Source organism: Thioclava sp. JM3 (assembly GCF_002213185.1).
Taxonomy (GTDB): Bacteria; Pseudomonadota; Alphaproteobacteria; order Rhodobacterales; family Rhodobacteraceae; genus Thioclava; species Thioclava nitratireducens.
Genome location: NZ_NBOB01000013.1, coordinates 1 through 55,848 on the forward strand (window position 1 = coordinate 1; position 55,848 = coordinate 55,848).

A 55,848-nucleotide genomic window follows, 5' to 3' on the forward strand; every position below is an offset into this window, starting at 1 on the left:
GATCTTGACGATTTGAGCCAGGAGTTCGGCACCGATGCCCAGAAGCTGCTACCGTGCCTGACGGAAATGGCCACGCGATTCGCGCCATTCGCAAGGCTGACGGGAAAGCGCATCAGCATTGCACCGGAAGGTCGACCGTTAACACGGATGATTGCTTCGGTTTTCGATCAGCATGTGCCGGAGGGTGTGCGCTATTCGCGCGCGTCGTAAAATGCCTGAGAGTCCTGGACGCCCTTGCGGGCAGGCTAAGACGCCCTCGCATCCCGAAGGCGGGTTAACCTTCTCCGCCGATCGGCCGAGCCGGATTTCAAGCGATCTCCCGATGTGGCCGTCGGGGTCTGCGACGTAGCCTCAAATGCCACCTTGGTAGCCGCCGGGATGAGGGGTTCTCGAAGTTCCCTCAAGTTCCGACAAGACCGCGCGCGTCGTCAAACCAGTTGCTTATCGCATCAATTGAGAACGGAAGACGGCACCCGTATCCGCCCGTAAACGCGTCATAGGCGGGCCCGTTCAGACCGTTGATGCCGACGAGGACGGGAATGCCCCGCGAGATCGCCTCCGCGATAACCGGCCGAAACCCGCGTCCTTGGGCTTCCATTTTGCCGAACTTGTTCACCACGAGCAGATCGGCCCCGTCGGCGAGACTGCGCGACACCGCCGCGACGGAGGTCTCGAGCGCGCGGGGATCAAGACGGCATCCGCGAGATCCCGCGCCGAGGGCCTGAGAAATCGACAGAACGGGTCCATTGGGCAGGACCTGGATGTCCATGTCGCAAGCGTGGCTTTGGGGTCGATCGATATTGACCTGCACAACGCCACACACGCGAAGTCCTCGCGAAATCGTCTGTCGCGCAAATCGCGCCATCATGAAGTCCGCGTCGCCCCGACCGGGGCTTTCGATAGCGGCAATGGGAAACATCTTTTGTCCTTTCCGTTCAATCCGCTGCAGCACTAAGGTGCGGAACATCCTCACCGAAAACACTGGCGCGGGTGATCGTGCAGTCAAGATCGGCAAGCACGCCGTCCTTGAGGCCATAGATTAGTCCGTGAACCTTGACTGGCTCGCCGGCGGCCCAAGCGCGCTGAAGTATTGGTGTCTCAGCAATACGCCGCACCCCCTCGATCACATTGAGCTCCGCCAGCCTGTCGCGTCGGGCTTCGATCTCGGCCAGTTGGCCAAGATCGATCGCGTAAGCGCGCGCCAGGCGACGAATGGGCTCGAGCCAGTGATCTGTCAGACCGCCCAGCATATCCTCGGTCGCCGCCTTGACCCCGCCGCAGCCGTAATGGCCGCAGACGATTATCTCGCGGATACCGAGACTTTCGACGGCGAATTCGAGTGCGCTCAGCAGGTTCATGTCCGAGGAATGCACGACGTTGGCGACATTACGGTGGACGAAGACCTCGCCGGGATCGAGCCCGGCCACGACATTCGCAGGCACACGGCTGTCGGCGCAGCCGACCCAGAAAAACTCCGGGTTCTGGCGCGTCGCGAGACGCGAGAAGTAACTCGGCTCTTCGGCCTTGCGGCGTTCCGACCAGGTGCGGTTGCGCTTGAAGAGGTCACTCAGCATCGCGTTCGCCTTATGCCGCCAGCTCGACGCCGGAGACCTCCGCCCGGGCGGCCAACTCGCCAACGAAGCCGCGCACGGCGCGGGTCCATGCCGCCTTCTCCATCGCTTCGGCAATGCGCGGACGCACGGTCTCGTAGGGCAGCGGTGCACCTTCGGCCGCTGCATCGAGCCGGATTACGTGCCAGCCGAAGCGGCTCAGCACCGGCTCGGCGGTGATCTCCTCTTCGCGAAGTGCACGCAGGGCCTGCTCGAATTCAGGGACTGTATCGCCGGGCCCGAGCTGGCCGAGGAACCCGCCCTCGCCCCGAGATGAACAATCGCTGTTCTCCTTGGCCAAGCGCGCGAAGCTTTTCGGGTTTGCCACCGCCTCTTTCGCCAGAGCGCGCGCGCGGGCGGCTGTCGCCTCGCGCTGAGCCGCGTCGCGCGGGTCGCAAGCGATCAGGATATGGGCGGCTTCCCAGAGCGGCGGCGCGCGGAAACGGGTCGGGTCCCGCTCCCACTCGGCGCGGATCGCCTCCTCGGAGGGAACGGGAACCTCCACGGCATCTTCGAGAAGAGCACGAATGAGCGCCTCGTCCTCGGTCTCGGTTTGTCCCGGGGCGACTTCCTGCGGATCGGCGACAAGCGCACGCCGCGCCGCTTCCTGCAAGAGCAACGCCCGGATCGCGAGCGCATTTGCGGCCCGACGCCAGGCGATGCCGGGCTTCTTGCTCGGGCCGCGATGGTGTTGGGCTTCCGCAGCGATTGCCGCGGAAGGGATCGTCTGGCCGTTCACGACGACGTCGGGAAAGAGCGGTTTGGTCATGTTATTCACTCCGCAGCCGAGGGTTGCTTCGCCGCGACGATGCGCGGTTTCTTGACGACGGTGGCGTCGCGTTCTGGCAGAGCGGATGCGCGACGGGACCGCACGATCTGGTAACCGGGGCGCAGCAGCAGGTAACGCAGCGGCGCGAAGATACCCGAGGCGATGTGAACGAGCCGCGTGAACGGGACCAGCAGGAAGATGGTCAGTCCGAGAACGATGTGCAGCTTGAACACGAGCGCCGCGCCCGCGACATAGTCGGCAGCGCCCGGCTGGAAGGTCCAGATCATCTGCGCCCAGGTCATGAACTTGACCATCTCGTGACCGTCGGCATGTTGCCAGCTGACCGGCACTGTTCCGAGCCCGAGCAGCAACTGCACCAAAAGCAGTGCAAGTATGCCGATATCGGCAAAGCTCGACGTCAGACGGATGCGCGGATCGGTCCAGCGACGATACATGAGCATCCCGCCGCCGATAAGCGCCATCACCCCGGCGATGCCGCCAGCGACCATGGCGAGGATCTGCTTGGCACCATGGCTGACATGCAGCATGTCGAAGACCCAGATCGGGGTCAGAAGCCCTACGAGGTGCCCCGCGAAGATCACCAGAACGCCGACGTGGAACAGGATCGATGCGATAACGAAGTGCCGCCGCCGCAGCATCTGGCTCGACGAGGTTTTCCACGTGAAGGGGTCACGTTCGTAACGGGCGATGGAGCCCAGGAACATCACGGACAGTGCGATATAGGGATAAATCCCGAAGAAAAACGTATTCATCTGTGCCTCCGTCATTCCGCCGCGGTCTTGGCGCGGTGCTGTGTGGGCGAGTCCATTTGCGCGAGCATGTCCCGCACTTGCGGGCAGCCGGCATTCGGGTCTGGACCGAAGGTCACCTCGGTTTCTTCCCAGATCTTGTCGATCTCCTCGAGATCGGTGGGGGACGGATCGGGCCGCGCGAGGATCTCGGCCACCGCGTCTTTGTCGGCCGTTGCACCGGACATCTGCACGAGGGCCTCGAACACCGCGGCATAGGCGCTTTCGCGTTTGGCCAGCCGTTCGCCGATCGCGGCGAGGATATGCGCTGCGTCGGCCAGCATATCGCTCGCCTCCTGCGCCGGTCGGGTCGACAGAAACTCCAGAAGAACCGGCAGGTGGTCGGGCAATTCGGTCGTCGCCGGTTCGAAACCGGCGGCGCGGTAGGTCTCGAGCAGATCGACCATGGCGCCTCCCCGGTCGCGACTCTCTCCGTGGACATGCTCGAAGAGGTTGAGCGAGAGGCTGCGCGAGCGGTCGAAGAGCATCACATAGGTCTCTTCGAGCGCGTAGATATCGCGTTCGCCGATTTCCTCGACGAGCGGCCGCAACGCGCGCCGCGCCGCAGCGGTCAACCGGGTTTCGGAGGCGAGAACGCCCCCGATTTCCGGCGCCGCGCGCTGCAGCTCGATCGTCGGATAGCTCAACAGGACCGAGAAGGCCTTGAGCGTGCGGTCATTGGGTTGATGCGCCATCACTGCACCTCCTGCGGCATCTTGAGCGGACGTTTCGACCCACCGAAGAGCGAACCCTTCGAGATGCCGGTCGAGCAGCCGTTGCAATCAGTGAACCCGGTGCCCGCGCGCAGGTCGTAGGCATCCTCGACCTGTTCGCGATGCGTGGTCGGGATCACGAAGCGATCCTCGTAGTCGGCAAGGGCCATGATCTTGTACATATCCTCGATCACCCGCCCCGAGAGGCCGACACGCGCCGCGATGCCTTCGTCGCGAACGCCGTCGACGGTCTTGGCACGCATGTAGGCCCGCATCGCCAGCATTCGCTCGAGCGCGGTCGCGATGGGCGCCTCGTCCCCAGCAGTCAGCATGTTGGCGAGATAGCGCAGCGGAATACGCAGGCTCTTCACGTCCGGCATCGCGCCATCCATGCCGATCGAGCCAGCCTCGGCGGCGTTCTGGATCGGCGAGAGCGGCGGAATATACCAGACCATCGGTAGCGTCCGGTATTCGGGATGCAGCGGGAAGGCGACCTTCCACTCCATCGCCATCTTCCAGATCGGGCTTTGCTGCGCCGACTTGATCCAGTCCTCGGGAATGCCATCGGCACGCGCGGCCTCGATCACCGCCGGATCGTTGGGGTCGAGGAAAACGTCCAGTTGCGCGTCATAGAGCTGCTGCTCGGACGGCGCGTTCGCCGCCTTCTCGATCTTGTCGGCATCATAGAGCATGACGCCCAGATACCGGATGCGGCCCACGCAGGTCTCCGAGCACACGGTAGGGTTGCCGCTTTCGATCCGCGGATAGCACAGGGTGCATTTCTCGGATTTCCCAGTCGACCAGTTGTAATAGACCTTCTTGTAGGGACAGCCCGAAACACACATCCGCCAGCCGCGGCACTTTTCCTGATCGATCAGGACGATGCCGTCTTCCTCGCGCTTGTAGATCGCGCCCGAGGGGCAGGACGCCGCGCAGGCCGGGTTGAGGCAATGCTCACACAGGCGCGGCAGGTACATCATGAAGGTGTTTTCGTATTCCCCGTAGATTTCCTTCTGGACGCCCTCGAAGTTGTAGTCCTTCGAGCGTTTCGAGAATTCACCGCCGAGGATTTCCTCCCAGTTCGGGCCCTTTTCGATCTTCTCGATCCGCTCTCCGGTGATCTTCGAGCGCGGGCGTGCGGTCGGAAACGCCTTCATCTCGGGCGCGTTGGCGAGGTGCTCGTAGTCGAAATCGAACGGCTCGTAATAGTCGTCGATCTCGGGCAGGTCGGGATTGGCGAAGATATTCGCCACGATCCGCCACTTCGACCCCTGCCGCGGCATCAGCTTGCCCGATGAGGTGCGTTTCCAGCCGCCGTTCCAGCGCTTCTGGTTCTCCCAGTCGGTCGGGTAGCCCGTGCCGGGCTTCGTTTCCACATTGTTGAACCAGGCGTATTCAACGCCATCGCGGCTGGTCCAGACGTTCTTGCAGGTCACGGAGCAGGTGTGACACCCGATGCATTTGTCGAGGTTCAGCACCATGCCGATTTGTGCGCGGACTCTCATTCTGCTGCCTCCTGGGTAGCGGGCTCATCGAGCCAGTCGATCTTCTTCATCTTGCGGACCACGACGAATTCGTCGCGGTTCGCACCCACGGTGCCGTAGTAGTTGAACCCGTAGGAAAGCTGGGCGTAGCCACCGATCATGTGCGTGGGCTTGAGCGTCGCGCGGGTCACCGAGTTATGGATGCCTCCGCGCAGGCCGGTCTTCTGCGAGCCGGGCGTGTTCACGATCTTCTCCTGGGCGTGATACATGAAGATCGTGCCCTCCTTCATCCGCTGCGAGACGACCGCGCGGGCGGTCAGGGCGCCGTTCACGTTGTAGGCCTCGATCCAGTCGTTATCCTCGATCCCGGCTTTCTTGGCGTCGGTCTCCGAGATCCAGACCACTGGCCCGCCGCGGTTCAGCGTGAGCATCAGCAGGTTGTCCGAATAAGTGGAGTGGATGCCCCACTTTTGGTGCGGCGTGATGAAGTTGAGCACGACATGCTTCTCGTCGCCCGCGACCACCTCCTGCGTCACCGTCTTGAGGTCGACCGGCGGGCGATAGGACACGAAGCCCTCTCCGAAGGCACGCATCCACAGGTGATCCTGATAGAGCTGCTGGCGGCCCGTCAGGGTGCGCCACGGGATCAGTTCGTGGACGTTGGTGTAGCCCGCATTGTAACAGACCTCCTCGCTCTCGATGCCCGACCAGGTCGGCGACGAGATGATCTTGCGCGGCTGCGCGGCGATGTCGCGGAAGCGGATCTTGGTGTGCGCCTGTCCCTCGGCGAGATGCTTGTGCGCGCGGCCCGTGGGCTTCTCGAGCGCTTCCCACGCCTTCACCGCCACCTCGCCGTTGGTTTCGGGGGCGAGCATCAGGATCACCTCGGCCGCATCGATATCCGTCACGATCTTCGCGCAACCCTTGGCGGGACCGTCTTCCCAGACACCGTTGAGCTTGCGCAGCGCCTCCACCTCGTGCTCAGTCTTCCAGCCGATGCCCTTGCCGCCGTTGCCGAGCTTGTCGAGCAGCGGCCCCACCGCAACGAACCGATCATAGAGCGTGGTGTAGTCGCGCTCGACTGTGACGTAGTTCGGCGCAGTCTTCCCCGGGATCAGGTCGCACTCGCCCTTCTTCCAGTCTCGCACCTCCGGCTGGGCAAGTTCGCCCGCCGTGTCGTGCAGGATCGGAGCCTGAACGATGTCGGTCTCGACACCCAGAACCTCCGGCGCCACCTCCTGGAATTTCTTCGCGATCGCCTTGAAGATCTCCCAGTCGGACTTGCTCTCGTAGGCCGGGTCCACGGCCGCCTGCAGCGGGTGGATGAATGGGTGCATATCGGAGGTGTTGAGGTCGTTCTTCTCGTACCAGCTCGCCGTCGGCAGCACGACATCCGAGTAGACGGCCGTCGTCGACATCCGGAAGTCGATGCAGACCAGCAGGTCCAGCTTGCCTTCGGGTGCTTCGTCACGCCAGACGGCCTCGGTGGGCTTCGAGCCGCCCTCTTCGCCGAGATCCTTGCCGATCACGCCATTATCGGTGCCCAGCAAGTGCTTGATGAAGTATTCATGCCCCTTGCCGCTGCTCCCGAGAAGGTTCGACCGCCACACGAACAGGTTGCGCATCCAGTTCTCGGGCGCGTCCGGGTCCTCGCAAGACATCTGCAAGTCGCCCGACTTGAGCTTCTCGGCTACGTAGTCCTTCGGATCCATCCCGGCGGCTTTCGCGGCTTTCGTGACCTCGAGCGGGTTGGTCTTGAGCTGCGGTGCCGAAGGCAGCCAGCCCATCCGTTCCGCGCGAATGTTGTAGTCGATCAGCGACACGTCCCAGTCGCCCTTGGGCGCCGTCGGCGAGAGAATTTCGCGCACACCCAGTGTCTCGTAGCGCCACTGGTCGGTATGGGCGTAGAAGGCCGACGTGCCGTTCATCTGCCGCGGCGGGCGCGACCAATCGAGGCCGAAGGCCAGCGGCAGCCAGCCGGTCTGCGGACGCAGCTTCTCCTGCCCCACGTAGTGGCTCCAGCCACCACCTTCCTGACCGACACAGCCGCACATCACCAGCAGGTTGATGATGCCGCGGTAGTTCATGTCCATGTGGTACCAGTGGTTCAGACCGGCCCCGAGGATCACCATGGACTTGCCATGCGTCTTCTCGGCATTGGTCGCGAACTCGCGGGCCACGGCGATGATCTTGTCGGCCGACACGCCGGTGATCTTCTCCGCCCAGGCGGGGGTGTAAGGCAGGTCATCGGCGAAATCGTGGCTCACCCAGTCGCCGCCCAGCCCCCGGTCGAGACCGTAATTGGCACAGAGCAGGTCGAACACGGTGGCGACCATGGCCTCGCGGCCATTGGCGAGCGTGACCTTCTTCACCGGCACGTTGCGAGTGAGCACCTCGGGATGCTGGCACTTGACGAAATTCTCGGTGGCCGCGCCGCCGAAATAAGGGAAATCGACCCCGACCACCTCATCGTGGTCCTCTTCCATCACCTGGCTCAGGCGCAGACGCGTTTCGCACGCACCGGCGCGGTCCTCGAGGTTCCATTTGCCCTCTTCGCCCCAGCGGAAACCGATCGATCCGTTGGGCACGACCAGATTGCCGGAGGTTTCGTCATGGGCGACAGTTTTCCAGTCGGGATTATTCGCCTCGCCCAACGCGCCGTCGAGATCGGACGCACGCAGCAGCTTGCCGGGGACGTGGCGGCCGTCCTGCTCGTCGAGCACCACCAGCATCGGCATGTCCGAATAGCGCCGCGCGTAATCCTCGAAATACTCGGCCTGCCGGTCGAGGTGATATTCGCGCAGGATCACGTGCCCCATCGCCATGGCGAGCGCACTGTCCGTGCCCTGCTTCGGGTTGAGCCAGATGTCACCAAACTTGGAGGCTTCCGAGTAGTCGGGGCAGATCACGGCGGATTTGGTGCCGCGATAGCGGGCCTCGGTGTAGAAATGCGCGTCCGGCGTGCGGGTCTGCGGCACGTTAGAGCCCCAGATCAGCAGGAAGCCCGCGTTGTACCAGTCGGCCGACTCCGGCACGTCGGTCTGCTCGCCCCAGGTCTGCGGCGAGGCAGGCGGAAGGTCGCAGTACCAGTCGTAGAAGGACAGGCAGGTGCCCCCCAGCAGCGAGAGGTAGCGCGCGCCGGCGGCGTAACTGACCATCGACATAGCGGGGATCGGCGAGAAGCCGAAGACGCGGTCGGGGCCATAGGTCTTCGCGGTATAGGCATTGGCGGTCGCCGCGATCTCGGTGGCCTCGTCCCAGCTTGCGCGGACGAAACCGCCCTTGCCGCGCGCCTTGGTGTATTCGGCGCGCAGCACGGGGTCGCTCTGGATCGAACTCCAGGCTTCGATCGGCGACTTCGTCTTGCGCATCTCGCGCCACATTTTCAGCAGCTTGCCGCGCACCATCGGGTGCTTCATCCGCGCGGCGGAATAGAGATACCAGCTATAGGAGGCGCCGCGGGCACAGCCGCGCGGTTCGTGGTTGGGCAATCCGGGACGCGTGCGCGGGTAATCGGTCTGCTGGGTCTCCCATGTCACGATCCCCGACTTCACGTAGATCTTCCAGCTGCAAGACCCGGTGCAGTTCACACCGTGGGTCGAGCGGACGATCTTGTCGTGACGCCAGCGGGACCGATAGGTCTCTTCCCATTTACGGTCTTCGCGGGTCACCTGCCCGTGGCCGTCGGAGAACTGCTCCAACTCCTTGGATTGCAGGAAATTAAGTCTGTCGAGCAAGTGGCTCATGTCGCGTCTCCTTGCGGAAATGGGTTTGAAGCGCGCGCCGCGGGACGACACGGCGCGCGCCGGTCGTGTCAGCAGGGAACGGAGGCGCCCTTGCGGCTGTAGAAGAACCAGGTCACCACCACGCAGATTGCGTAGAAGATCATGAAGCCCCACAGAGCTGCGTTGGGAGCGCCGGTCAGGCTGATCGACGTGCCGTAGAATTTCGGGATGAAGAAGGCGCCGTAGGCCGCGATCGCCGAGGTGAAGGCGATGATCGCCGAGCTCTCCAGCTCCGATTGCTTGAGCGTGGCGGCCGCGTCGAGATGCGGGTTCAGACGCGGCACTTCCTGACGCATGATCGAGGGGATCATCTGGAAGGTCGAGGCATTGCCCACGCCGGTCAGGAAGAACAGCGCCATGAAGCAGGCGAAGAAGCCCCAGAAGCTACCGGCGTCACCGGCCGAGGGCAGGAACTGCAGCACGCCCCAGACGGCGACGATCATGCCGACGAAGGTCCAGAAGGTCACCCGACCGCCACCGAACTTGTCGGAAATCCAACCCGTGCCGGCCCGGCTCAGCGCACCCACGAGCGGCCCGAGGAAGGCGAATTGCAGCACGTCCACTTCGGGAAACTGCGTCTTCATGAGCAGCGGGAAGCCCGCGGAATAGCCGATGAAACTTCCGAACGTGCCAGTATAGAGGACGCACATCACCCAGTTGTGGAAGCGCGAGAAGATCACCGATTGCTGTTTGAACGAAGCGCTGGCCGATGCGATGTCATTCATTCCGAACCATGCCGCGATCGCCGAAAGAACGATGAAGGGCACCCATACGAAGCCGGCGTTCTGCAGGAAGAGCTCACCCCCTGCCGACAATTGCTGCGGCGCGCCGCCGAGGGAGCCGAAGACGCCCGTGGTGATCACGATCGGCACGACGAACTGCATCACCGAGACACCCGCATTGCCGAGGCCCGCATTGAGAGCCAGCGCGTTCCCCTTGGTCTTCTTGGGGTAGAAATATGCGATATTGGCCATCGAGGAGGCGAAGTTTCCGCCACCGAAACCGCAGAGCAGCGCGAGCAGCAGGAAGACGACATAGGGAGTCTCGGGATTCTGCACCGCGAACCCGATACCGAGCGCGGGCAGCAGCAGCGTCGCGGTCGAGAACGCCGTCCATTTGCGTCCGCCGAAGATCGGGATCATGAAACTGTAGAAAATGCGCAGGGTCGCGCCCGACAGCCCGGGCAGTGCCGCCAGCCAGAACAGCTGTCCGGTCGAGTAGTCGAAGCCGATCGCGGGAAGCTTGGCGACGACGACGGACCACACCATCCAGACCGAGAAGGCGAGGAGAAGGGCAGGAATCGAGATCCACAGGTTGCGGGTGGCGATTGCGTGCCCGCGGGTTTTCCAGAACTCCGGATCCTCGGGACGCCAGTCGGTCAGCACGTGTCCGCTCTGACCGGAAGTTGCTATTGTCGTGGCCATTGGAGTGGCTCCTTGAGAAATGTGCGAGGGGAGAGACGGGCTACCCGATGGACAGCCCGTCACGAGCATCAGGGCATCGACTTCGCGAACGGCTCGTCGGGCACGTCGGAGAGATACTTCTCTCCTTTGAGGCCGGGGTGCCGGGCGTGTTCCATGCGGCGAATGGCGACGTGCATCCAGATCACCGAGACGAGGACCAGCACGAAGAGAAGCATGAAGGGCGCCGTCCAGACACCTGTCCGATCGAGGAGGAAGCCGAAGCTGATGGGCAGGAAGAAACCGCCCAGTCCCCCGATCATGCCGACGAGACCGCCGACGGCTCCCACATGATGCGGATAGTAAACCGGGATGTGCTTGTAGACCGCCGCTTTCCCGAGGCTCATCACGAAGCCGAGGATCACGGTCATGACCATGAACATCGTCGCGTTGAGACCGAAGGTGAACGAGATCGGGCTGTGGATGCCCACGACCGTGTAGCTGGTCTCGGGGTAGCTCATCACGAACAGCAGCACGAGCGAGACGAGGAAGGTCAGATACATCACGAAGCGTGCGCCCCATTTATCCGACATCCAACCGCCGAGGGCGCGGAACACGGACCCGGGCAGGGAGTAGAAGCCAGCGAAGACGCCGGCCGTCGTGAGCGGCAGCCCGTAAGCGCCGACGTAATAGCGCGGCAGGAACGAGGCGAGCGCGACAAAGCCGCCGAATACGAAGAAATAGTAGATTGCGAAGCGCCAGACCTGGATATTCTTGAGGGGCGCGAGTTGGTCGCCTGCCGACACCGGCTTGGCCCCGGTCTTCTTGCGTTCCTGCTGCACTGGGTCGGTCTTCGAGGTCAGGTAGAAAACCACCGCCGTCGCGGCGAGAACCAGAGCGTAGACTTTCGCGGTACCCTCCCAACCGAGCGCGACGACGAGGAACGGCGCGGCGAAGTTCGTCACCGCGGCCCCGACGTTTCCCGCACCGAAGATGCCCAAGGCAGTGCCCTGACGCTCTTTCTCGAACCAGCGAGACGTGTAGGCGACGCCCACGATGAAGGACCCGCCAGCGAGGCCGAGCCCGAGCGCCGCGATAAGGAATACCTCGTAGCTGTGAACCGTGGCCAGCAGCCAGACGGCGACAGCGGTGATGAGCATCTGCAGCGGAAACATGATCCGGCCGCCGAACTGCTCGGTCCAGACGCCAAGGAAGATACGGCTGATTGACCCGGTCAGAACCGGCGTCGCGACCAGCAGCCCGAATTGGGTATCGGACAACCCGAGCTCTTGTTTGATCTTCACGCCGATGATCGAGAAGATCGTCCAGACCGCGAAGCAGACGGTGAAGGCGAATGTGCTGAGCCCCAGTGCCCGATATTGGTCCGAGCGCGTGACTCCTTCGAGTGTATGCATTGTCTCTCTCCGAAGTTTGGCCGACGTGAACCGCCGGTCCGGTTGCGGACAGATCAACAGGGAGGGAGACTGGAACTGGTTGATCGAAATCAAACCGTTAAGCATGAAGGGTCAAAATAAATCAGCGGGCGGCAAGCATCATGCCTGCAAAAAACGCATATCAATACGATCGCGGACAGGTGACAATCGACGGCCTGATATTTATCAAGCTAAATATGTCAGGCACGATGAGAGGTGAAACATGGCCATCCGTTTGAGCGACGACGAAGCCAGCGAGATTCGCAACCTCCAACTCTTCTCCGGAATGGATGACGAGAACTTTTCCGCATTGATCCGCGGGGCCTATGTGCAGAATTTCCCTCCGCAGATCGAGCTGTTCACCGAGGGCGAAACGAGCGATTTCCTTCACGTCGTCACCGGCGGATCGGTGGAACTGTTCGCGACATGGAACGGGCGCGAGACGACAATGGCGACCTTGCAGCCTGTCTCGACCTTCATCGTCGCGGCGACCGTCAAAGCGGCGCCCTACCTGATGTCCGCGCGCACGCTCGAGAAATCGCGTGTCATTTTGGTGCCGTCGGAGGACGTGCGCGCGATCTTCGACGCCGACCCGACATTCGCGCGCAATGTAGTCACGGAACTGGCGCACGGATATCGCGGGATCGTGCGGACCACCAAGAACCTCAAACTCCGCACGTCTCTCGAGCGTTTGGCCAACTACCTTCTTCATCGCCACGCAAACGAAGACAAGGCGGATGAATTCGAGCTCGGGATCGAGAAACGGCGCTTGGCATCCTACCTCGGGATGACACCGGAGAACCTGAGCCGCGCAATCCGTCAATTGAGGCCTTACGGCGTCGAAATCGAAGGGAGCGGTGTGACGATCACCGATGCGCAAAGTCTTCGCGCTTTCGCCAAGCCCTCGCGGCTGATCGACGATCCTTGCTCTTGAAGGCTCAGGGAAAACCTTAGTGGCCGTCGCCTCTATCCAATGCAATCTTGCTTCAAATTTTCTACTTTTCCGCCTCCGCGGGCCCTTTCGATCGTCTCAGCGCGACGGGCGAACACATTGTCCGACCGGCGCAAGCGGAGCGCGCCCTGAAACGAACGAGGAACACGGAAACAGCCGGTCCTTTGGGCACGATACGACCTACGAGCCCCTACATCTGCACTTTTCGAGCCGCGGCGCCGCTGGAGATGCGGGCTAATAACGGACATTCGCTGAAGCATTCAGCAACGGCAGCAACGGGCCGAACCGGTCAAAAAATAGGACGGGTCCCACCCGGCCTCGGCCTTGTTAGGCAACCTCTCCCATTCTGGGTGATCGCTGACTATTCAACAACAGGCTGAGCCCGTTTGCGCTCTGATCCGTCTGGCTCGCTTGCTTCAGTAGTGAGCTCGTGAAGGGTTTCGCCGCAAAGCTCGCGTTCGCCGATAAGCGCATTTCCTACCCGCTCCACCGCTAGGGTATTCTCACGGACCAAGTCGCATGCGCGCTGCCATGCGGTGTCCAGCCGTTTTCGGACGTGCGAACGAAGCGCGCGCGGGCTCCCAACGGTGAGAACGTCTTCAGGGCTCCACAGTAAGCCGTCGCTTCCCATTCCGTATCTATGCTCGATAGCCATGCAGAGTTCGGTTGCAAGCGCGAGGTCAGATCGATCCCCACCTCCGGATCCGTTCGACACTGTGCCGAGAAGGACGTGCTCTGCGGCTCGGCCGGCAAGGAGTGCTACGACTTGGTCTTCGATGTCAGCAAGCAGCATCGAAACGGGGGCGGGCGCACGCTCGATAAAGCCATGAAGTGGCGAAACTTGGACCCTGCGAACTGAGCCGGGACGAAGAAGATCGGCGACGACAGCGTGCCCAGCTTCGTGCATGGCGATACGCTTCAGGTCTCCTGATGTCTCTTCGCCATGCCCCAGAAACGTCCGCAGCATCGGTGCATCGAGCATTCGGCCACTGTGCCTAGCTTCGGATTTTGCCGCCCGGATCGCAGCGTCGAGCGAGGCAGGCGTGTGTCCGATGGCGACGCGCGAGAGTTCTGCGAAATCCGCGTCGGTTAACGTTCCAGCCAGCGCGTCACGCAGCATGGCTTCCAGGAAGTGACGATCAGGTAGCGGCACTTCGAGCGACACGTCGAAGCGTCCCGGTCGCAAGATCGCTGGATCAATGCGGGTAGGGTAGTTGCAGGCACCGACAAGCAGGACGCCTGGTTCGCGGGAGAGCGCATCGACTTCTTCAAGGAATGCGTTGATGACCTGGTCGCGATAGTTTCTATTGCGCGGATCACGATCTTCGCGACTGCCCACGGCGTCGATCTCGTCGATGAACATGACGCAAGGCGCCGCCGCGCGCGCCTCGGCAAAACTTTTCCGCATAGCGGCCAGCATGTGACCGAGGTGTCCTTCGGCTTGCCATTCCGCGAAACTGGTCTGCACCAAGGCGACGCCGGCGCTTTTGCCCATCGCTTGGGCAATCCAAGTCTTGCCGGTCCCGGGTGCGCCATGAAGGAGAAGCGAGCGTGTAAGTTCCGACCAGTCGACCTCTCCTGCCTTCCAGGCAGCGAGATCTCGCACCATCCGCCACGCTTCCGCGTGAACCGGAGTGCGTTTTGCCATGGCCTCAAGATCAGGTAGGACCCTTCCCGAGAAAGACTTTCCTGCGCGGTTCTCGGTGAAGCCTGCGAACCGCTCAGCGACCGCGTGGGCTGTCGGTGCACGTAGTGCAATCAACCACTGCTCGCGACTGAATTTGGCCATCGCTTCGGGCGAGGGCAGAGTGGCGCGAATTGCCTCTTCGTCGATCGCTTCCATGTCCCCGCGGCTCGCACGCAGCAGAAACATCAAAACATCCGCGTCAGGCGGTAGGAACGTGACCTGTTTGCAGGGCGGACGCAGGTAGGCATTGGGCAAATCGCGGGAGGCGATATGGGCAATGAAGAGCGGGGCACGAAGCGCGAGCCGCTCCGGGAGGAGTGCGGCCCCAACACCGCTTTCCGCGAAGAGAAGCGTTTGGTGCGGCGAGCCGCGAACGACTCTTTCGAGTGCCCAACCCGGTGGCAACATCGCGTCTTCAATGACGGACGTCAGGAATTTGATGTCATCCGTGTGGAGCCCGTGGAGAACGGTGATCGCTCCTTGAGCGAGTTGCTCGCGGAACTCGGTCTCGTTCCCGAATGCGGCCGCAAGTTGCAGGGCGATCAAGAGTTCGTTCGTCGGGATCGCGATGTCGGCCGGGTCTTCGTCAGGTTCGTCGCTGGGTCCCATTTTTTTGTCACCTTCGCCGGTGGCGCCCCTGTTCGGCGCCACGCGGTCGGAGGCTGGTGAGCGACATGATGAGTTTTCTCCAGTAGAGTTCCCCACGGTCTCCCAATCCTCAACGGGCGCGGGCCCATTGGTGTCCTCCGCGAAACTGGACTCCCATTCTCCAGGATTTCCGCATGCGCTGTCTAAGATCAGCGCATGGCGCAACCGAAGCCGGGCGATGACGTGTTCGGCGAAGGGTGCCCAAGGCGGCGCGGGGGTGATTTTGGTTCTTTTCATAAGGCAGCTCCAGGCAGAGAGGAGATGCACCCCGGCAAGAGCCGGGGTGGGAAAGGGAAGAAAGCTAGCGAGAGGTTCTTAGACCTTAACCCCGCCGCTGGCCTGCGCGAGCACGACTGCATCGAGAAGACTCTCAATCTCGGGGCGGGCCCAGGGACGATATACTTCGCCAGTCGTATTCAGGAGATGCCCGAACTCCGTTTGCGGCACGACCGCTTCGGTGAGGTGACGCGTAAGGGTGCCGTGCATTGTCTTCTCTGCGGAGCAGGCAACGCTTCCCGATTTCATTTCGACCTGTCGCAGGATCGTCACCGAAGCATCTTTGGGAATGCCGAGCTGATAGCGGTGGCGGCGCTCGGGGTCATTGCTGTAGCCCAACTTCAACACATGATCCTCGCCGTGTCGGATATCGAGGAGATAAATGACGGAAGATCGCGCAGACCAGGATGCGCCGCAGGCACCACAATCGACATGTCCACTCTGCATGTTGGCGCGTGCAACCCGTTGTTCATGGCCGCATTCGTGCCGATACATGCGGTAATTCGGGTCATTCGCAAGATCCGCGCCGAGCCGCTCCCAACCTCTCTCGATCGCTTCGTCTTCTTCGCGCGCGAGGTGGCAAATCTCGCAGCGCGCTTCCACTTCGCCTCGAGCAGCCCGTCCGACGAGCTCGAACTGTCGGCGCAAGGTGTGGCCACAGCTTGCCTCATAGAAACCGTAACTGGCGTCGGCGATGTCGTAGCCGAGGAAATTAAGACCGGCCAACCTCGCTGCTTCGCGTCGCCGAGCATCCTCACACGCTGTGCAGGCGACACTTGCGGTGCGCAGGGTGAAGAGCTTCTGTGCAACGTGCGCTCCGCATTCCTCACATTCGAGGACGACGTGGTAGCGATCGCGCACCCGGCGGTCGATGCGAAAGCCCTTGTCCATCGCGATCTCGATCCACGCGTCATGGATTTCGCCGGATACCTCGTGCCACTCCTCCGCTGGCGCGGACCGCGAACGACGCGGAATATAAAGAGGGGGGTGGTTCCCGGGAGGAATGACAAAGGGCGACTGCGGGGTGGGGGTAGAAACGTTGTGAGTCATGGTTGCCTCTGAAGTAAGCGCATAGAGACACGCGCTGCGTCTAAGAGATGGCGCAGGTCGGTCATTCTGGGCAGTGATGGACGGGAAGGGCGCTCAGGCGCGCGAGACGATGAACGAAGCGTTCTCGTCGAACAGCTCGGTCTTCAGAGGCGGGTGGCGCTCAGGCGCTTTGACGTTACCGTTGAGAGTGGTATTGGCTTGAGTAGTCATTGTCTGGTCTCCACGAAAGATCAGGGATTGGCGGTCCTCGTCGATGTTGCAACCATTGGCGAGGGCCGGTTTCGGCGTATAGCATTTGTATATACACCGAATTCTGGGACGTAAAGAGGATGTATATACAAAAATGTCGCGAGAGCCGAAGACCAAGCAAGTTAATCTCCGGATCACTCCGACCTTGAAGGATGCGGCGGATCGCGCTGCAATGGATGATCAACGGTCGCTCACATCGTTGATTGAGAAGCTTTTGACGGACTATCTCAAAGAGAACGGCTACTTGCCGAAGTAATGCGAAAGGGCGGTGGCGCGTGCAGCAGAAGCTGTATCGAGCGCAGCTTCGATTACAGGCATTGGCGTCTTCTCTTCTACCGCTTGTTCAGGATCGTTCTGTCCTCTCGACCTCAACGCGCCCGCCTATGCGTGTCGACTGAGGTTTCGGTCACTTTCGGCTGAGACCGGCCGCCAGCACGCTTCAAGCGGTGGTCTGGTGAGCGCGGCAGGTCGTGACCAAAGGTGCGAGGCGGGTGCAGATTTCACCCAAACGCTCCGTGGTAGGCGAGCCGGGTAGGGCTCACAGCTCCGGCCCCCTGTTGATCTCGGGTGGCACCTTTTCCGGGCCGCCGCCCATCGCCGTGACGACGCGTTGCAACAGGCCTGCGAAGCGGATGACCATCTTCTGGACAGTGCTGCGTTCGTCAGGCTCTGTCGCTGCGATCTGTTGCAGAAACTTCGGGGCCCGATGGAGGAACTGATCCGGTTCATTCATCTCCAGAAACCGCCCATCCTCGACCATGTCCAGCATGTCGCGCATCGTCTTGAGACCGGCCTCCGACTCCTGAAGCTTCCGCGTCGCGACCTGCTCGCGAAGCTCTGCGGCGTTCTCCCGCTCGGCAATCTCGTCTTCTTGCGCGTCGACCTTCTGTTTTCGCCGCACGAGCTTTTCGTTCTCCGTTTCGATCCGCTGCAACCTCTCCTTCAAAGTATCGACCTGTTTGCCCAACGCCTTTTCCTCTTTCTCCAACCTTTCCGCTTTTGTCTTGTTCGAAAGATCCAATTCCCGCTGTGCGGCTTCAACCTTCGCAATATGGCGTGCATGCGCCTTGCGCTCCGCATATTGCACCGTAGAGAGCCGCGCGTTCCGGGGGCCGTGGCGCAGCAGGCCACAGAGTTTGCCGACGGCCTCGTAATAGTCGTCCTGAAAGGACGCCATCGCGGCCTCATAGGCCGCCTTTTCAGAGTTCTTCTCAGTTTTGTTTTTGCGCGCCTTGTGCATGTGACGGTCATTCTCGAAGGTCCAAGTCGCGAGAGCCTCGGAGTTTTGCCGCTCGATCTCGGCGCAGCGCTCCTGCCACGCAGCGATCTGCTCCTCATAGAGGCTCATGCGCCGGGCCTGCGTCACACGGTTCTTCGACGGCTTCGGGCGCTTGGGTTTCAACGGTCGCGAAAGAGGCTCCGGACGGGGCAGGGAGGTGAGTGCCTCAGCAGGACCATGGGCGGTGCGCAATGCTGCGGCTGCGACCTTGCCCACATGCAGCTTGTTCGCGCTGAGTTTCGGATCTGTCAAATTGACGGCGAGGACGTGGATATGGACATATTTCTCGTCGAGATGCATCACCGCCGAGGCGGAGAGGTCTTCAGGCATTCTTGCCCGGAAATCCCTCAGCAGGCGATCGGCCCATGTCTCGATCTCGGCGATGATCTCTTCCGAGCCGCCAAGATACTCAGCTGAGGTGATCGGGTGGGAATGGATTTCCGTGTAGAGCGTCGGTGCGTCCGTCTTCAGCCCCCGCTCGTAGCTGCCACCGCCTTTCTTGCGCACGGTTTCCCGGATCTCGGTCCGATGCGCATCATGGAGACGACGCAGCTCAGCCGGGGCGATCAAGCCGAAGCCAGTCAGGATCTGAGGCGGGCGGGGCGTCGCGATGTGCTTGGAATATCGCTGGTCTCGCAGCGCCTCGCCGAAGACCTGATTGAGGTCGTTGTAGTGATCCTTCGTTCTCTGAACCAAGGTCGGCTTGAGGCTGTAAGTCTGAATATGGACGAACTGGTAGGCCACGGCGCACCTCTTCAATTGCGATCATGGCTGCTCATTTATACAGGCCCAGCGAAAATCCGAAACGGAATCCGGTCCTCTTGAAGCGAAGGTGGGGATAACCTAGGATGCTGATAACGTTTGCGAAATTCTATTTCGAAAACGGCCCCGGTGTGGGCTAGATACAGCGACAGACTGTAGGTAGCTAAAGCTACCATCGTCTGCCCCTTACGCCGGGGAGGCGCTCCGTCGGGTCGAAATCCGCTGGCGCGGGATCTCGACCCAACTGCGCGGATGGCACGCCATCCTTGCCAAAGCGTCGCACCAGCGCGCGACGAGATGCAAACGGCCCGCCCCGGGCGCGCGCCGCAGACAAGGCGATGTGCTGGGATGGGATCGGTGTGCTGGACCTATGCGGGGCGGGGTGGTTCGAGAGCGGCGGCGGTCAGAGCCCCATCGCGACGCCCTCGCTCGCGCGCCGGATCTCGAGCAAGGCTGGCAATCCGCCTTCGATCGCGACATCGACCGGCCGCGCGCCTGCGAAGAGCGGCCCGGCATTGGCCCGCGTCATCCAGAGGCGCGCCATCGGATCCTCGAAATAGGTGCCGAGCGCCTTGTAGATCCCGAGAACCGCCGAGAGCCGCAGCACCTGATCTTCGGTGAGGCTAATGGTCTCATCAGGATCGCGCGCCCGGCCCAAGTCAGCCTCGTTCAGCCCGACGAGCGCGGCGGCCTCCGGCGCGGACAGCCCCCATTGCGCGATGATGCGACCATAGGCCTTGAGCCCGACAGCTGCCCTCTGATCTGCGGCGGTCTCAGTCATGGGGGTGACCTCTCTCGGTGGGCGCGGTGTCGCCTGTGGACTGCGGCGCGGTCTGTGGCAGGTTCGTTGAGCCGCAGTCTGGACCGATCTCCGATCTCACGCAATCTTTGCCAAGGCCGCGCCGGTGACAGCGGCGCGTTGATCGCTCAGTCCTGAGCCAACGCATCCAGCCGCGAGATCCGCCAGTCACCCGCGTGGCCACGCTTCAGATAGGCCGCGACCAGCTGGAACCCGCTCTGCGGCCAATCGCGTGGCGTGTCGATCAGCACCAGCTCCGCGATCCCGAAGCCATGGTCCCGAAGATCCCGCAGCCGTGCCTTGGTCGTGATGTTCACGATCGGCACCAGCCAGACGATATGATCGGCCACCATCATCGCGTGCTGCGTAAACGCTCGAATCTTCGACCAGGGCGGGTTGGTGATGATCCAGTCGACCGCTGTCTCCCAGTCGAGGAAGTCACGCCCGTCTTCCACCTCGCACCAGGAGCGGTCGAGATGCTCGGGCAGTTGATCGTAGAATGCCCCCGAACCCCGCGCCGGATCGAGCATATGTCCCGAGATCCGATCGGCGAAATGCGCGATGATCGTGGCGGCGAGGGCAGGGGGCGTCATCACGCGATCCCGCTCCGGTGCGTTCCGCATTGGCACGAGCCCGGGCTTGCTGGCACGCGGTAGCTCTCTGACCGCTGTTCGAAGGCCCAGCACGCCTAAGACCCGTAGAAACGTCTCGATCCGCCCCGTCAGATCGCGTTCTAGCACATGGATGGTCGGCCGCGAGCACCCGACCCGGATAGCCAGCGCGCTCTGGCTCAGACCGGCGGCGCGCCGCCGCTCCGCCAGCGCCGGGCCGACAGCTGCACCGTCCACCCAAGACCAGCGCAGTTCGAGAACCGGCAACACCCGCGCAAGCGAGCCAATCGCGCCGCGGCCGGTCTCTAGATTGCGCAAGGCCGGGATGCTGATGCCCGCTGCTGAGGCGACAGCTGCCTGAGTGTGGCCGAGTGCGCGGCGGCGGGCGCGTAGAGGGAGGGCAGGGAGTGTCAAACTATGTTTCTGAAATTGTCGTTGGAAATGGAACGTTAGTTTTACATGGATCTAGGACTGTGCGCGAGATTGAAAGTTCGAGTGATGACCAAGGTCACCTGACCACAGACAACTTCGACGATGAAGACCATCATTGGCTGCTCTGTTTGTCCGATGCTCTCACTGATCACCAATGCTCCAGGGAGAATAGTGGAATGACTTAGGTCAGTCCTAATCAATGCTATCGAAAATCGTTATTTTAGTTAACCTGTCCCGGTTATACCGAGAAGGGACGAGGCCCTCGTGCCACTTTCGGGCAACGAAACAAACCGTTGGGGACTGCGCTGATGAAGATTGAAAACACCAATACGCTCGTCATTGGTGCGGGGCAGGCCGGGATCGCCATGAGTGAGCACCTGACGCGCCGGCGGATCGCACATATCGTCCTCGAGCGAGCGCGCATCGCCGAGTCCTGGCGCACGCGCCGTTGGGACTCGCTCGTCGCGAACGGACCGGCCTGGCATGATCGCTTTCCGAATATGGAATTCGAGGGCCACTCTCCTGACGCATTCGTCGGAAAAGAGGATGTGGCCGCTTATTTCGAGGCCTATGCTGAACGCTTTGCGGGTCAGATACGGAGCGGCGTCGAGGTGACGGCGCTCGCGCCGCTGGACGGGCGCCCGGGGTATCGCGCGGACACGTCGGAAGGAGCGATCGAGGCGCAAACCGTCGTCGTTGCGACCGGTGCCTTCCAGACACCAGTGATCCCTCCGATTGTCCCAGAAGCCGATTGGCTTAACCAGATACATTCCAGCGATTACCGAAATCCGGATGCGCTGCCGAAGGGGGCGGTGCTCGTTGTTGGAGCAGGATCTTCCGGAGCGCAGATCGCGGATGAGTTGATGCGGGCAGGGCGACGCGTCTTCCTTTCGGTGGGACCGCATGACCGGCCGCCGCGCAGCTATCGTGGCCGCGACTTCGTCTGGTGGCTGGGCGTGCTCGGGAAGTGGGACCGGCAGGCGAGCGCTCCGGGCGCCGAGCATGTCACCATCGCGGTCAGCGGAGCAAACGGGGGGCAAACGGTCGATTTCCGCAGGCTTGCCCAAAAAGGTATTATCCTTCTCGGACGCACCGAGACTTGTGCCAATGGCGTGCTTTCCTTCGCCGCGGACCTCGAACGCAACATCCGCCGTGGAGACGAGAACTACCTCGCGCTTCTCGACGAGGCAGACGCCTATGTGACGCGCAACGGACTCGACCTGCCTCCCGAGCCATCGGCCCGGGCGCTTGCCGCGATGCCGGACTGCGTGACCGATCCGCTGCAGACGCTCGACATTCGCGCGGCTGGCATTTCCACTATCATTTGGGCGACCGGTTTCGCTAACGATTACGGCTGGATGGCGGTCGATGCCTTTGACGAGGCTGGCCAGCCCGCGCATCAGCGCGGCGTGTCGCGCGCACCGGGGGTGTATTTTCTCGGCCTGCCATGGCTTTCGGGGCGCGGATCCAGCTTCATCTGGGGCGTCTGGCAGGATGCGAAATACCTCGCAGATCACATCGAGATCCAGGCCAGCTACCGTGCTTATCGTCCCGATCCCGCAGCGGCCCGCGCCGCTTCCCGCCCCGCTTGATCCGAACAGGGAAACATCATGGCTCATACCCGAATTCGCGCCTTCAACACGAAGGACACTTACCCCGAACAGAACCTCGACAATGATCTCGCGCAGGCCGTCGTGGCGCGTGGGCAGATGATCTTCCTACGAGGGCAGTGTCCGCAAGACCTCGACACCGCGAAGAATATCGATAGCCACGACCCGGTCGAGCAGACCCACAAGGTCATGCAGAACATCCGCCAGCTCATCGAAGAGGCAGGAGGCGAGATGGCGCATCTGACCAAACTTGTCGTCTACCTTACCGACGTGCGCCACCGCGAGGCCGTCTACCGGACAATGGGCGAATACATCCGCGGTGTGCATCCTGTTTGCACTGGTCTCGTAGTGGTCGCTCTTGCGCGACCCGAATGGCTGGTGGAGATTGACGCAACAGCCGTAATCCCCGACTGACCCGATTTCTGCAGCGAAACGGAGCACGCATGACCTTTTCTATAGTAGCCAGATGTGCGCAAAGCGGCCAGCTCGGCGTTGCAATATCCTCGTCTTCACCGGCGGTCGCAGCGCGCTGCGCGCGGGCGCGGGCCGACGTCGGCGCGGTCTCGTCGCAAAACGTGACCAATCCCGAGCTGGGGAAAATCATGCTGGACCGGATGGCAGCGGGCGAGGGCGCAGCGGATGCCGTGGCCGCGGCACGCGACGGCGACGATCATCCCGATTATCGCCAGCTTCTCGCAATTGACGCGCGCGGCGCGACATCGGTTCATTCGGGTCCGAAGGCCCTCGGGATATGGGCCTCCGCCGAGGGCCGCGACTGCGCCGCAGGCGGCAACATGCTGGCGGAGAATGGTATCCCGGCGAAGATGGTGGCGGCCTTCGAAGCGGCGGACGGTCCTTTCGGGGATCGCCTGATCGCGGCGATGAAGGCGGGTCTCAAAGCCGGCGGCGAAGCCGGGCCAGTGCATTCCGCGGGGCTGTTGATCGTGGACCGGCAAAGCTGGCCCTATGCCGATCTGCGGGTCGACTGGCTCGACGAGGGCTGTCCGATCACCGCGTTGTCCGATCTTTGGGCGCGCTACCGTCCGCAGGCCGACGATTACGTGACCCGCGCGTTGAACCCAGGCGCAGCACCGTCCTATGGCGTTCCGGGCGACGACTGATGCCGTTGCGGATCACGCTCCGCCAGCTCGAATACTTTATCGCTGTCTGCGATTGTGGTTCCATTACGCTCGCGGCCCAGAAGCTGAACGTCTCTTCGCCCACGATTTCCGCTGCCATTGGCCAGCTCGAGGCAGAGGTCGGCTTGATGCTCTTCAATCGGCGTCATGCCCATGGCCTGACCGTATCGCAAGTGGGGCGTCGGTTCCTAGAGGGGGCGCGGGAGGCCGTCGCACGGGCGGAGGCGCTCGGCGATCTGGCGAGCGACTTGGCCGGCACAGTGCGAGGCGACCTGCATGTAGGCTGTCTGATCACCTTCGCGCAGATCGTGCTACCGAAACTGCGCCGCAGTTTCATCGACACCTATCCCGAGGTCGTCTTCCACCAGTTCGAACGCGATCAATCTGAGATTTTTGAGCAGCTGCGGGATGCCAGGTTGGATGTGGCGATAACCTACGATCTCGACATTCCCCCCGATCTCGATTTCCAGCCATTGATCGACCTGCCGCCCGTTGCCCATTTCGCGCAGGATCATCCTCTGGCCGGGTTGCGCGAGGTGGCACCCTCGGAGCTTGTCGACCTGCCGATGATCCTACTCGATCTACCGGTGAGCACCGACTATTTCCTGTCGCTCTTCGGTGCCACGGGACAGCGCCCGCGCGTAGTGGAGCGGACGCGTGATATCGCGGTGATGCGCTCACTGGTGGCGAATAACTTCGGTTATTCCATCGCCAATATCCGGCCGATCACGGACCAAGCTCCTGACGGTGGCACGCTGCGTTTCGTGCCGATCTCGGGCGGACCTCGGTTGCTCAAGATGGGCATTCTGACGAGCCGGGGAGCGGAAACCTCCCGCACGGTCGCCGCTTTCGTCGAGCATGTCCGTGAAAATTTGAGCGATGCGAGCGAATTCAGTTTCGCGGCTGCAATGAGGTAAACCATGGAACTCTCCACCAAAGACATCCTCGCAGCGCTCGTCGGTTTTCCAACGGTCACGGACGGGCCCAACGGCGCATTAGTCGATTGGGTCGAAGACTTCCTGCAGTTGCACGGTTTCGCGACATGGCGGCTCGTGTCCGCCGATAGCCTGAAGGCGGGTCTACTTGCAAAGCGCGGGGAAGGAGACGGCGGCCTGCTCTGCTCTGCACACTCCGATGTCGTGCCGGTCGCTGGGCAAGCGTGGTCGCGAGATGCCTTTGGCCTCTTCGAGCGCGATGGCCGATATTTTGGGCGCGGCACGACCGATATGAAAGGCTTTCTTGCCTGCGTTCTAGCCGTCGTACAATCACTTAAGGTCGAAGCCCAGAGCATGCCTCTGAGCCTCGCGCTCAGCTGGGATGAGGAGATCGGTTGCCGCGGCATAGCCGAGATGATCGATACGGTAATCCCTACGCTGGGACGGCCAGACCTCTGTCTTGTTGGAGAGCCGACTTCGCTGAAGATCGTGACCGGACACAAGGGCAAGGCAAGCTACCGGGCTGTCGCGACTGGCGAGGCTGGGCACTCGGCGATGGCGCCGCAGTTTCGGAACGCGCTGCACCCGGCTGCCGACCTCGTGCAGGCGATCCGGGAGCGGCAGTCCACACTCGTGAAGGAGGGCGCGCGGGACGAGCGTTATGACCCTCCCTTCTCGACAATCCATGCCGGGGTCTTGCGTGGCGGCACCGCGTTGAACATCGTTCCGGACCGCGCTGAGCTTCTGTTTGAGATCCGCCACCTCACTGCCGAGACGCCCGAGGCGATCATGGCGGGTCTCGATGTGCCCCGCAATGTGACGATCACGCAGACAGGGAGCTACCCGGGCCTTTGCAGCAACGCAGAGCACCCGGCAATCCGCGCTTTTGCGTCTAGCCTTGCGCAGCCGGACGCCGGCACCGTCGCATTCGGCACGGAAGCGGGATTTTTCGCAAAACTCGGCCTTGCCACGATCGTCTGGGGGCCAGGCGACATGGGCGACGGTCACCAACCCGACGAATCGATTGCGATCTCCGAACTCGAGAGCTGCATACGAATTTTGCGCGCTTATCTTTCCTGTTGAAGGTGGTTCTGCAGGCCTCTTGCGGGACGGGGAGGCGGTGCGGCGCGCGTGGAATCCGCTCGTCGCGCAGTTTGACCTCCGGTTGCTCGTTTAGTCCTAGCCTAAGCCAGACTAATAGAAAAATTTCTTTCAACGAAGCAGGGGCGGCGGCATTCAGGAGAGGTCCGGAATGAACATCTCCGGGCCAGATATGGAGCCTGCGATGAACGAGAACACTCCCGTCACCATCCCTCGGATCGATCCTGTCGCCGAACTCGCCGCCAATGTGGCGGTCCCGTTCGAGCACGCCTTTGCTATGCCGAGCTCCGTCTACACCTCAAAGGAGTTTCTCGCCGTCGAAGAGGAGCGGATCTTCGCGAAGAGCTGGCTCTGCGTCGGTCGCGCTGACTCGCTCGACGGACCGGGCGCCTACTTGACGACCGAGGTTGCCGGCGAGCCGATCATCGTGCTACGCGACGCCAAGGGCGCACTGCGAGCGATGTCGAACGTCTGCCGCCACCGAATGTCGACGCTGCTGGATGGGCGTGGCACCGTGCGAGTCATCACCTGTCCTTACCACGCCTGGACTTATTCGCTCGACGGATCGCTCCGCGGCGCGCCGGCAATGGAGATGAACGGCTCTTTCTGCAAGGAAAGTTCGGGCTTGCCCTCGGTCCGCTGCGTCGATTGGAAGGGCTGGATCATGCTGACCCTCGATCCTGATCTGGCGGAGCCCTCGGAGATCTATTCCGAGGTGGACGATCTTGTCGGCTACCTTGACATGGCGAGCTATCGCGAGACGTTCCGCGAGGAGCATCGCTGGAACACCAACTGGAAGATTCTCGCCGAGAACTTCATGGAGAGCTACCACCTGCCGGTCTGCCACGCGGGTACGATCGGTGGCGCGAGCAGGCTCAAGGACATGGTCTGCCCTGAAGGTTTCGAGAATTTCAACTTTCACCACATCCTCAAAGCCGATTCCGTGCCGCTGGCACTGGCGCATCCGTCCAACACCGTCCTGGAAGGTGACGACCGCCGCCGCACGTGGCTGCTGGCGATTTACCCGTCGCTGATGATCACGCTCACCCCGGGCTATTTCTGGTATCTTTCTCTGCGTCCTGACGGGCCCGATCACGTGAAGATTCTTTATGGCGGCGGCCTCTCGCCCGATTTCCTCGCAGATCCGGACGCGGAGGCCCATCTCGCCGCTCTCAAGAAACTGCTCGACGAGGTGAACGCGGAAGACAAGGGCTGCACCGAAAAAGTCTGGAAAGGTATGCAAAGCCGCTTTGCCAAGCCCGGGCCCCTCTCGCATCTCGAACGCCCGAACTACGAATTCGCCCAGTGGCTTTCGCGAATGGTATCGACCGGCTGACGTGGACAGTGCCGGCTCCCGTGAAGAACGCCCGGCACTAATTCATAGACTCCGGTGTGCAGGTCGCCCTTGTAATCGTCGATGGGACCCTGATTACAGCCGGGTTCGTGACCCTCGAAATTCTTCTGCATGGTCAAGGCGTCCTTCGGCGTTCCCGGAGCGTTCTCGCGGAAGTACGGCTCGGGCACAGTTGAGATGGTGTCGTCGCCCAAGACCGAGTTCGAAAGCATTTCGACCGGCAGATCTATGTCTCTTGATTTTATCAAGCAAGAATGAGGTCTTAACCTTTCTCGCGCACAGCGCAGCGGGGATAGTCGTAGGCAAGAAGGTGTGTTCGTAAGCGAGGTTTACGACGCTCTGAACAGACGCCGAGCAGCGAGACGGGTTAGCGAAGCAGACCAATTCGCAGACCAAATCCCACGAGGTGTATGTAGTAGCTCCATCACTTCAAGGATCGTTTCATGCTCTCCATCGTTTTACTTGTCTTAGCAGGTCTCATGGCCGGAATGGTTAATGCGATCGCGGGTGGCGGCACGCTTCTCAGCTTTCCAGCTTTGGTCTGGCTAGGTGTCCCGCCCGTGATGGCAAATGCCACTGCGACGCTGACAGCGCTGCCGGGATATATTGGAAGTACCTGGGCGTTCCGGAACGACGTTCGTGCCGAGGGAAGTCTTGGCCTCGCAGGCGTGGTAGGGACTGCGGCTCTTGGCGGACTTACAGGGGCTGGTCTGTTGCTGATTACCTCCGGAGAAGCTTTTGTCGGCATCGTGCCGTGGCTCATCTTCGCCGCGACATTGCTCTTCGCTGCAGGGCCTCGTCTCGTGGCGATAGTGCAGGCCCGCGGCGTGAAGGTAGGACCGGTGCTTTCGGCTGTCGCGATCTTTCTCGTTTCCGGCTATGGCGGCTACTTCAACGGCGGGGTAGGAATTATGCTTCTCGCGATGTTCAGTCTCATTGGCTTTCGCAATCTCCACGGCATGAACGGTCTAAAGAATCTTCTGTCCGCCGTTCTCTCGCTGGTTTCCGTCGCAGCTTACGCGAGCGCTGGCCTGATCGCTTGGGACTCCGCTGCCGTGTTGGCCGTCTCGACCACATTGGGCGGCTATATTGGGGCGCATCAGGCGCGCAGAATCCGGCATACCGAGTATCTTCGTGGGCTGATCGTAGCGATCGGTGCGGTGTTGACGCTGGTCTTTTTCGTCATCTGACCGGCACGCCCGTCAGGGCGGGCGCGGACCGTCGTTTCACCGGCAATTCGGCGTCCGCCCGAGATCCGGAAAACGCTGGCTGCCCGGACTTGCTTTCCGTGGTGTCCGGCCCGAACATCAATGCGATCAAGGGAAGGGCGGTATGCGAACTGATAAAGAAGCGGCACGGGGACGGCTATGGCGCATAATAGAGGAAACCGCGCCCGCACCAGGAGACCGGCTTCCGCCTGAGCGGCTGTTAAAGGACCTTGTCGGATGCAGCCGCGAAACGTTGCGCGCTGCACTCCGCGCGTTCGAGGCGGAAGGTGAGGTCTGGCGGCATGTCGGACAGGGGACATTTCGGGGCCGGGCGCCGTTGTGGCGACCGGTAAAGGATACCCTTCTGCTGGAAGCGACTACGCCTGCGGATCTGATGGACGCGCGCAGACTGCTCGAACCGCAGGTCGCGGCGGCAGCGGCGATGCGACGGGAGACAGAGGACACTACTCATCTTCGCCGGTGTGTTGCTGAAGGGAAAGCGGCGCGCAACCGCGCCGAATGCGAACGGGCAGATGATGCCTTCCACCAGACTGTTGCCCGGGTGGCGTGCAACCCGGTTCTGATTGCGCTCCTACGACATTTTTCAGGCACACGTTGCCGCGCAGTCTGGCAAAGGGAATGGGATCGAACCTACCGTCGGGTCGGTGTCGAAGAGTTCACCCTTGTTCATTGTGGTCACCACGAAGAGGTGGTTGCGGCGATCGCGGACAGGGATCCCCGTGCGGCGCATCGTGCCATGGCCCATCATCTCGAAGTTGTCAGTAGCGCGATGCGAGACGCCGATCCGTAGAGACCCAGCCGGTTGAGCTGCGCTCTAACGTTAGGCATGCCGAGAACCGCCCCACCGAAGGAAGCTACATGCTGCATCTTTTCGTCTGTATCAATTATTGACCATTGCGCCAGACAGCACGTTCCGTAAGCTACCCTCGATCTGATTTCTGTTCTCGCGGGGCGTCGAAGACGATCGTCTCGCCCGGAACCACGAGATTAAAATCGATGAAGATCGCGCTTCCAAAAGCTCACGTCGGTTTTGTCGGTGTCGGCGTACTCGTTATGAACTTCGGAGCCTTGCGTGCGAACGTCTCCGATTCCTTCCGCTACTTTGACTTATGCCACCCCTTAGGATAACCCAGCCCGGAGGTGCCCCCCCGACGCAGGAAAAAGTTGACCGGGCAAGGCTCCGGAAATCCCAACGATCGAAGGGCGCGATGGCGTCTCGCCCCGATCCAGTTTTTGTCCTGAACGCCCGGACCTGTCGCTGGCGGTGTCCGGCGGCCTCCCGAGGAAGGACGCTAAATGCTTCACATTCCGGATGTGCGCCTTCTGCGTCGTCTCGCACAACCCGCGGGTGTTCTTGTCCTCGATCATCCGCTGGCGCAGCGGGGTGGTGTTCTTCTCCTCCGTGGAAATCTCCTGTCTGAAGGGGGGAAGACCCCCATCATCAGCCCGGAAAGCTCGGCCACATAGAAAAACGCGGAAATGACGGGCAACACCAGCCACGAGCGCCATCGCCGCGGAGCGGCTTAGTCCTTACGCCCTTTGTTTCCCGGGGCTGCAGGCGCAAATGGTTCACTGGAAATATTCGTTATGTCCGCCAAAATGTGGCCAGACTATCCCAACGCAACGCGGCAAGGGCCGCCTTCTTCTTGTGTCGTCCCGTAGCTCCCTTATACATACAAAACTCGCCAAGCTTTAGTCCTAGAGGTTTGCATGCCGTGGAAGGAATTCGAAAAGCACGCCGAGGCCAATTCACAGCAGATTTATCGCACGGTGATCGAGGGTGCTCCGGCAATGCTTTGGCTTGGCGATGCAGAGGGCAAATGCGTTTTCCTGAACAAGATGCAGCGCGAGTTCTGGGGCGTCGCCCTGGAGGACATTCCCGATTTCGACTGGACGAGTTCACTGCATCCCGATGAGGCCGCCCAATTGGCTGAGCCGTTTCGTGCGGCCATGGAGAACCAAACCGAGATGCAGGTTGAGGCCCGATACCGCCGGTCCGATGGCGTGTACCGGATACTCAGAACCGTCGCGCAGCCCCGCTTCTCCGACGGCGGCGAGTTCCTCGGCATGGTTGGTGTGAATACCGATGTCACCGACCAGAGGGAGAGCGAGGAACAACTGAGGCGGGCGATGGAGTCGCTCTCCCTCGCCACGAATGCTTCCCAGCTGGGATGGGGGACGTGGGACACGGGTGCCGACATCGCCGAGTGGGACGCGCGGGGCCGCGAGATCTTGGGGCTGTCACCTCATGAGACAACTGTCGAGTCGTGGCGGCAGCGCATCCACCCGGAGGACGGAGATGCGGTGCGCAGCGAACTTGAAACCTGTGTCGAGAGCGACCGCACCTTTGACGTCGTCTATCGTGTTCTTCACCCGGACGGGAAGGTGATCCGCGTGCACGGCACTGGCATCTTGCATAAGACACCAGAGGGCTTGAGAGGCACCGGCCTGGTTCGCGATGTGACCGAGCAGGCGAGGGAAGAAGAGTTCCAGAAACTTGCCATCCGAGAACTCAACCACCGGATCAAGAACTTGCTTGCCCTCGTTAATTCGCTGGTATCGCAAACCAACGCTACCGGGGACGCGGCCGACTACAAGGCCACCCTCCAAGGACGGCTACGAGCACTGGCGGCGACAGTTGGGATCTCCGCTTACGGCCCGTCGAGTAGTGCCGACTTGGAAGAGCTCGTCGAGGCGGTGTTGGGTCCTTATTCCCTCGACAGACCGGATAGTATCCGGATTTCAGGCCCCGCGGCCCGCTTGCCAGAGCGTTATGCACGGATCGTCGGCTTGGCGTTGCACGAGTTGGCCACGAACGCGGTAAAGTACGGAGCGCTCTCGTCTGCGGAAGGCCACGTCGACCTTAGCTGGACCCATGCGAGCGAGAACGGCTCTGACCGTATCCGGATAGTCTGGTCGGAGACGGGCGGCCCGATCGTGGAGGCCCCGTCGAGAAAAGGTTTCGGTTCACGTCTGTTGCAGGACCTCGTTGCGATGGAGGCCGACGCCCAGTCGGAGCTGAGATTTATCTCGACGGGCGTCCGGTACAGCCTCGATCTCCCAATAGAAAGTCCGCCTTCCGCGCCGGCGCGCGAGCAGATTGCAGAGCAGAAAGAAGCGTAAATATCCAGAGATGTTCCCGCGACTACGAAGTTATTTGCCCGGACAAGCTCCCGCCGCGCCGGAAGCTACATGGACGGCGAAACAAAGGCGCGGACCGACACCCACGGACGCACGTTCGGAGACTTATTCTGGCTCGAAGTTTTGGGCCGGGTGCCGACCGGGGAGCCATCGCGCAGACACCGGATTTCGCAGGCGCGACGGGATCGCTTGTGGCGACGCATGGCGTCGAGAGGCATAGTTGTCCGGGAATACGCGCAGGAGCCAGAGAACGTCTTCTCAGTCCACCACAACAGCGTCGGTGAATGTTGCGGCGAGCATCGGTCCTCCTATCTGATTACAGCGGTGCTGCGGACGTAAAGTGTTCTCTCGTAAGGTGCTAGAATGTAGGTGTCTCTAGTGCTCCGACGTCGCCCCCATCCTTAGCCTGGCAAACCGCCATCGGCAAAAAGGTTCGGAAAAAGCCGTTCTCGATAGTCCATCGGAAAAGCAAGTCTTACCGGCGTCTTTGGCGAAGCGGACGTCAGATACCCGGCATCGGTCAGTTTACTGAGCGTATTGCGCGCCGTGCGTTCGGAAGTCTTGAGAACAATCTGCGCCTCGCCACGCTCAAGCTTGCCATAGCGGAGGACGGCCGAGATCAGATCTGGGGCGCGCTTGTCGTCAATGGTGTCTGCGACAAGGCGTCGGTAGCGATTTTCCAGGCCTCCGAGGTCGAACAGCTTTGCGCAAAACGTGATCTGATCGAGCGTAACTTTCAGAAACCATTCGCTGAACGCCTTCAATGCTGCTTCAGACAGGTTGCCGCGTCCGTCGCGGTCTCCGCGTCTTGGACTGTCTGCAAGGTCCATCATGCGCTTGTATTCACCGCGATCAGTCAGTCCGCGAGCAAGTCCGCGGGAAACTGACCAAAGGCCTTGGCCGCCAATGCCGGCTGTCAGAGCCATGGCATGGGACATCAATCGGCTGACGCGCCCGTTTCCGTCTGGGAATGGATGGATGTAATTCAGTCGATGATGCGCCGACGCAATCGCGATGATCCGCCCGCTTGAGGACCGCGCAGCGATCTGGAAGCGCTTGTCAAAGTGTTCCATGAAAGCGGCAACGCGCGGCGAAGAAGGAGGCAGGTGACGCCCGACTGCTACTTCCTTGTCGCCGTCCTGACGCATGCGCCCGGGAATGATCGGTTCGAGTGTTCCGTCTGGGTGCTCTATGACTCGAAACTCATCAGGCATTTCGTCGTAGAAAGCCTTGTGCACCCAAGTGAGAAACTCAATGGACGTGGGGCGGGGCAGGGTGCCCTTTTGATGCATCTCGTCGATTGCCCTTTGAACGATGACATGCGCGCGCGCTTCCAGCGCAAGCGGTCGGGTCTCCTCCTCGAGTTCCGCGCCAGCGAGCGCGCGCTCGATATCTCTTGGGCGTGTGTTGTGGCCTTCAATCAAGTTCGAGTAGTAGCAGTTCATCACGCGAACGAGGTCCGCGAGCTCAGCCGCGCTGTCCGGGTGTAAGCCTTGTCCGAGGTGGGCCGCTTCCCTCTGAATGTCGACCGAAAGATCGGCAAGTTCTGCGGGGATGTGTTCCTCGAAGAAGCAAGGTTAGATTCTGCCGGGAGTTTCCAACATTTTTGCCGATCTTCTCTTTCTGCTAAGGGCCATATAGCATTGGGCCTATCCGAGATAAAGTCCAAGGGGTTGCCGATATTGATTGCCGATCTTGGAGGTTCATCCTGGCGCGTTGCTGCCTCAGCGGTCGGATGGCTGGTTCTCCGGCAAGTCGAAGAGTGCCCGTTATTTGAGCACAGTAGAACCTTTTGAAGCGACATTGGGCGCCACCGCTCCTCTCCACAATCCTGTCCCCAGATTCTGGGGATAACTGCGGTGGTGCCGCAGGTCAGCTGCCGCCGCAGACCTCGTGTCTACCGCCTCAATGTGTTCTTGGATCCGATCTATCCTTATCTGATCTCGACAGGAGTTTGTCCTGGATGACCGCGAGCGCGCTTGAAAGAGAGCTTGCCTCTCTCGAAGAGTTCGAGGCTTTGAGCGCGACATAAGTGCCGTTCGCAATATTCTTGGCCGCCAGCGCGAGGCGTTCGACGGGGTGGAGCAACAGCTTCAGGAACAGTAAGGTGCCGGCCAAAATAGAGATCGCAGCTATTGCGATGGCAGAGAGGACGACCCAGGTCAAAGCGGGCAGATCGCTCTCCAGTTGATTTTGACGAAGCACTACGAAAACCGGCCACTCCAGACCGGGTAGGCTGGTTCGGAAGAAATCAGGGGCGAGGGCATAGGTGGCCCCGTCTTTTCCTCCGACAAGCTGGAAAGCGCCGGAAGACTTGTTGTGCAAGCTCCCATTCGCGGTCAGGCTCTCGGGCAAAGTTGTAGGCTCCGAGCGGGTATCAATGACTGACTTCCCGTCGTTATCCTGAACGATCACGTCGATGCCGATGTCTTTGCTCGCCCTGAGAAGAAAAGTGCGCACCCATTCAATTCGCAAACGGTAGTCGAGAACGCCTGCCACTTGGCCCCGCGCACCGCGAACCCGCGCGGACAAATCCAGATATCCCTCGGGGGTGCCGACCGTCGCATCATTTCCGGCGTCGGTATTCACGTTGACGGAGGGACCCTGAAGACCATCCAGGAACCATCGCCGAGCGCTGACGTCGCTCCCTTCCTCGCTACTGTCCGATGCTGACTGGATGGTGCCGTCGAGCGACGCGAACCCTACCCACGCGACTTGATCACTGGCCCTCATAGCGGCGGCTAAGAAGGGTCTCTTCTCATCAGGCGGTGCGAAGCTGATGGCGTCTGCGACGGCATGAAGGCTACCCCATTCCCTTGTCAGGGCAGTATTGAAGCTTATTGCGACCGCATCGGCGCCACGGAGCAAAAGCTTATGCTCAGCGGATGTCCGGAAGTTGAGCGCCTGATCAGACAAGATTTTAGCGACAAAGATGGACGTCGCCAGAACGCAGAGAGCCATCGCTATCGCGGTGCGCCGGAAGATACCCGGCAAGCCCTCGGTTCGATGAACGTTCATTCTCCAATCCTTACTCGGGTCAAAGGTCGAAAACAAAGAAACTCGTAAACCCGGCGTTGAGATGCATATGGATTAGTTGTTTCAATATCGGATTATCGTACTATTCTCCCAATTTGGGATGTTAGGGTCAACGAACCATGGCGTTTTGCGGACGAGCCGCACTGAGCCTCAAAAGACTGCTCCGATCGCGCAGGAGCCTTACCTGAACTTCTTAAAGATCACCCGTGCGCCATGCTGGATCGCAACTTCCATGCCAGGTAACGCCTCCTTGGAGTCAAAGGCAGGCTTTGCGGCGCCAAAATCATCAAACTCTTCGTCGCTGACGATTTTCCCGCTCGCATCGCGTATGACGACACGGTGAGGAACATAGACCTTACCCACGGCACTCCACTTTCTTAGGCTGTTTCATCTCTGTCATTACCGTCGTTATGGTAGCTCGAAGCTTTTTTCGATCTCATGCATGCCAACTGGGCCGCCATAGCGGAATAGGCGCTGCTCAGCCTCCTGCCAAACGTCAAATGGTTGCTCGGCGTTCACCGTGATGACGCCGGTTGGTTGAGAGAAGCGTTGCAGGACACGTCGCCCCAAATTGCCGCTGATCCTCATGACCCGCGATGAGCACGTATCGCGCCGGATGGCGCTAGTTTGGGGCATGCGGTCTATGCAGGAACCTTCGATCAGCGACTACAACTCTATGGTCTCCACCGCGAAAGACGAATGCGCGCGCCTTTTGTCCCCGGCGATCGGAGATACGATGGTTGTCCTGTCGGGGTCACCTTTTGGCAAGGTCGGCAGCACCAACAACATTCGTGTCGCGACGTTTCGATAAGGGAGCCCTAGGGTCAGGATTCATAACCAGTAGATGACGAGAGCCGCTAGGGCGATGGCGGAGAGGAAGACCTTCGGAGATCGGTCATAGCGGGTCGCCACACGCCTCCAGTCTTTGAGCCTACCGAACATTATCTCGATCCGGTTACGGCGCTTGTAGCGGCGTTTGTCATATTTGATGGGCGTCTTGCGTTGCTTTCGGCCCGGGATGCAGGCGCGTATCCCTTTGTCCTGCAACGCGTCTCGGAACCAGTCGGCGTCATAGCCGCGGTCCCCGAGCAACCAGTCGACCTTGGGTAGGCTGCTCAGTAGCGCCCGCGCACCGATGTAGTCGCTGACCTGCCCAGCGGTGACGAACAGGCTGAGCGGTCGCCCTTGGCTGTCGCAGATGGCATGCAGTTTGGTATTCATGCCGCCCTTGGTTCGCCCGATCAGGCGACCGCGCCCCCCTTTTTCGCGGCCAGGCTGGTCGCGGTGCGGTGTGCCTTCAGGTAGGTCGCGTCGATCATCACGGTCTTTTTCTCGCCGTGTTCGGCAGCTAGGCCGGCCATCATCTGGGCGAAGATGCCTTTCTCGCTCCAACGCTTCCACCGGCTGTAGAGCGTTTTGTGCGGGCCATAGGCGGCAGGAGCATCACGCCAACGCAAGCCATTGCGATTGACGAAGATAATCCCGCTCAGCACCCGTCTGTCATCGACCCGCGGCTTGCCGTGCGACTTCGGGAAGAAAGGGGAAAGCTTGGCCATCTGCTCGTCGGTCAGCCAGAAAAGATCGCTCACGTCACCGCTCCGTTTTCGGAGCCGTGAATCACGCGACGCAACAGAAATCAATGCATCCTGACCCTAGTTCCGGCCAGAACGACATCGAAATATCGGTTCTTTTCCAGCGGCTTGAAACCGCCAAGATCATAGGCCTCCGGGTTTTCCGAAAACACCCGGCGCGAGCGCATGTTGGGCAGGTCGTAGACAGAGGCTGTGGTCAGACCCTTACCGACATCGGCGTTGAGCCCATCCAGCAGGTAGGCAAAAACCTGACGGGCGGCATCGGCGCCAGCGGCCAGCTTGAAGAGATGTGCGGTATCCATCGGCATCACGCGGCCTTCATGAAGTTACGGGCTACGCGGCCGGATTTCACGACCATGCGCAGAGTTTCCTCGGGGCGGCCCAGAAGGGTGACATCAGCAAAGGGATCGCCATCCACCACGATGAAATCAGCACGAGCGCCCTCAGCGATCACGCCGATTTCGCCGTCGCGCATGCAGGCCATTGCGCCGATCTGGGTGACCGAGCGCAAGATTTCTGCGGGCGAGAGAACCTTGGCCAGGATGTCGAACTCCATTCCGCCGTATTTGCGCAGCTTGCCCAGCAGGTCGGTGCCGAAGGCCATGGGCAACCCGGCGTCGCGCATGATCGCCAGAGACTCCAGCCCCTTGTCACGCACGATGTCGATCTTGGCCTGCTCGGAGGCACCCAAGCCCAAGGCCGCTCCCTCCAGTTTTAGCCCCTCGTAGGCAACCAGCGTGGGCACGGCGAAACAGCCTGCTTCGGCGGCCATCTTGGCCGTTTCGGCGGTGATCAGATTGCAATGCTCAAGGGACTTCACACCCAACTCGACACAGCGGCGGATCGCCTTGTCGTGGTAGACGTGGGCAGAGACATAGGTGTTGGCATTCTCGGCTTCCTCAACCATTGCGAGGATCTCGTCCCGAGAATATTGGATGGAGTCGATGGGGTCGTTGGGCGAGGAGACGCCTCCATTGGCCATGACCTTGATGAATTTGGCGCCTTCCTTGAGCATCTTACGGCAGGTGAAGCGGATGTTGTCCACGCCATCCACTAGCACGCCCATGTTTGCCAGTCGCCAGCCCATTGCGTCAGGGCGGATGTCGGTGCGAGCGCGCAAATCGGTATGACCGCCGGTCATCGAAAGGCCCTTGCCGCAGATGACAAGGTCCGGACCATCGACCAGCCCGTCCTCAACTGCCCGCACTAGACCCAAATCCGCTCCGCCGAGGTCGCGTACGGTGGTGAACCCGCGATCTAGCAGCTCCTCCATGATCTTAGCTGCACGCAGGGCCGCAAGGGAATCGGGGGCCGTGACGTTGCCCCAGAGGTCCAGGGAATGGGCGACGACATGAAAGTGGCTGTCGATCAATCCAGGCATCAGGGTTCGGCCGCCAAGGTCGACCACTTTCGCGCTCTCGGGTGCGGGGTGGCCGATGCTGTCGATCCGGTCGCCTTTCACCACAACAGTGGTGATTTGCCCCAGGCGTTCTGCATCCAGGTCGAGCAAGCGGGCGTTCGTATAGGCGGTCAGGGTCATGTTGATGCATCCAGCTTGTTTGGGCGAACCAGTGCTGCCAGTCGATGGGGGGCAGCGGGCACATAAAAGAGCGTCTTGATTAGGAATTATATATCTAGTCACGCAGGTCTTGTCGACTATAAAAATATAGCGAAGGTGTTTTCATGCATGCGACGACGTCGTAAAGTCTCCGGGAAGTTAGTTAGGAGTGTCGGATGAGCAGGGTGCCTTCAGAGCGCAAGGTGTCGCAAGTCAAGCGAGGTAGTGGGGTTGCCCATGTCTACGAAATGCTGAGGAACGAGATCATCGATCTTAAGCTGGCACCGGGCAGCCCGATTGATGAAACGGAGCTTTCGGAGCGCTTTTCCATGTCGCGCACACCAATCCGCGAAGCGCTTGTGCGCCTTGCGGCAGAGGGGCTGATCACCACACTGACCAATCGCACGACGATCGTTTCCAACATCGATTTTGTGCAGCTGGGCGCCTTCTTCGACGCGCTGACATTGATGTACCGCGTGACTGCGCGCCTGGCTGCACAGCACTATGGTGAAGCCGATCTGGCGGCGATCCGAGAGCATCAGGCGAGTTTCTCCGCGGCGGTGGAGAGTGGCGATGTGCTGGGCATGATCGCCACCAATCGGGATTTCCACGTCGCAATCGCCGAGGCGGGTCGCAACAAGTACTACACGGACCTGTTCCGGCGGCTCCTGGATGACGGGCGGCGTATCCTGCGGCTCTACTACCGGTCCTACGATGACAATCTGCCGCGTCAGTACGTGATCGAACACGAACGCATTATCTCTGCCATGATCGCCCGTGACGTCGAGGAGTCGGATCGCCTGGCGTCTGAGCATGCCGATCAGATCGTCCATCAGATCCGGTCCTATATTTCGGCGGATTCGCGCAGCGCCTCCTCAATCTCACTCTGAAATGGTGTCCTTTGATCGCTGAAACTCTCGCGCGCTGATGGTTTTGAATTTTGTTTGTCGACAAGTCGGCGGCAGGGCGTTAGGAGTCTTCCCAAGGAGGGCTCCGCTTCGATCTGCGGTCCCCGAGAGAACTGGCTCGCCCTGTCAATGATTGCCTCGTGAATTCGAAAGGACACCTCGTGAACGACTCCATTTTCACCGGCTGCATCCCGGCCCTGATGACCCCCTGCAAGGAAGACCGTACACCCGACTACCAAGCCCTGGCGCGCAAGGGCAAGGAACTGATCGAGGCCGGAATGTCCGCGGTTGTTTACTGCGGATCGATGGGAGACTGGCCGCTGCTGACCAATGAGCAGCGCATGAAGGGGGTCGATGCGCTGGTCGAGGCTGGCGTGCCCGTTATCGTCGGCACCGGGGCCATCAACACAAAATCCGCCGTGGCGATCACCGCCCACGCTGCCCGCGTCGGCGCCGCAGGCCTGATGGTCATTCCGCGCGTGCTGTCCCGCGGCACCTCGGTTTCCGCACAGAAGGCCCATTTCTCCGCCATCCTCGAGGCCGCCAACGGTCTGCCGGCGGTGATCTACAACAGCCCCTATTACGGTTTTGCCACGCGCGCCGATCTCTTTTTCGACTTGCGCGCCAGCTACTCCAACCTGATCGGGTTCAAGGAGTTCGGTGGCGCCGCTGACATGTCCTATGCGGCCGAGACCATCACCTCCGGCGACGAAAACCTTACCCTGATGGTCGGTGTCGACACGCAGGTCTTCCACGGCTTCGTGAAATGCGGCGCAACGGGCGCGATCACCGGCATCGGCAACGCCATCCCGAAGGAAGTGCTGCACCTGGTCGAGCTGTGCAAGGCCGCCGCGAAAGGCGACGTCGCGGCCCGTGCTAAGGCGCAGGAGCTCGAAGAGGCGCTGGCCGTGCTGTCCAAGTTCGACGAAGGTGTCGACCTTGTACTCTTCTACAAGTACCTGATGGTTCTGAACGGCGATGCGGAATACACGCTGCACTTCAACGAAACCGATGCGCTGACCCCGGCACAGCAGGCATTCGTTGAAACGCAGTACGCCCAGTTCAAGGCCTGGTACGCAGCCTGGGCAGCCTGAGCTCCCATCTGAAGCGTCGAATCCAAGGAGACCGACATGCATGTGATCGACAGCCACACCGGCGGTGAGCCCACGCGGGTCATTCTTGGTGGTTTCCCTGATCTCGGCGACGGGCCGCTGCCTAAGCGGGCCGCCCGCCTTGCTACCGAATTCCGCGATGCCTATCGCGCTGTGGTGCTCGAGCCGCGGGGCCAGGTGGCAATGGTGGGCGCGCTGCTCGTTCAGCCCACCGATCCCACCTGCATCACCGGGGTGATCTACTTCGATGTCGAGGCTGTGCTGGGCATGTGCGGTCATGGCACCATCGGCTTGGCCGTCACGCTCTTCCACATGGGCCGCATTGGCACCGGCAGTCACCGTATCGAGACGCCTGCCGGCGTCGTCACGGTGCTGGTCACCGATGCACATACGGTCACCGTCACCAATATCGAGAGCCGCCGCACCATGACCGAAGTCACCATCGATGTGCCAGGCCTCGGCGCCGTCACCGGCGATGTTGCCTATGGTGGCAACTGGTTTTTCCTCGTCGATCCCAGCCCGCTGCCCGTGGCGCCCGACAATATCCGCGCGCTCACCGATGCCACCGTCGCCACCCGCGAGGCGCTGCATGCTGCCGGTATCGCCGGAGAGAACGGTGGCCTGATCGACCACATCATCTTCTACGGGCCTTCGGAGGATCCGGCAGTGCACAGCCGCAACTTCGTGCTCTGCCCCGATGATGCCTATGACCGCTCGCCCTGCGGCACCGGCAGCTCGGCGCGGCTGGCGTGTCTTGCCGCTTCCGGCCGCCTGGCCGAGGGTGAGCAGATCACCCAGCATTCCATCATCGGCTCGGCCTATCGCCTCTCCTGGGCGGCGGGCCCCACCGGCGGCGTAATCCCCTCGATCACCGGCAGGGCCCATGTAATGGCCGAGAGCACGCTGATTTTCGATCCCGACGACCCGTTCCGCAACGGCATCGCTCCCTGAAACTCCCCCACTGCCGGGCGGGCCATCCGGTCTGTCCGGCATTTTTTCTTCCATTCTAGACGAGCGATCGCAACAGCACAGGCAACCCCGCCCGGCGGTAAGACGGACGCGGTACAGGCCCAGAAGAGGGGGCAGACATGTCCGAGAGTTACAACCAGAGCGGGGGCACCTCCGTCATCGTCATCGGGGCCGGCATCATCGGCGTCAGCACGGCGCTGGCGCTGCAGGACCGCGGGCATGCCGTCACGCTGCTAGACCGGCGCGGCGTGGCTGAGGAGACCTCGCGCGGCAACGCCGGGGCCTTCGCCTTTACCGATGTCGAGCCGTTGGCCTCTCCGGGCATCCTGCTCAAGGCGCCGAAATGGCTGCTCGATCCGCTCGGGCCGCTGTCGCTGCGTCCTGCCTACGCGCACAAAATGCTGCCCTGGGCGCGGCATTTCTATGCCGCCAGCCGCCCGCGCCGCCATAAGGCCTCGATCTCGGCCCAGGCCCGGCTGATGACCCTCTCCCGTGCCGCGCTCGTACGGCTGATCGCCCGTGTCGAGGGCGAGCCCCTGATGCGCCGCGAAGGGCAACTTCAAGTCTACGAGGGCGAGGCTGAGTATCGTGCCAGCCTACCGGCCTGGGAGCTGCGCCGCCAGCATGGCATTGCCTTTGACTTGCTTGAAAGCCCGGAGGCCATTGCCGAGATCCAGCCCGGCCTTGCGTCGCGCTTCACCCACGCGGGTTTCACCCCCGACTGGATGAACACCGTCGACCCCAAGCTTTGGACCGAGCACCTCGCAGCCTGCTTTCGTGCCGCCGGTGGCGTGATCGAAACTAACGACGTGCAGGCGATGGTGCAGCAGGGCGATGCGGTTGTTCTCGAGACCACCGCCGGGCTGCTCCGGGCCGATCAGGTTGTGGTGGCCGCCGGTGCCTGGTCGCATCGTCTCGCCCGCACCCTAGGCGATCGCATCCCACTGGAAACCGAGCGCGGCTACAACACTACATTCCCGACATGCACTTTCGACCTACGCACCCATGTCACCTTTAGCAATCACGGCTTTGTCGTATCCAAGATCGGCGACGGGCTGCGCGTGGGCGGCTCGGTCGAGCTCGGCGGGCTCGAGCTGCCGCCGAATTACAGGCGCTCCGAGGTTCTCGTGCAGAAAGCCGTGCAATTCCTGCCGGGCTTCGATGGCACCGGAGGCACCCAGTGGATGGGATTCCGCCCCTCCATGCCCGACAGCCTGCCCGCAATTGGCCGCTCGCCCCGCGCCGACCGGGTGACCTATGCCTTCGGTCACGGGCATTTGGGCCTAACCCAGTCTGCCGGCACCGCCGAAATCGTGGCCGATATCGTTGCGCGACGGCCTCTCGCGCTCAATATCGCGCCTTACGCCCCCCTCCGTTTTGGTGGTCAGCCCTGACCGGCTGGGACAATCCGGACTAAACGGCGGCATCTTGCAAAGATGCTGGGGACCGTACGGCAGTTTCAACTGGTCGTCAGGGCCTTGTTATGCAAATGCGGCGGGGGATTCACTGCGCGAATCCAGCATGATAGCTGGCGGCCATGAGCAGACCGGCGAAAACCCCGTACAAGACCACCAACTGGCATAGCTACAATCAAGCGCTGAGGCTTTGTCGCAAACTTCTGCGGTTGACGCGAGGGGGGCCGGAGCCAGACGTTGCGTTCATCCAACAACACCAGATAGAGGCGGAGCGATGATCTCGTTCAAGGGCGCGCAGTTTCCGAAGGAAGTGATCCTCTTCGCAGTGTTCTTCTATGTCCGCTACACGGTCTCGTATCGTGACCTCGAAGAGATCATGGCCGAGCGAGGCGTACGAGTTGACCATGCGACGCTGAACCGCTGGGTGACCAAGTACTCGCCGCTGATCGCAGTTTCGGCTCGGCGGCGGAAAGTCCCGGCGGATCGATCCTGGCGGATGGATGAGACCTACATCAAGGTAAAGGGTGAGTGGGTCTACCTCTACCGAGCTGTCGACAAGCTGGGCAAAACCCTTGATTTCATGCTGTCGAAGCGGCGCAACAAGACGGCTGCGACCAAGTTCTTCGCGCGCGCCCTTGAGGTGAACGGCCTGCCTCGCAAGATCGTCATTGACCGCAGCGGTTCCGCACTATGTTGGTCTGTCATTTTTCCCCTCCCTTTCCAACCATCGGCACAGGCAGTCCCGCAGCACGACGGCGTTATTGTGTTCCTCGTCCTTAGAGGCATAGAGCAGCGTGACGACATCGCCCTGCGCGTATCCGGCAAGCTCACACACCAAATCTTCGCGCGTGGCGAGTTCCGCCCGGTAGCGCGTACTGAAGTCCTGCCACTGATCAGGATTGGCATGAAACCAGTGTCGCAACGTATCGCTAGGCGCGATGTCCTTGCACCAGTCGAACAGCCGGGCGCGGTCCTTCGCCACGCCGCGTGGCCAAAGCCGATCGACCAGAATCCGCTTGCCGTCCGACACCCTCGCCGCGCGATAGATCCGCTTGACGCGGATACGCTCGCCGGGGGTGTCGGGGATGGGGGGCCTTGCAGGGGGCATCAGCTGTCCGGTTGGCCCGTGTCGCCGATCATCTCCACCGCCTTCAGCGCGTGGGCCCAGGCCGCCCCGGCGCGCATTTCGGATGCAACCCAGATGGCTTCCATGATCTGTTCGCCCGAGACCCCCTCACGCTTGGCCGCCTTGACGTGGCCTTCGATGCACCACGGGCATTGGGTCACATGCGCTACGGCCACCGCGATGAGCTGCTTGGTGCGTGTATCGAGCGCCCCTTCGGCGAACACCGCTTTCGAGAACGCGCGGAATGCGTCTTCGGCATCGGGTGCCAGAGCATGACGCCGGTCGACAAGGTCCCTGGTAGGTTTTGGGAGGTGTAGCTCAGACATGGCCCGTCTCCCGCGTTTCGAATTGCGGAAACAGCACATCGTTTTCCAGCCGGATATGCTCTTCGAGGTCGTCAAGGAATTCACCGACCCCGGTATAAAGCCGCGTCCAGCTTCGGCAGGCGCCGTCCGGCAATGTCAGGTTGTTGGTCAGGTGCCGGATTTGGCCGACTTCGGCTTCGTGGTTGTCATGATCCGCGCGCATTGCCGCAATCGGCGCATCCAGCCCCGCCGCCGCTTTGCGAATGGCGGGGAACAGGATCAGTTCCTCTTTCTTCATGTGAACTTCCAGGTCACCGATCATCCGGTGCAATAGATCGGCCAAACCCGCGGGAACCTCCGTTTGCCCGGCATGGACCGCTTCGACCTTTTCCGACAAGGTCGCCAGTTCAGGAAGCTGGGCACGGTGTTTTGCGTGATACTCGGTCTCGATGAAACTGGTCAGGTCGCCCGGGTCTTGCGGGGGCATTGGTTTTGTCATGTTCGTATCCTCGGGTCAGAGCAGTGATGGAATTATCCGGGGCTTCGCATCCTCGACCGCCATATGCAGCGAGCTCGCGATCCGCTCGGCGCGTTCGATGACATGCGCCGCGCCTTCGGGCGGGCAGGTTTCGGCCGCGGTTTCGCGGAACAGCGTCAGCCAGCGGTCGAAATGATCCCAATCCACGGGCAGGCCGACATGCGCCGGGACCGGGGCTCCGTGATACCGGCCCGTCATCAAGGCGACCGAACACCAGAAGGCCACCATGCGCTCCAAGTGCGGGCCCCAATCCGAAATCCGTTCAGCGAAGATCGGGCCAAGCGCCGGATCCGCGCGCACCTTGCCATAGAAGCAATGCACCAGTTCGGTCAGCTTTTCTTCGTCCAGCCCGGTCCGCGCCATGATCTCGGCAGTCATTTGCGGGCGGGCGGAATTGATCTGTGAGACGGCAGTCGACATGAGGCCCTCGGGAAATTGGTCTTGAGTCTCATGCTATCTCTGCTAAATAGGTGTTGTAAATACCGATTTGAAGATCTGCGGGATGCCATGAACCTTACCTCCTTCACCGACTACGGACTTCGAATGCTGATGCGGATGGCGAGCGCGCCCGACCGGGCGTTCTCAACGGCAGATTTGGCAGAGGAGTTCAAACTGTCGCGCAACCACCTGGCGAAGATCATGCAACGGCTCGCACAGGCAGACATCGTCGAGACCCGACGCGGGGTGAATGGGGGCGCTGTCTTGCGATCCAGTCCGGCCGACATCCGGCTTGGCGACGTCGTGCGGCTGCTCGAACAGGGACAGTCGCTCGTCGAGTGTTTCGGGCCGGATGGCGGAGACTGTTCGATCGAGGGATGTTGCCGCCTGAAATCCCGGCTTCGACAGGCGGAGCGTCAGTTCATCGCCGATCTGAACAGATCTACGCTCGCCGATATCGCCCTTCCCGAACGGGCGGCCGCATGACGAAGAAAGGCAGATCAAGATGACAGCATCGTTGTCGGTTTCCGAACGTCGGGTTGGCATGGCCCTGTCGGTCCTGTTGGCCCTGATGGGCCTTGCCATGGCTGCATCGGCGCGTCACGGGGTCATGTCGACCCACGGGTTCATGGCGCTCGGGCTCGGGATCGCGCTCGCATTTCTGCTCGGCGGCGCGCTTTATGATCCCGAACCACCGGCCAATCGGTTGCAGCGCTACTACGATGCGCCGACCCGTTTCGGACTCGTCATGACACTGATCTGGGCGATGATCGGCATGGGAATCGGAGTCTGGGTTGCAGCGCTCTTGTACTGGCCAGAGGGAACGCCGCCTTGGCCGGCTACCAGCTTCGGTCGACTGCGTCCCGTGCACACCACCGGGATTATCTTCGGCTTTGGCGGCAACGCGCTGATCGCCACGTCTTTCCACGTCCTGCAACGCACCTCGCGCGCGCGGCTCGCCGACAATCTGAGCCCCTGGGTCGTGCTCATCGGCTACAACCTGTTTTGCGCCTGGGCCGTCACCGGCTATCTGATGGGGTCGACCCAATCCAAGGAATATGCCGAGGCCGAATGGTATGCGGATCTTTGGCTGGTGGTGATCTGGGTGACGTATTTCGTCTTGTATATCCGCACGCTTGCCCGCCGGAACGAGCCGCATATCTATGTCGCCAACTGGTATTACCTGGCCTTCATCCTCGTCGTGGCGATGCTGCACATCGTCAACAACATCGCCCTTCCCGTGCGCTGGACGACTGCAGAGAGCTTTCCGATCTGGTCGGGCGTGCAGGATGCCATGGTGCAATGGTGGTATGGCCACAATGCGGTTGCCTTCTTCCTGACCGCGGGGTTCCTCGGGATGCTCTATTATTTCCTCCCGGTGCGTTCCGGGCGACCGATCTGGTCCTACCGCCTGTCGATCGTCAGCTTCTGGGGCATCACCTTCTTCTATATCTGGGTGGGCTCGCACCACCTGCATTACACCGCGCTGCCTTACTGGGCGCAGACGCTCGGCATGACATTCTCGGTAATGTTGCTGGTGCCAAGCTGGGCCTCGGCGGGCAACGCCATCGCCACTCTGAACGGCGCATGGCAGAAGGTGCGCGATGACGCCACGCTGCGCTTCATGTTCGTGGCCGCGGTGTTCTATGGGCTGTCGACCTTCGAAGGATCGTTCCTCGCCATTCGCCCGGTCAATTCGCTGTCGCACTATACCGACTGGACCGTGGGCCACGTCCATTCCGGCACACTTGGCTGGGTGGCGATGATCGTCTTTGGCGCGATCTATACGCTCGTTCCTCAGCTCAGTGGCAAGACGGAGATGGCGTCGCCACGGGCCGTCGAATGGCACTTCTGGCTCGCCGTCGCCGGAACACTCGTCTACGTCGTGTCGATGTGGAATGCCGGCATCACGCAGGGGCTCATGTGGCGGGCCTATAACGAGAACGGCGCGCTATCCTACAGTTTTGTCCAGTCGGTGGAGGCGATGGCCCCCTATTACCTGTTGCGCACCATCGGCGGCGGGCTGTTCCTGACCGGGGCTGTGATCTGCGCTTGGAACTGTCGCGCCACGATGCGCGGAACGACGGGGGATGCCACCGACCGCCCCCTTGTCGCGCAGCCGGCGGAGTGAGCCCATGCTGAAACTGCACTATAATCTGGAAAAAATCTCCATGGGGCTGGTGGCCGCAATCATCGTGGCCGCTTCGATTGGCGGGATCGTGGAAATCGCGCCACTGTTCACCATCGACGAGACGGTTGAGCTTCCCGATGACCTGCGCCCTCATACGCCATTGGAACTGGCGGGCCGCGAGATCTATATCCGCGAGGGTTGTTATGCCTGCCACAGCCAGATGGTGCGCAGCCTGGCCGATGAGGTGGACCGCTACGGTCCCTATTCGCTGGCCTCGGAAAGTGCCTACGATCACCCGATGCTCTGGGGATCGAAGCGCACCGGCCCGGATCTGGCGCGACTGGGCGGCAAGTATTCGGACGACTGGCATGTGGCGCACCTGATCGACCCTCGCAGCGTGGTGCCGGCCTCGATCATGCCGTCCTACCCTTGGCTGACGCGTCCCCTTGATACCGATCTGTTGTCTGACGCGCTGGCCACGCTGGCCCGGCTTGGCGTACCCTATGACGAGGACATGATCGCGGCGGCGGAAGCCGATGCCCTGGCGCAAAGCCGCCCCGACAGCGACGCGGTGGACGGATTTCTGGAGCGTTACGGCGAACGTCCTGCGGCCCGTGTCTTCGATGGCAATCCGTCTCGCCTGACAGAGATGGATGCGCTTTTGGCCTATCTCCAGTCGCTGGGCTCCTTGACCGATGCGCCCTACCGGATACTGGCGGAGGGATCCCAATGACCCATGACATGCTGGTCTATCTGTCCAAGACGGTTGGCCTGATCTGGCTTATGGGATGCTTCCTGATTGTCGTCATCCGCGCCTACAGCCCGTCACGGCGCAAGGCCTATGACGCCGCCGCCCGGTCCGTGCTGCCTTCAAAGGAGGGCGGAGATGACTAACCCGACCGATCCGAGGCAACTGCCGGGCGCCGATCCTCATACGGGCAATCGCAAGACCGATCCGGTCACCGGCTACGACACCACGGGGCACGACTGGGGCGGTATCACCGAGCTCAATACCGCGTTCCCGAAGGTCGTGATCTGGGCACTGGTGCTGACGTTTCTTTATTCGGTCGTTGCCTGGGTTCTCTTGCCCGCCTGGCCGACCGGACGCGATTACACACGTGGCTTGCTCGGGCTGGACCAGAGCGAAGAAGCGATCAAGGGCTTCAACAGCCTTGCCGACAGGCGGCAGGACTGGCTGTCTCGTTTCGAGGGCGAGAATTTCGTCGCTCTGCAATCCGACGCGACACTGATGGCGACCGCAATGCCCGTCGCCGCGCGCCTGTTCGCCGATAACTGCGCGGCTTGCCACGGCACGAACGGGCAGGGAGGGCCGGGCTTTCCGGTCCTGTCGGACGACACGTGGCTCTGGAGCGGTGACGCCGGAGAAATCGCCACGACGATCCGTCATGGCATCAATGCCGACGATCCCGACACCCGCTATGCCGAAATGCCGGCCTTTGACTGGATGGAGCGGTCTGATCGGTTAGCCTTGGCCGATTTCGTTTCCGAGATGCCCGGTGGAGCTGTCGATTTCGAAAGTTCCGTGGGCACGGTCTTCGCAGAGAATTGCAGTTCGTGCCACGGTTCGACAGGGGACGGCGGTCTCGAAATCGGCGCACCGTCCCTTACGGATGAGGCCGTGATTTATGGACAGGACCCGGGAACGGTGATGCAAACGCTCCGACGCGGGCGTCATGGGGTGATGCCGGCTTGGTCGGGTCGCCTGTCAGAGGCCGAAATCAACCTCCTGGCGCTCTATGTGGCCCGGCTTGGCCAATCTGTAGGAGGCGAACAATGAGGCCGGCCGTACAAAAACGGTTGGCGGTCGGCGCGGCGCTGGCCGCCGTCCTGCTGTTCCTCGCCGCGAATGCGCATCTGCTGACCGTTGCCCTGCGATCGCAGCCGGATTGCCGCGAAACGGCCGGGGCGATGCCTGCCAGGCGGTCCTGCTGAAAAGGAGAACGGGATGCTGGAACCACTACCAACCTTGCGAAACCCGGATCGGCCGGCCTCGCCCCACGCACGCAACCTGCCATCGACTTCGGCGGCGGACTGGTTGCGAGCAGGTTGGCGTGATGTCCGCAAGGCTCCGTGGTCCAGCCTTGCCTATGGGCTGTTCCTGACACTGGTATCCTATGCGGTCCTCTGGGCGCTCAACGCTAGCCATCTCTTGTATCTCGCGCTGCCCGCGATCTCCGGTTTCCTGATTGTCGGTCCGTTCCTGGCGATCGGGCTTTACGAGAAAAGCCACAGGCAGGCGCAGGGTGAACAGGTTTCGCTTTCCGACATGCTGGTGTTCCGGCCGGCGTCGGGCGGGCAATTGGCCTATGCGGGATTGCTGCTCGGACTGCTCGTCCTGTTCTGGCTCAGGGCTGCGGACCTGCTCTATGCGCTGTTTTTTGGCCTTAGCCCGTTCCCCGGCGCGGAGGAGGCGTTGACCAACGCATTGACGACGCCACGGGGATGGGCGCTAGTTATCACCGGTACCCTGGTGGGCGGGTTGTTCGCGGCCTTCGCCTTCGCGATCAGCGTCTTTTCCATTCCCATGCTGGTGTCGCGCAAGACCGATGCGCTGACCGCCATGGGGCTGAGTTTTGTCATGGCGGTGCAAAATCTGCGCCCCATGCTGGTTTGGGGTCTGTTTGTCGCCCTGGGATTGGGCCTGTCAGTCGTAACCGGCCTGATTGGGCTGATCGTCCTGTTCCCGGTTCTTGGTCACGGCACCTGGCATGCTTACCAGGCAATCGCAGGTGAGCGGCAGTGAGCTTCCTGTTGCTCATACCTCTCTCGCTCGGACTAGGTTTGCTAGGTCTCTGCGCGTTTTTCTGGGCGCTCAGAAACGGACAGTTCGATGACCCTGATGGTGCCGCGTGGCGCATCATCCCCCCTCATCACCCACTCGAAATGGAAGGAAAACCCGATGGCAGATTGGCTACCGACACTTAAAACGGCAACGCCCGAAGAGGGTTATGACCTTGCGGTAAAGCTTGCACGCGTCGCTGTGAAGCTGACCCAACCAGACGCCGAGGTGCGCGACCGGTTGCGGCCGGAATACGCCGAAGACTCCGATGCCCTTATCGCTGTCAGCCAGGTGGTCGCGACGCATTTCGCCACCGTCGCGTCGGCAAATGACTACTGGCAAGACAGGACATGACCGACGTTGAACGACGCGGGGACCAATTCGTCGTCGATGCGCTGGTTCTGGCCGACGCGTTTGACCTGTCCGTCGAAGAAACCCGTCACCGGATGCAAGGCGGGCAAATCGCATCTCTTTGCGAAACGGGAGAGGGTGAGGACGCGGGCCGTTGGCGATTGACATTCCGTCACCAGAGCCGCGCCCTGCGGTTGATCGTGGATGCCCGTGGCGAGATTCTGGGCAAGAGCACGTTTCCAGTCGGTCATCCGAACAGGGCTGTCCAAGCAAGATAACGTGGAACCTGCCACAACCAGGCGCGCCAAAACCTGAGGGCGAAACATTTCTGCGAACCTTTCTGACTCTGGCGCATCAAAGAGACAGGTGGCCACGACTGTGGCACCCCAGACATTGAAAGGAAGCAAAATGAAATCCGCTCTCACTCTCGCCGCGATCGCGCTCAATTTGTCCACGGGCAATGCCCTTGCCCATGACGAGGACGCCGCTGCAGATGTCACCCCCGGGCGCGCCCTATATCCAGGTCAGCGATGCGCTGCCCCTGCCGGAATTCATCCCGGGTCTCGGCACGCTGTTCGTTGACCCGGATACGCTCCCAGCCGGCCCGTTCCTGGCCTATGACCATTACGGCAAGCTCTCGGCCACGGTATACATGACGCCGTTGGAAGATCTGTCGAACGGGACCGCCTACGACGGTCTGGGGATCGGCAGTCACACGGTGTCCGGCGTCGACGTCTACTTCAACGCCGGGCATCCCGGCGTGGACAGGGCCCATGCCCATGTCGTGCTGTTCCATGACGAGGACGCCAAATCGAGGCTCGCCGAATGATACGGGGACGCCGAGAGTTTCTTATGGTCGGGGTGGCGTGATCGCCACCCTCGGCTTTCCGTGCGTCACATTGGCGGGCCCTGTTGAAACCATTGAGATGAGGGGAACCGCACGGGGAGAGCATGTCTGGTTCGCACCGGTTGGCCTTGCGGTGGCCCCGGGCACGACCGTACGTTTCATCAACCGCGATCCCGGAAACAGCCATACCGCGACCGCCTACCATCCGGACATTTTTGATCGGCAACGGCGTATACCGATTCTGTGGAAAAACACCCGCTCGCGATTGCAGAAATTGGAAGCTTTCGTGATGTGCGACTGCCTTTCCTATAAGGCTTTTCGCGGTTGCTGCGGTGCGGGAAGGATCTTTGCCAGCTTCCTGAGGTTCTGGGCGGTTGCGGCGAGGAGAAATTCGTCATTTGCGCCGCACGGGCCACGTAGTCGGAGGCGTCCGAGGCCAAGGATGCGTTTGAGGTGCGCGAAGAGCATCTCGACCTTCTTCCGGAGCTTCATCGAGACCTCGTATTGCCTGGTCTTTGCGATGTCCCTGGCGACCTGGCGGGCGTCTTCGTGTTCCTCGCGGGTGATGGACCGGAAGTCCATGTTCGGGCAGCAGTGCTGCTTTGATCTGATCCCCGGAAACTGGACCGTTTGAAGCTGGAGTTTTCCGCTACGCTTCCTTGGCTGGAAGAGGAGTGGAGTCGCATGAAGGCGAGCAAATTTTCGGACGCGCAGAAAGCGTTCATTTTGAAGCAAGGCGAGGAAGGCACGCCGGTCGCGGAGATCTGTCGGAAGGCAGGGATCAGCCAGGCGACCTACTTCAGTTGGAAGAAGAAATACGCGGGCCTTCTGCCTGACGAGATGCGACGACTGAAGCAGCTCGAGGATGAGAACGCCAGGTTGAAGAAGATCGTCGCGGACCTGACGCTGGATCGGGAGATGTTGCAAGACGTCATCCGCCGAAAGCTCTGAAGCCTGATCGCAAGCGCGAACTGGTTCGCGGGATGTGTAGCGATTGGGCGGTCTCGATCCGAAAGGCCTGTGGGGCTATGGGGTTCGACCGTTCGACGTTCCACTACAAGTCTCGCCGCGCCGATCAGGCTGCTGTCGCCAAGCGGATCCGGGAGATCTGTGAAACGCGCGTGCGGTATGGCTACCGGCGCGTTCACGTCCTGCTCGAACGTGAGGGCTGGAACATCAACATCAAGAAAGTCTATCGGATTTACAGGGAGTTGGGATTGCAACTCAGGAACAAGACGCCGAAGCGCCGTGTGAAGGCCAAGCTGCGTGACGACCGCGCCGAGGCGGTCGGCCCGAACGACGTCTGGGCAATGGACTTTGTTCACGATCAGCTTGCGACAGGCAAGAAGCTGAGGGTTCTGACAGTCATCGACACCTTCTCACGCTACGTGCCAGTGCTCGATGTCCGGTTCAGCTACCGCGGCGAGGATGTGGTCGCAACGCTGGACCGGGTGTGCCGACAGACAGGCTATCCGAAGACTATCCGAGTCGATCAGGACACCGAGTTCGTGTCTCGCGACATGGACCTCTGGGCCTATCAGCGTGGCGTGACCCTCGACTTCTCGCGCCCCGGCAAGCCGACCGACAATGCATTCATCGAAGCGTTCAACGGCAGGTTCCGGACCGAGTGCTTGAACCAGCATTGGTTCCTCACCCTTGCGGATGCGACCGAAAAGTTGGAGGCTTGGCGTAGATACTACAATGAGGAACGGCCACACGGCGCGATCGGGAACAAGGCTCCGATCACGCTGACGAAATCAGGGGGCGTCACCAGCCCGTCACCCTGAGCAAAGCCGGGAAACTCTGCCTAAGGGGGGTAGAGCTCTGGGGTGCGGATCACAAACCTGCAGACTCTCGTTATGAACGAGGGCCCCAAGGGGGGCAGGTCAGCATCGAGATCATGTTCGGAAGACTCAAGGACTGGGGGCGTGTGGCCACCCGATATGACCGGTGCCCAAAGGTCTTCCTTTCCTTTCGGCCATCGCCCTCGCCGCCCTCGTCATCTACTGGTTATGAATCCTGACCCTAGAGGCTTCTTCGTTATTTCTGTAGACATTTGATCAGCGCTGCTATGGTCAAAACCACCAATACCAGAATTAGAAGACCGAAAAGCCAACCGATCACCATTTCGAAACTCATTCCATTTTCCATGTCACTCTGGTCCACTGTTTCGTTCTCATGATCGTCGGTCGACGCGCGGGGACGCACCCGGCTATTCGGGACTGACGTCGGCGGGGCGCACTAATCTGGTGCGAACTCCACCGCGAATGAGGGCGGAGACGAGAATATCCCGAAGCCGCGCCCGTCGTTGTCTTCCATCACGCTGGGATCTCTCGAACGGCTTTTGGGTGTGCGGTCAGCACAGCGGATGAAATACGCGGTGCCTCGAGTGAGAGCCGGCGTCACAGTTCGAGCGTGCGTCGAATGGCACCCACTCCCCACAGCAGCAGGCCAGTGGTTAGCGCGCTGATCCCAACGCTGTGCGCCCATGGCCCCGCAATGCCCGTGTCGCCGAAGGTGAAGAGGGTGATTCCGGCCAACGAAAGCCCGAGCCCAGCCATGAGGCGACACTCTCCCGGGGTCGGGCACGGCCTTCGCCCGTCATTGCTCTCCTCCTTCGGCGCGGCGGGTTCGCTCCCCGTCACGCTGTTCGCTCCGTTCAAATCGCTGTTTCTCATGGCCTTACGAACCTCCTTTCGAGACACTCTTTCAGCGCGACGTCAGTCGCATAGATCCACAACGCGGGTCGGGCGGGCGGCGAATTCTGACCAATTCGCGGCTTCGAAGGCTGCCCACCGGTCCGGGGCGTGTCGGAGCCTGCGGCGGAGTTCGAGGCTCGGCGCAGATTTCGGACTCGTCAGGCCCCGGCAACTTCTCCCACGCCACGCATCGCGGCCAGACGCGATCCACGAGAGGCTGTCGACTGCCGGAAACCCCTCCGGCCCGGTAAGCTCGTCTAATTCATATGCCGGTGATCTTCCGGTTGTCCGCGAGATGCGCGGGTTCAAGTGTCGCGCGATTCATCATATTGGGGAAGCGAATATAAATGCGATATGATATTCGAAAACACGATGCATGGGGCCTCTATGAACATTGAACATGCCCGAACTTTCCTTGCCGTGGCTGATACCGGCAGCTTCGTCGCGGCCGCCGAAAGGCTTCACGTCACCCAGTCAACCGTGAGCGCCCGTATCCGGGCACTCGAAGATCAGTTAGGCACCAGGCTTTTCACTCGCAACAAGGCCGGCGCGGCACTGACTGCGGGCGGTGGCCGGTTCTTGAAGCATGCAGCGCAGATGGTGCGAGCCCTCGAACGCGCGCGGCACGACGTCGGCCTGCCTGGACAATTCCGCGCGCGTGTCGTCATCGGGGCGCGCTTCGGCCTGTGGGAAGGGCTGATGATGCAGTGGTTCGCCAATATCCAGCGGTCCCATCCCCGGGTTTCGTTTCATTCCGAAATCGGCTTCGAGCCTGATCTGATGCAGGCGCTGGTCGAGGGGCGGATGGATATCGGAGTTATGTTCACCCCGCAGCGCCGGCCGATGCTCGAGCTCCTGCCATTGCTTACTGAACAGTTGGTGCTCGTCTGCACCGAACCGACCGCTAGCATGCAGCCCGACGGCTATATCCACGTCGAGTGGGGGCCGGAATTCGACAATCAGTTCCGCGCTGGCTTTCCGGAGTTTCCCGGTCCTGCACTCTCGGCCAATATCGCTTGGCTCGGCCTTCAATATCTCAAGCTCAATGGCGGCAGCGGCTATTTCCCGCGGCGTCTGGTCGAACAACAGATCGATAGCGGTGCCCTGTTCCCGGTGCCCGGTGCGCCGGTGTTCGAATTGCCGGCGTGGATCGTGGTCCGCGAGGATCGCAACAAGGCGCTTGTTGATCCGATGGTCCAGAGGTTGATGGCTGGCCTTGTGGCGTCTTGATCTGCGGTCAATTTCCGCTCTTGGCCTATCCCAGCGGCCTGTCGCTCGCGGTCGGTATCCTGCTGGGGCATTCCCGGTCGGTCACCTTGCGTTCGGGCTCGCTGCGTAGTGCTTTCGTGCGATCGAAGAAACTCCTTCCGGCAAGGCTTCGTTCGCCCTTTGGTCGATCGAAATGAGTATGTCTGTCAGAGGCTTCATTGCCGCGACCGAGGGACCATGACTGATCGTTATGACGACCATCCACGCGGGAAGCAGTCGCGCCAGTTCTTTATCCGGCGCGTAAAGCGAGGTGGTGAGCAAAAACATCCTTGGCAGCTGAACTCTTGAATTCGTCGTTCATGGCTTCGACTTGAAAGCACGTCAAAACGGGTGTCCCAGGAGATGGCGGGCCTGCGCGACCATGCCGTCCAGACGTGCAGCGGCCTTGGGGACATCGTTGAGCGCACCCACACCCTGACCCGCATAGAGTGCCATCGCCTCCAAGTCGCCGGTCGTGGTTCGCAGCGGCGAATCAGTGCTGAAGCGCAGGCGCGGCTGCTCGCCGTCGCGGGCGATGGCCTCGCGCGGGAGACTGTCAGGGTCGTGGCCGAGGTAATGTCCGTCCAGGCTCTCGGTCACGCTATTGGCGATCACCCGCACCGCAGCGCCCTTGGGCCAGTTCAGAACGAAAACATCGGTCAGAACCGTGTGGTCGCCGGTGGCCTCCGTGATTCGGGATTTGTGATAGGGATGAGCGAAGGATTCCGCGGTCGCCAGAAAGGCCGTGCCGCATTGCACGCCATCGGCGCCGATGGTCAACGCGGCGGCGAGGCCCTCGCCCGTTGCGATCCCTCCGGAGACGACGACCGGCAGGTCGGTCTGCGCAAGGATTTGCTCGGCCAGCCCGAAAGCCGGGTGTCGTCCATGCACGTGACCGCCCGCCTCGACGCCCTGCGCGATGATCACATCCGCTCCGGCCTCTTCGGCGATCCGCGCGGCCTCGACCGTGCCGACCTGATGCAGAACAAGGCAACCGGCACGTTTCACGCGGGCCACCACGTCAGGCATCACGTCCCAGAAAAAGCTGAAGGCCGGCACGCCAAGATCGAGACAGCAGGCGATCTGCGCATCGAGCAGCGCTGGTTCGGTCGCCGCGGGGATCAAGTTGACGGCAAAAGGTCGGTCAGTCGCGTCCCGCAGCGCAGTAACCTCTGCGGCGATCAGGGCTGGGTCTTCGCGCACCATGCCCAAAATCCCGTAACCGCCCGCATTGGCCACGGCGGCGGCCAGTTCCCAGCGGGAAACGCCGCCCATCCCGGCCAGCAGAACTGGCTGGGCGCACCCCAGCAGGTCGCAAAGCGGTGTGTGCAGCGGGTTTATTGGCTGGTCCGTCATGCTTGCTCCTCCCGTTCTATAACCATTGGCGCAGGTAATCGCGTAACACGACGGCGTTATTATGTGCCTCGTCCTTTGAAGCATAAAGTAGCGTAACGACGTTCTCGCGTGCATATCCGGCGAGCTCGCGGACCAAATCGTCATGAGCGGCAAGTTCCGCCT

General features: G+C 61.4%; 54 protein-coding genes and 4 pseudogenes (1 of these 58 only partly in view). 31 read left to right on the forward strand and 27 right to left on the reverse strand.

The window, feature by feature from the left end; genetic code table 11:
- Positions 1 to 210 (forward strand): annotated as a pseudogene (locus B6V73_RS20980) (coproporphyrinogen III oxidase); the annotation flags it as partial.
- Between the two features lie 190 nt (positions 211 to 400).
- On the opposite strand, the gene B6V73_RS18195 reads toward B6V73_RS20980, so the two are convergent.
- The 9 genes from B6V73_RS18195 to B6V73_RS18235 form a co-directional block, all read right to left on the reverse strand.
- On the reverse strand, positions 401 to 967 hold the full coding sequence (locus B6V73_RS18195; RefSeq protein ID WP_240504178.1) for a DUF2478 domain-containing protein: 567 nt from the start codon (positions 965 to 967) through the stop codon (positions 401 to 403).
- Positions 936 to 1,574, reverse strand: a complete 639-nt coding sequence (locus B6V73_RS18200; RefSeq protein WP_075777296.1) for a carbonic anhydrase — start codon at positions 1,572 to 1,574, stop codon at positions 936 to 938. The genes B6V73_RS18195 and B6V73_RS18200 overlap by 32 nt, the downstream gene beginning before the upstream one ends.
- Before the next feature lie 10 nt (positions 1,575 to 1,584).
- Entirely contained in the window at positions 1,585 to 2,379 is a 795-nt protein-coding gene (locus B6V73_RS18205; RefSeq protein ID WP_088726046.1) for a peptidylprolyl isomerase, read from the reverse strand.
- Positions 2,380 to 2,384: 5 nt separating this feature from the next.
- Positions 2,385 to 3,152, reverse strand: coding sequence for a respiratory nitrate reductase subunit gamma (gene narI / locus B6V73_RS18210; RefSeq protein ID WP_088726047.1), 768 nt, complete (start codon positions 3,150 to 3,152; stop codon positions 2,385 to 2,387).
- Positions 3,153 to 3,163: 11 nt separating this feature from the next.
- Entirely contained in the window at positions 3,164 to 3,883 is a 720-nt protein-coding gene (gene narJ, locus B6V73_RS18215; RefSeq protein ID WP_088726048.1) for a nitrate reductase molybdenum cofactor assembly chaperone, read from the reverse strand.
- Positions 3,883 to 5,406, reverse strand: coding sequence for a nitrate reductase subunit beta (gene narH / locus B6V73_RS18220; protein ID WP_075777300.1), 1,524 nt, complete (start codon positions 5,404 to 5,406; stop codon positions 3,883 to 3,885). The genes narJ and narH overlap by 1 nt, the downstream gene beginning before the upstream one ends.
- The gene (locus B6V73_RS18225) at positions 5,403 to 9,131 is read right to left on the reverse strand and encodes a nitrate reductase subunit alpha (protein ID WP_088726049.1); all 3,729 of its coding nucleotides are present in this window, start codon (positions 9,129 to 9,131) and stop codon (positions 5,403 to 5,405) included. The genes narH and B6V73_RS18225 overlap by 4 nt, the downstream gene beginning before the upstream one ends.
- Before the next feature lie 68 nt (positions 9,132 to 9,199).
- Positions 9,200 to 10,594, reverse strand: a complete 1,395-nt coding sequence (locus tag B6V73_RS18230) for a NarK family nitrate/nitrite MFS transporter (protein WP_075777302.1) — start codon at positions 10,592 to 10,594, stop codon at positions 9,200 to 9,202.
- A 68-nt stretch (positions 10,595 to 10,662) separates the two neighbouring features.
- A complete protein-coding gene (locus tag B6V73_RS18235; protein ID WP_075777303.1) occupies positions 10,663 to 11,985 on the reverse strand; it encodes a nitrate/nitrite transporter in 1,323 nt (440 codons plus the stop codon).
- Positions 11,986 to 12,226: 241 nt separating this feature from the next.
- Here B6V73_RS18235 and B6V73_RS18240 point away from each other — a divergent pair, with 241 nt between their 5' ends.
- Positions 12,227 to 12,937 (forward strand): helix-turn-helix domain-containing protein, encoded by a 711-nt coding sequence (locus B6V73_RS18240; RefSeq protein WP_088726050.1) that lies wholly within the window; start codon positions 12,227 to 12,229, stop codon positions 12,935 to 12,937.
- A gap of 379 nt (positions 12,938 to 13,316) precedes the next feature.
- On the opposite strand, the gene B6V73_RS18245 is transcribed toward B6V73_RS18240, so the two are convergent.
- The 5 genes from B6V73_RS18245 to B6V73_RS18265 form a co-directional block, all read right to left on the reverse strand.
- Positions 13,317 to 15,527 carry an AAA family ATPase gene (locus B6V73_RS18245; RefSeq protein WP_088726051.1) on the reverse strand — a complete coding sequence of 737 codons (2,211 nt, stop codon included), beginning with the start codon at positions 15,525 to 15,527 and terminating at the stop codon, positions 13,317 to 13,319.
- A gap of 78 nt (positions 15,528 to 15,605) precedes the next feature.
- Positions 15,606 to 16,616 carry a hypothetical protein gene (locus B6V73_RS18250; RefSeq protein WP_141104873.1) on the reverse strand — a complete coding sequence of 337 codons (1,011 nt, stop codon included), beginning with the start codon at positions 16,614 to 16,616 and terminating at the stop codon, positions 15,606 to 15,608.
- A gap of 787 nt (positions 16,617 to 17,403) precedes the next feature.
- On the reverse strand, positions 17,404 to 18,888 hold the full coding sequence (locus B6V73_RS18255) for a Mob protein (RefSeq protein ID WP_088726053.1): 1,485 nt from the start codon (positions 18,886 to 18,888) through the stop codon (positions 17,404 to 17,406).
- 421 nt (positions 18,889 to 19,309) lie between these two features.
- Positions 19,310 to 19,687, reverse strand: coding sequence for an antitoxin Xre-like helix-turn-helix domain-containing protein (locus B6V73_RS18260; RefSeq protein WP_088726054.1), 378 nt, complete (start codon positions 19,685 to 19,687; stop codon positions 19,310 to 19,312).
- Between the two features lie 146 nt (positions 19,688 to 19,833).
- Positions 19,834 to 20,730, reverse strand: a complete 897-nt coding sequence (locus B6V73_RS18265) for a helix-turn-helix transcriptional regulator (RefSeq protein ID WP_088726055.1) — start codon at positions 20,728 to 20,730, stop codon at positions 19,834 to 19,836.
- A 326-nt stretch (positions 20,731 to 21,056) separates the two neighbouring features.
- Here B6V73_RS18265 and B6V73_RS18270 point away from each other — a divergent pair, with 326 nt between their 5' ends.
- The 9 genes from B6V73_RS18270 (at position 21,057) to B6V73_RS18315 (ending at position 31,239) form a co-directional block, all read left to right on the forward strand.
- Positions 21,057 to 22,340, forward strand: coding sequence for an NAD(P)/FAD-dependent oxidoreductase (locus B6V73_RS18270; RefSeq protein WP_088726080.1), 1,284 nt, complete (start codon positions 21,057 to 21,059; stop codon positions 22,338 to 22,340).
- 18 nt (positions 22,341 to 22,358) lie between these two features.
- Entirely contained in the window at positions 22,359 to 22,772 is a 414-nt protein-coding gene (locus B6V73_RS18275; protein ID WP_088726056.1) for a RidA family protein, read from the forward strand.
- A gap of 29 nt (positions 22,773 to 22,801) precedes the next feature.
- Positions 22,802 to 23,479, forward strand: a complete 678-nt coding sequence (locus B6V73_RS18280) for a DUF1028 domain-containing protein (RefSeq protein WP_038145400.1) — start codon at positions 22,802 to 22,804, stop codon at positions 23,477 to 23,479.
- The gene (locus B6V73_RS18285; RefSeq protein ID WP_088726057.1) at positions 23,479 to 24,414 is read left to right on the forward strand and encodes a LysR family transcriptional regulator; all 936 of its coding nucleotides are present in this window, start codon (positions 23,479 to 23,481) and stop codon (positions 24,412 to 24,414) included. Before B6V73_RS18280 ends, B6V73_RS18285 begins: the two co-directional genes overlap by 1 nt.
- Before the next feature lie 3 nt (positions 24,415 to 24,417).
- Positions 24,418 to 25,515 (forward strand): acetylornithine deacetylase, encoded by a 1,098-nt coding sequence (argE, locus tag B6V73_RS18290; RefSeq protein WP_088726058.1) that lies wholly within the window; start codon positions 24,418 to 24,420, stop codon positions 25,513 to 25,515.
- Between the two features lie 226 nt (positions 25,516 to 25,741).
- Complete coding sequence (locus B6V73_RS18295; protein WP_088726081.1) at positions 25,742 to 26,869, forward strand: SRPBCC family protein; 1,128 nt, start codon at positions 25,742 to 25,744, stop codon at positions 26,867 to 26,869.
- A 461-nt stretch (positions 26,870 to 27,330) separates the two neighbouring features.
- Positions 27,331 to 28,077 (forward strand): sulfite exporter TauE/SafE family protein, encoded by a 747-nt coding sequence (locus tag B6V73_RS18300; RefSeq protein ID WP_088726059.1) that lies wholly within the window; start codon positions 27,331 to 27,333, stop codon positions 28,075 to 28,077.
- 142 nt (positions 28,078 to 28,219) lie between these two features.
- Complete coding sequence (locus tag B6V73_RS18305) at positions 28,220 to 28,906, forward strand: FCD domain-containing protein (RefSeq protein WP_088726060.1); 687 nt, start codon at positions 28,220 to 28,222, stop codon at positions 28,904 to 28,906.
- A 920-nt stretch (positions 28,907 to 29,826) separates the two neighbouring features.
- The gene (locus B6V73_RS18315) at positions 29,827 to 31,239 is read left to right on the forward strand and encodes a sensor histidine kinase (RefSeq protein WP_088726062.1); all 1,413 of its coding nucleotides are present in this window, start codon (positions 29,827 to 29,829) and stop codon (positions 31,237 to 31,239) included.
- A 419-nt stretch (positions 31,240 to 31,658) separates the two neighbouring features.
- Here the strand turns inward: B6V73_RS18315 and B6V73_RS18320 are convergent, their stop codons facing one another.
- The 3 genes from B6V73_RS18320 to B6V73_RS18330 all read right to left on the reverse strand — a co-directional run bounded on the left by B6V73_RS18320 (position 31,659) and on the right by B6V73_RS18330 (position 34,656).
- Positions 31,659 to 32,813: a Fic family protein gene (locus B6V73_RS18320; RefSeq protein WP_240504180.1), complete on the reverse strand. Its 1,155-nt coding sequence runs from the start codon at positions 32,811 to 32,813 to the stop codon at positions 31,659 to 31,661.
- A 349-nt stretch (positions 32,814 to 33,162) separates the two neighbouring features.
- Positions 33,163 to 34,275 carry a cache domain-containing protein gene (locus B6V73_RS18325; RefSeq protein WP_088726063.1) on the reverse strand — a complete coding sequence of 371 codons (1,113 nt, stop codon included), beginning with the start codon at positions 34,273 to 34,275 and terminating at the stop codon, positions 33,163 to 33,165.
- Between the two features lie 198 nt (positions 34,276 to 34,473).
- Positions 34,474 to 34,656 carry a hypothetical protein gene (locus B6V73_RS18330; protein WP_088726064.1) on the reverse strand — a complete coding sequence of 61 codons (183 nt, stop codon included), beginning with the start codon at positions 34,654 to 34,656 and terminating at the stop codon, positions 34,474 to 34,476.
- Positions 34,657 to 34,764: 108 nt separating this feature from the next.
- Between B6V73_RS18330 and B6V73_RS20570 the strand changes: the two are divergent.
- A pseudogene (locus tag B6V73_RS20570) lies at positions 34,765 to 34,851 on the forward strand (IS5/IS1182 family transposase); the annotation flags it as partial.
- A gap of 273 nt (positions 34,852 to 35,124) precedes the next feature.
- On the opposite strand, the gene B6V73_RS18340 reads toward B6V73_RS20570, so the two are convergent.
- The 3 genes from B6V73_RS18340 to B6V73_RS18350 all read right to left on the reverse strand — a co-directional run bounded on the left by B6V73_RS18340 (position 35,125) and on the right by B6V73_RS18350 (position 37,425).
- Positions 35,125 to 35,882 (reverse strand): IS5 family transposase gene (locus B6V73_RS18340; protein WP_088726066.1). Its coding sequence is split into 2 segments (ribosomal slippage): positions 35,125 to 35,558 and positions 35,558 to 35,882, totalling 759 coding nucleotides; the frame shifts between segments, so codons are not numbered across the junction.
- A 47-nt stretch (positions 35,883 to 35,929) separates the two neighbouring features.
- Positions 35,930 to 36,193: a hypothetical protein gene (locus tag B6V73_RS18345; protein ID WP_199224681.1), complete on the reverse strand. Its 264-nt coding sequence runs from the start codon at positions 36,191 to 36,193 to the stop codon at positions 35,930 to 35,932.
- A complete protein-coding gene (locus B6V73_RS18350) occupies positions 36,193 to 37,425 on the reverse strand; it encodes an amidohydrolase family protein (protein ID WP_075777648.1) in 1,233 nt (410 codons plus the stop codon). The genes B6V73_RS18345 and B6V73_RS18350 overlap by 1 nt, the downstream gene beginning before the upstream one ends.
- 194 nt (positions 37,426 to 37,619) lie before the next feature.
- On the opposite strand from B6V73_RS18350, the gene B6V73_RS18355 reads away from it, so the two are divergent.
- The 5 genes and pseudogenes from B6V73_RS18355 to B6V73_RS18375 form a co-directional block, all read left to right on the forward strand.
- A complete protein-coding gene (locus B6V73_RS18355) occupies positions 37,620 to 38,333 on the forward strand; it encodes a GntR family transcriptional regulator (protein ID WP_075777649.1) in 714 nt (237 codons plus the stop codon).
- A 179-nt stretch (positions 38,334 to 38,512) separates the two neighbouring features.
- The gene (locus B6V73_RS18360) at positions 38,513 to 39,445 is read left to right on the forward strand and encodes a dihydrodipicolinate synthase family protein (RefSeq protein WP_075777652.1); all 933 of its coding nucleotides are present in this window, start codon (positions 38,513 to 38,515) and stop codon (positions 39,443 to 39,445) included.
- A gap of 36 nt (positions 39,446 to 39,481) precedes the next feature.
- Complete coding sequence (locus B6V73_RS18365; RefSeq protein ID WP_075777650.1) at positions 39,482 to 40,414, forward strand: proline racemase family protein; 933 nt, start codon at positions 39,482 to 39,484, stop codon at positions 40,412 to 40,414.
- A gap of 137 nt (positions 40,415 to 40,551) precedes the next feature.
- Complete coding sequence (locus B6V73_RS18370; RefSeq protein WP_088726067.1) at positions 40,552 to 41,826, forward strand: FAD-dependent oxidoreductase; 1,275 nt, start codon at positions 40,552 to 40,554, stop codon at positions 41,824 to 41,826.
- A 295-nt stretch (positions 41,827 to 42,121) separates the two neighbouring features.
- Positions 42,122 to 42,523, forward strand: a pseudogene (locus B6V73_RS18375) (IS6 family transposase); the annotation flags it as partial.
- Between the two features lie 12 nt (positions 42,524 to 42,535).
- Here B6V73_RS18375 and B6V73_RS18380 read toward each other — a convergent pair.
- Genes B6V73_RS18380 through B6V73_RS18395 form a run of 4 tightly spaced genes read right to left on the reverse strand, consistent with a single transcriptional unit; the run spans position 42,536 to position 44,236 of the window.
- The gene (locus B6V73_RS18380) at positions 42,536 to 42,955 is read right to left on the reverse strand and encodes a DUF488 family protein (RefSeq protein ID WP_088726068.1); all 420 of its coding nucleotides are present in this window, start codon (positions 42,953 to 42,955) and stop codon (positions 42,536 to 42,538) included.
- Entirely contained in the window at positions 42,955 to 43,299 is a 345-nt protein-coding gene (locus B6V73_RS18385) for a carboxymuconolactone decarboxylase family protein (RefSeq protein ID WP_088726069.1), read from the reverse strand. The genes B6V73_RS18380 and B6V73_RS18385 overlap by 1 nt, the downstream gene beginning before the upstream one ends.
- Complete coding sequence (locus B6V73_RS18390) at positions 43,292 to 43,777, reverse strand: hemerythrin domain-containing protein (RefSeq protein WP_088726070.1); 486 nt, start codon at positions 43,775 to 43,777, stop codon at positions 43,292 to 43,294. Before B6V73_RS18390 ends, B6V73_RS18385 begins: the two co-directional genes overlap by 8 nt.
- Before the next feature lie 15 nt (positions 43,778 to 43,792).
- A complete protein-coding gene (locus tag B6V73_RS18395) occupies positions 43,793 to 44,236 on the reverse strand; it encodes a group III truncated hemoglobin (protein WP_088726071.1) in 444 nt (147 codons plus the stop codon).
- 87 nt (positions 44,237 to 44,323) lie between these two features.
- Between B6V73_RS18395 and B6V73_RS18400 the strand changes: the two genes are divergently transcribed.
- From B6V73_RS18400 to B6V73_RS18445, 11 genes are all read left to right on the forward strand, one after another.
- On the forward strand, positions 44,324 to 44,740 hold the full coding sequence (locus B6V73_RS18400) for an Rrf2 family transcriptional regulator (protein WP_088726072.1): 417 nt from the start codon (positions 44,324 to 44,326) through the stop codon (positions 44,738 to 44,740).
- 19 nt (positions 44,741 to 44,759) lie between these two features.
- On the forward strand, positions 44,760 to 46,385 hold the full coding sequence (gene ccoN, locus B6V73_RS18405; protein ID WP_088726073.1) for a cytochrome-c oxidase, cbb3-type subunit I: 1,626 nt from the start codon (positions 44,760 to 44,762) through the stop codon (positions 46,383 to 46,385).
- A gap of 4 nt (positions 46,386 to 46,389) precedes the next feature.
- Positions 46,390 to 47,118 (forward strand): cytochrome-c oxidase, cbb3-type subunit II, encoded by a 729-nt coding sequence (gene ccoO / locus B6V73_RS18410; protein ID WP_088726074.1) that lies wholly within the window; start codon positions 46,390 to 46,392, stop codon positions 47,116 to 47,118.
- Positions 47,115 to 47,279 (forward strand): cbb3-type cytochrome c oxidase subunit 3, encoded by a 165-nt coding sequence (locus tag B6V73_RS18415; RefSeq protein ID WP_075777599.1) that lies wholly within the window; start codon positions 47,115 to 47,117, stop codon positions 47,277 to 47,279. Before ccoO ends, B6V73_RS18415 begins: the two co-directional genes overlap by 4 nt.
- Positions 47,272 to 48,183, forward strand: coding sequence for a cytochrome-c oxidase, cbb3-type subunit III (ccoP, locus tag B6V73_RS18420; protein WP_158275141.1), 912 nt, complete (start codon positions 47,272 to 47,274; stop codon positions 48,181 to 48,183). The genes B6V73_RS18415 and ccoP overlap by 8 nt, the downstream gene beginning before the upstream one ends.
- Positions 48,180 to 48,338, forward strand: coding sequence for a hypothetical protein (locus tag B6V73_RS20890; protein WP_167733414.1), 159 nt, complete (start codon positions 48,180 to 48,182; stop codon positions 48,336 to 48,338). The genes ccoP and B6V73_RS20890 overlap by 4 nt, the downstream gene beginning before the upstream one ends.
- Positions 48,339 to 48,351: 13 nt before the next feature.
- A complete protein-coding gene (locus tag B6V73_RS18425) occupies positions 48,352 to 49,149 on the forward strand; it encodes a DUF2189 domain-containing protein (RefSeq protein ID WP_075777597.1) in 798 nt (265 codons plus the stop codon).
- On the forward strand, positions 49,146 to 49,331 hold the full coding sequence (gene ccoS, locus B6V73_RS18430) for a cbb3-type cytochrome oxidase assembly protein CcoS (RefSeq protein WP_075777596.1): 186 nt from the start codon (positions 49,146 to 49,148) through the stop codon (positions 49,329 to 49,331). The genes B6V73_RS18425 and ccoS overlap by 4 nt, the downstream gene beginning before the upstream one ends.
- Positions 49,246 to 49,539 (forward strand): hexameric tyrosine-coordinated heme protein, encoded by a 294-nt coding sequence (locus B6V73_RS18435; RefSeq protein ID WP_233243146.1) that lies wholly within the window; start codon positions 49,246 to 49,248, stop codon positions 49,537 to 49,539. Before ccoS ends, B6V73_RS18435 begins: the two co-directional genes overlap by 86 nt.
- Complete coding sequence (locus tag B6V73_RS18440; protein WP_075777594.1) at positions 49,536 to 49,814, forward strand: DUF6522 family protein; 279 nt, start codon at positions 49,536 to 49,538, stop codon at positions 49,812 to 49,814. The genes B6V73_RS18435 and B6V73_RS18440 overlap by 4 nt, the downstream gene beginning before the upstream one ends.
- 215 nt (positions 49,815 to 50,029) lie before the next feature.
- Positions 50,030 to 50,365, forward strand: a complete 336-nt coding sequence (locus B6V73_RS18445; protein ID WP_206185608.1) for a hypothetical protein — start codon at positions 50,030 to 50,032, stop codon at positions 50,363 to 50,365.
- A 324-nt stretch (positions 50,366 to 50,689) separates the two neighbouring features.
- On the opposite strand, the gene B6V73_RS18450 is transcribed toward B6V73_RS18445, so the two are convergent.
- Complete coding sequence (locus B6V73_RS18450; protein ID WP_346426034.1) at positions 50,690 to 51,118, reverse strand: transposase; 429 nt, start codon at positions 51,116 to 51,118, stop codon at positions 50,690 to 50,692.
- On the opposite strand from B6V73_RS18450, the gene B6V73_RS18455 reads away from it, so the two are divergent.
- The 3 genes and pseudogenes from B6V73_RS18455 to B6V73_RS18465 all read left to right on the forward strand — a co-directional run bounded on the left by B6V73_RS18455 (position 51,068) and on the right by B6V73_RS18465 (position 54,312).
- A protein-coding gene (locus B6V73_RS18455; RefSeq protein ID WP_088726082.1) for an IS3 family transposase occupies positions 51,068 to 52,170 on the forward strand; the annotation gives its coding sequence in 2 pieces (ribosomal slippage) (positions 51,068 to 51,329 and positions 51,329 to 52,170; 1,104 coding nt in all). The genes B6V73_RS18450 and B6V73_RS18455 overlap by 51 nt on opposite strands.
- 104 nt (positions 52,171 to 52,274) lie before the next feature.
- A pseudogene (locus B6V73_RS20575) lies at positions 52,275 to 52,399 on the forward strand (IS5/IS1182 family transposase); the annotation flags it as partial.
- A 1,070-nt stretch (positions 52,400 to 53,469) separates the two neighbouring features.
- Entirely contained in the window at positions 53,470 to 54,312 is an 843-nt protein-coding gene (locus B6V73_RS18465; protein ID WP_088726083.1) for a LysR family transcriptional regulator, read from the forward strand.
- 360 nt (positions 54,313 to 54,672) lie between these two features.
- Here the strand turns inward: B6V73_RS18465 and B6V73_RS18475 are convergent, their stop codons facing one another.
- Both B6V73_RS18475 and B6V73_RS18480 read right to left on the reverse strand, forming a co-directional pair.
- Positions 54,673 to 55,686, reverse strand: coding sequence for a nitronate monooxygenase (locus B6V73_RS18475; RefSeq protein ID WP_088726078.1), 1,014 nt, complete (start codon positions 55,684 to 55,686; stop codon positions 54,673 to 54,675).
- Positions 55,687 to 55,702: 16 nt separating this feature from the next.
- A protein-coding gene (locus B6V73_RS18480) for a DUF488 family protein (protein ID WP_078523314.1) crosses the window boundary here: on the reverse strand, positions 55,703 to 55,848 show its 3' portion. The gene runs 244 nt beyond the window's last position; only the last 146 of its 390 coding nucleotides appear in the window; its start codon lies off the right edge, out of view; the stop codon is at positions 55,703 to 55,705.

What these genes read in the sequence shown, in the direction of transcription:
- B6V73_RS18195 (WP_240504178.1), bottom strand. Translation starts at nt 967, where the DNA reads ATGTTCCGCACCTTAGTGCTGCAGCGGATTGAACGGAAAGGACAAAAG.
- B6V73_RS18200 (WP_075777296.1), bottom strand. Translation starts at nt 1,574, where the DNA reads ATGCTGAGTGACCTCTTCAAGCGCAACCGCACCTGGTCGGAACGCCGC.
- B6V73_RS18205 (WP_088726046.1), bottom strand. Translation starts at nt 2,379, where the DNA reads ATGACCAAACCGCTCTTTCCCGACGTCGTCGTGAACGGCCAGACGATC.
- narI (WP_088726047.1), bottom strand. Translation starts at nt 3,152, where the DNA reads ATGAATACGTTTTTCTTCGGGATTTATCCCTATATCGCACTGTCCGTG.
- narJ (WP_088726048.1), bottom strand. Translation starts at nt 3,883, where the DNA reads ATGGCGCATCAACCCAATGACCGCACGCTCAAGGCCTTCTCGGTCCTG.
- narH (WP_075777300.1), bottom strand. Translation starts at nt 5,406, where the DNA reads ATGAGAGTCCGCGCACAAATCGGCATGGTGCTGAACCTCGACAAATGC.
- B6V73_RS18225 (WP_088726049.1), bottom strand. Translation starts at nt 9,131, where the DNA reads ATGAGCCACTTGCTCGACAGACTTAATTTCCTGCAATCCAAGGAGTTG.
- B6V73_RS18230 (WP_075777302.1), bottom strand. Translation starts at nt 10,594, where the DNA reads ATGGCCACGACAATAGCAACTTCCGGTCAGAGCGGACACGTGCTGACC.
- B6V73_RS18235 (WP_075777303.1), bottom strand. Translation starts at nt 11,985, where the DNA reads ATGCATACACTCGAAGGAGTCACGCGCTCGGACCAATATCGGGCACTG.
- B6V73_RS18240 (WP_088726050.1), top strand. Translation starts at nt 12,227, where the DNA reads ATGGCCATCCGTTTGAGCGACGACGAAGCCAGCGAGATTCGCAACCTC.
- B6V73_RS18245 (WP_088726051.1), bottom strand. Translation starts at nt 15,527, where the DNA reads ATGAAAAGAACCAAAATCACCCCCGCGCCGCCTTGGGCACCCTTCGCC.
- B6V73_RS18250 (WP_141104873.1), bottom strand. Translation starts at nt 16,616, where the DNA reads ATGACTCACAACGTTTCTACCCCCACCCCGCAGTCGCCCTTTGTCATT.
- B6V73_RS18260 (WP_088726054.1), bottom strand. Translation starts at nt 19,687, where the DNA reads ATGACTGAGACCGCCGCAGATCAGAGGGCAGCTGTCGGGCTCAAGGCC.
- B6V73_RS18270 (WP_088726080.1), top strand. Translation starts at nt 21,057, where the DNA reads ATGAAGATTGAAAACACCAATACGCTCGTCATTGGTGCGGGGCAGGCC.
- B6V73_RS18275 (WP_088726056.1), top strand. Translation starts at nt 22,359, where the DNA reads ATGGCTCATACCCGAATTCGCGCCTTCAACACGAAGGACACTTACCCC.
- B6V73_RS18280 (WP_038145400.1), top strand. Translation starts at nt 22,802, where the DNA reads ATGACCTTTTCTATAGTAGCCAGATGTGCGCAAAGCGGCCAGCTCGGC.
- B6V73_RS18285 (WP_088726057.1), top strand. Translation starts at nt 23,479, where the DNA reads ATGCCGTTGCGGATCACGCTCCGCCAGCTCGAATACTTTATCGCTGTC.
- argE (WP_088726058.1), top strand. Translation starts at nt 24,418, where the DNA reads ATGGAACTCTCCACCAAAGACATCCTCGCAGCGCTCGTCGGTTTTCCA.
- B6V73_RS18300 (WP_088726059.1), top strand. Translation starts at nt 27,331, where the DNA reads ATGCTCTCCATCGTTTTACTTGTCTTAGCAGGTCTCATGGCCGGAATG.
- B6V73_RS18305 (WP_088726060.1), top strand. Translation starts at nt 28,220, where the DNA reads ATGCGAACTGATAAAGAAGCGGCACGGGGACGGCTATGGCGCATAATA.
- B6V73_RS18315 (WP_088726062.1), top strand. Translation starts at nt 29,827, where the DNA reads ATGCCGTGGAAGGAATTCGAAAAGCACGCCGAGGCCAATTCACAGCAG.
- B6V73_RS18325 (WP_088726063.1), bottom strand. Translation starts at nt 34,275, where the DNA reads ATGAACGTTCATCGAACCGAGGGCTTGCCGGGTATCTTCCGGCGCACC.
- B6V73_RS18345 (WP_199224681.1), bottom strand. Translation starts at nt 36,193, where the DNA reads ATGCCGATGGATACCGCACATCTCTTCAAGCTGGCCGCTGGCGCCGAT.
- B6V73_RS18350 (WP_075777648.1), bottom strand. Translation starts at nt 37,425, where the DNA reads ATGACCCTGACCGCCTATACGAACGCCCGCTTGCTCGACCTGGATGCA.
- B6V73_RS18355 (WP_075777649.1), top strand. Translation starts at nt 37,620, where the DNA reads ATGAGCAGGGTGCCTTCAGAGCGCAAGGTGTCGCAAGTCAAGCGAGGT.
- B6V73_RS18365 (WP_075777650.1), top strand. Translation starts at nt 39,482, where the DNA reads ATGCATGTGATCGACAGCCACACCGGCGGTGAGCCCACGCGGGTCATT.
- B6V73_RS18370 (WP_088726067.1), top strand. Translation starts at nt 40,552, where the DNA reads ATGTCCGAGAGTTACAACCAGAGCGGGGGCACCTCCGTCATCGTCATC.
- B6V73_RS18380 (WP_088726068.1), bottom strand. Translation starts at nt 42,955, where the DNA reads ATGCCCCCTGCAAGGCCCCCCATCCCCGACACCCCCGGCGAGCGTATC.
- B6V73_RS18385 (WP_088726069.1), bottom strand. Translation starts at nt 43,299, where the DNA reads ATGTCTGAGCTACACCTCCCAAAACCTACCAGGGACCTTGTCGACCGG.
- B6V73_RS18390 (WP_088726070.1), bottom strand. Translation starts at nt 43,777, where the DNA reads ATGACAAAACCAATGCCCCCGCAAGACCCGGGCGACCTGACCAGTTTC.
- B6V73_RS18395 (WP_088726071.1), bottom strand. Translation starts at nt 44,236, where the DNA reads ATGTCGACTGCCGTCTCACAGATCAATTCCGCCCGCCCGCAAATGACT.
- B6V73_RS18400 (WP_088726072.1), top strand. Translation starts at nt 44,324, where the DNA reads ATGAACCTTACCTCCTTCACCGACTACGGACTTCGAATGCTGATGCGG.
- ccoN (WP_088726073.1), top strand. Translation starts at nt 44,760, where the DNA reads ATGACAGCATCGTTGTCGGTTTCCGAACGTCGGGTTGGCATGGCCCTG.
- ccoO (WP_088726074.1), top strand. Translation starts at nt 46,390, where the DNA reads ATGCTGAAACTGCACTATAATCTGGAAAAAATCTCCATGGGGCTGGTG.
- B6V73_RS18415 (WP_075777599.1), top strand. Translation starts at nt 47,115, where the DNA reads ATGACCCATGACATGCTGGTCTATCTGTCCAAGACGGTTGGCCTGATC.
- ccoP (WP_158275141.1), top strand. Translation starts at nt 47,272, where the DNA reads ATGACTAACCCGACCGATCCGAGGCAACTGCCGGGCGCCGATCCTCAT.
- B6V73_RS20890 (WP_167733414.1), top strand. Translation starts at nt 48,180, where the DNA reads ATGAGGCCGGCCGTACAAAAACGGTTGGCGGTCGGCGCGGCGCTGGCC.
- B6V73_RS18425 (WP_075777597.1), top strand. Translation starts at nt 48,352, where the DNA reads ATGCTGGAACCACTACCAACCTTGCGAAACCCGGATCGGCCGGCCTCG.
- B6V73_RS18435 (WP_233243146.1), top strand. Translation starts at nt 49,246, where the DNA reads ATGGTGCCGCGTGGCGCATCATCCCCCCTCATCACCCACTCGAAATGG.
- B6V73_RS18440 (WP_075777594.1), top strand. Translation starts at nt 49,536, where the DNA reads ATGACCGACGTTGAACGACGCGGGGACCAATTCGTCGTCGATGCGCTG.
- B6V73_RS18445 (WP_206185608.1), top strand. Translation starts at nt 50,030, where the DNA reads ATGTCACCCCCGGGCGCGCCCTATATCCAGGTCAGCGATGCGCTGCCC.
- B6V73_RS18465 (WP_088726083.1), top strand. Translation starts at nt 53,470, where the DNA reads ATGAACATTGAACATGCCCGAACTTTCCTTGCCGTGGCTGATACCGGC.
- B6V73_RS18475 (WP_088726078.1), bottom strand. Translation starts at nt 55,686, where the DNA reads ATGACGGACCAGCCAATAAACCCGCTGCACACACCGCTTTGCGACCTG.